At 58.9% G+C, this 57,055-nt stretch carries 50 protein-coding genes and 2 pseudogenes (2 of these 52 running past the window's edge); 29 read left to right on the top strand and 23 right to left on the bottom strand.

Going from position 1 to position 57,055, the window contains the following annotated elements:
* Window positions 1-322, top strand: partial view of a PIN domain-containing protein gene (locus HX869_RS21460; RefSeq protein ID WP_003218874.1) — the 3' portion only. Its footprint begins 74 nt before the window's first position; the window shows 322 of its 396 coding nt (coding positions 75-396); its start codon lies beyond the left edge, outside the window; it ends in the stop codon at window positions 320-322.
* A gap of 74 nt (window positions 323-396) precedes the next feature.
* Window positions 397-771: a hypothetical protein gene (locus HX869_RS21455; protein ID WP_168197525.1), complete on the top strand. Its 375-nt coding sequence runs from the start codon at window positions 397-399 to the stop codon at window positions 769-771.
* A 15-nt stretch (window positions 772-786) separates the two neighbouring features.
* Here HX869_RS21455 and HX869_RS21450 read toward each other — a convergent pair whose 3' ends face one another.
* Together HX869_RS21450 and HX869_RS21445 are read right to left on the bottom strand one after the other, a co-directional pair.
* Window positions 787-1,116: a YXWGXW repeat-containing protein gene (locus tag HX869_RS21450; RefSeq protein WP_023659079.1), complete on the bottom strand. Its 330-nt coding sequence runs from the start codon at window positions 1,114-1,116 to the stop codon at window positions 787-789.
* Window positions 1,117-1,276: 160 nt separating this feature from the next.
* Window positions 1,277-2,176 (bottom strand): DMT family transporter, encoded by a 900-nt coding sequence (locus HX869_RS21445; protein ID WP_178903611.1) that lies wholly within the window; start codon window positions 2,174-2,176, stop codon window positions 1,277-1,279.
* A 97-nt stretch (window positions 2,177-2,273) separates the two neighbouring features.
* On the opposite strand from HX869_RS21445, the gene HX869_RS21440 reads away from it, so the two are divergent.
* The gene (locus HX869_RS21440) at window positions 2,274-3,122 is read left to right on the top strand and encodes a LysR substrate-binding domain-containing protein (protein WP_178903610.1); all 849 of its coding nucleotides are present in this window, start codon (window positions 2,274-2,276) and stop codon (window positions 3,120-3,122) included.
* Here HX869_RS21440 and HX869_RS21435 read toward each other — a convergent pair.
* Window positions 3,119-4,015, bottom strand: coding sequence for a LysR family transcriptional regulator (locus HX869_RS21435; protein WP_173406091.1), 897 nt, complete (start codon window positions 4,013-4,015; stop codon window positions 3,119-3,121). The genes HX869_RS21440 and HX869_RS21435 overlap by 4 nt on opposite strands.
* A gap of 97 nt (window positions 4,016-4,112) precedes the next feature.
* On the opposite strand from HX869_RS21435, the gene HX869_RS21430 reads away from it, so the two are divergent.
* Window positions 4,113-4,766: an NADPH-dependent F420 reductase gene (locus HX869_RS21430; protein WP_008437644.1), complete on the top strand. Its 654-nt coding sequence runs from the start codon at window positions 4,113-4,115 to the stop codon at window positions 4,764-4,766.
* Window positions 4,767-4,851: 85 nt separating this feature from the next.
* Here HX869_RS21430 and mqo read toward each other — a convergent pair whose 3' ends face one another.
* Entirely contained in the window at window positions 4,852-6,498 is a 1,647-nt protein-coding gene (gene mqo, locus HX869_RS21425) for a malate dehydrogenase (quinone) (RefSeq protein WP_178903609.1), read from the bottom strand.
* Window positions 6,499-6,935: 437 nt separating this feature from the next.
* Here mqo and HX869_RS21420 point away from each other — a divergent pair, with 437 nt between their 5' ends.
* From HX869_RS21420 to HX869_RS21395, 6 genes are all read left to right on the top strand, one after another.
* Window positions 6,936-7,514 (top strand): fimbrial protein, encoded by a 579-nt coding sequence (locus tag HX869_RS21420; RefSeq protein ID WP_003218890.1) that lies wholly within the window; start codon window positions 6,936-6,938, stop codon window positions 7,512-7,514.
* A gap of 67 nt (window positions 7,515-7,581) precedes the next feature.
* Entirely contained in the window at window positions 7,582-8,277 is a 696-nt protein-coding gene (locus HX869_RS21415) for a molecular chaperone (protein WP_003218892.1), read from the top strand.
* Between the two features lie 41 nt (window positions 8,278-8,318).
* Complete coding sequence (locus HX869_RS21410) at window positions 8,319-10,895, top strand: fimbria/pilus outer membrane usher protein (protein ID WP_178903608.1); 2,577 nt, start codon at window positions 8,319-8,321, stop codon at window positions 10,893-10,895.
* Between the two features lies 1 nt (window position 10,896).
* Window positions 10,897-11,808: a fimbrial protein gene (locus HX869_RS21405; protein ID WP_256736780.1), complete on the top strand. Its 912-nt coding sequence runs from the start codon at window positions 10,897-10,899 to the stop codon at window positions 11,806-11,808.
* 10 nt (window positions 11,809-11,818) lie between these two features.
* Window positions 11,819-12,286 (top strand): fimbrial protein, encoded by a 468-nt coding sequence (locus HX869_RS21400; RefSeq protein WP_003218898.1) that lies wholly within the window; start codon window positions 11,819-11,821, stop codon window positions 12,284-12,286.
* On the top strand, window positions 12,283-12,777 hold the full coding sequence (locus HX869_RS21395; protein ID WP_003218900.1) for a fimbrial protein: 495 nt from the start codon (window positions 12,283-12,285) through the stop codon (window positions 12,775-12,777). The genes HX869_RS21400 and HX869_RS21395 overlap by 4 nt, the downstream gene beginning before the upstream one ends.
* On the opposite strand, the gene HX869_RS21390 is transcribed toward HX869_RS21395, so the two are convergent.
* From HX869_RS21390 to HX869_RS21375, 4 genes are all read right to left on the bottom strand, one after another.
* On the bottom strand, window positions 12,778-13,425 hold the full coding sequence (locus HX869_RS21390) for a response regulator (RefSeq protein ID WP_017477281.1): 648 nt from the start codon (window positions 13,423-13,425) through the stop codon (window positions 12,778-12,780).
* Window positions 13,426-13,453: 28 nt separating this feature from the next.
* The gene (locus HX869_RS21385; protein WP_178903607.1) at window positions 13,454-16,351 is read right to left on the bottom strand and encodes an ATP-binding protein; all 2,898 of its coding nucleotides are present in this window, start codon (window positions 16,349-16,351) and stop codon (window positions 13,454-13,456) included.
* A gap of 124 nt (window positions 16,352-16,475) precedes the next feature.
* A complete protein-coding gene (locus HX869_RS21380) occupies window positions 16,476-17,675 on the bottom strand; it encodes an EAL domain-containing protein (RefSeq protein ID WP_003218906.1) in 1,200 nt (399 codons plus the stop codon).
* A complete protein-coding gene (locus tag HX869_RS21375; protein WP_134325968.1) occupies window positions 17,672-20,479 on the bottom strand; it encodes an ATP-binding protein in 2,808 nt (935 codons plus the stop codon). The genes HX869_RS21380 and HX869_RS21375 overlap by 4 nt, the downstream gene beginning before the upstream one ends.
* A gap of 170 nt (window positions 20,480-20,649) precedes the next feature.
* On the opposite strand from HX869_RS21375, the gene HX869_RS21370 reads away from it, so the two are divergent.
* A complete protein-coding gene (locus HX869_RS21370) occupies window positions 20,650-21,837 on the top strand; it encodes an MFS transporter (protein WP_178903606.1) in 1,188 nt (395 codons plus the stop codon).
* A gap of 87 nt (window positions 21,838-21,924) precedes the next feature.
* Here the strand turns inward: HX869_RS21370 and HX869_RS21365 are convergent, their stop codons facing one another.
* The gene (locus tag HX869_RS21365; RefSeq protein ID WP_003218911.1) at window positions 21,925-22,158 is read right to left on the bottom strand and encodes a hypothetical protein; all 234 of its coding nucleotides are present in this window, start codon (window positions 22,156-22,158) and stop codon (window positions 21,925-21,927) included.
* A 226-nt stretch (window positions 22,159-22,384) separates the two neighbouring features.
* Here HX869_RS21365 and HX869_RS21360 point away from each other — a divergent pair, with 226 nt between their 5' ends.
* Window positions 22,385-22,522, top strand: coding sequence for a hypothetical protein (locus HX869_RS21360; RefSeq protein WP_167410166.1), 138 nt, complete (start codon window positions 22,385-22,387; stop codon window positions 22,520-22,522).
* 430 nt (window positions 22,523-22,952) lie between these two features.
* On the opposite strand, the gene HX869_RS21355 is transcribed toward HX869_RS21360, so the two are convergent.
* On the bottom strand, window positions 22,953-23,600 hold the full coding sequence (locus tag HX869_RS21355) for a hypothetical protein (protein WP_178903605.1): 648 nt from the start codon (window positions 23,598-23,600) through the stop codon (window positions 22,953-22,955).
* 387 nt (window positions 23,601-23,987) lie between these two features.
* Here HX869_RS21355 and HX869_RS21350 point away from each other — a divergent pair, with 387 nt between their 5' ends.
* Window positions 23,988-24,695: a hypothetical protein gene (locus tag HX869_RS21350; protein WP_178903604.1), complete on the top strand. Its 708-nt coding sequence runs from the start codon at window positions 23,988-23,990 to the stop codon at window positions 24,693-24,695.
* A gap of 90 nt (window positions 24,696-24,785) precedes the next feature.
* Window positions 24,786-26,204, top strand: a complete 1,419-nt coding sequence (locus HX869_RS21345; RefSeq protein ID WP_178903603.1) for a hypothetical protein — start codon at window positions 24,786-24,788, stop codon at window positions 26,202-26,204.
* Window positions 26,205-26,347: 143 nt separating this feature from the next.
* Here HX869_RS21345 and HX869_RS21340 read toward each other — a convergent pair.
* Window positions 26,348-26,899 (bottom strand): annotated as a pseudogene (locus tag HX869_RS21340) (DUF4113 domain-containing protein); the annotation flags it as partial.
* A 1,231-nt stretch (window positions 26,900-28,130) separates the two neighbouring features.
* Here HX869_RS21340 and HX869_RS21335 point away from each other — a divergent pair.
* Entirely contained in the window at window positions 28,131-29,702 is a 1,572-nt protein-coding gene (locus HX869_RS21335; RefSeq protein WP_178903602.1) for a colicin-like pore-forming protein, read from the top strand.
* Window positions 29,703-29,769: 67 nt separating this feature from the next.
* Complete coding sequence (locus HX869_RS21330) at window positions 29,770-30,327, top strand: hypothetical protein (RefSeq protein ID WP_177075693.1); 558 nt, start codon at window positions 29,770-29,772, stop codon at window positions 30,325-30,327.
* Between the two features lie 233 nt (window positions 30,328-30,560).
* Here the strand turns inward: HX869_RS21330 and HX869_RS21325 are convergent, their stop codons facing one another.
* On the bottom strand, window positions 30,561-31,613 hold the full coding sequence (locus tag HX869_RS21325) for a phage portal protein (protein ID WP_178903601.1): 1,053 nt from the start codon (window positions 31,611-31,613) through the stop codon (window positions 30,561-30,563).
* Window positions 31,613-32,008 (bottom strand): annotated as a pseudogene (locus HX869_RS21320) (terminase); the annotation flags it as partial. The gene HX869_RS21325 and the pseudogene HX869_RS21320, both read right to left, overlap by 1 nt.
* 174 nt (window positions 32,009-32,182) lie before the next feature.
* On the opposite strand from HX869_RS21320, the gene dusA reads away from it, so the two are divergent.
* Together dusA and tal are read left to right on the top strand one after the other, a co-directional pair.
* Window positions 32,183-33,169, top strand: coding sequence for a tRNA dihydrouridine(20/20a) synthase DusA (gene dusA / locus HX869_RS21315; RefSeq protein WP_178903600.1), 987 nt, complete (start codon window positions 32,183-32,185; stop codon window positions 33,167-33,169).
* 303 nt (window positions 33,170-33,472) lie between these two features.
* Window positions 33,473-34,399, top strand: coding sequence for a transaldolase (gene tal / locus HX869_RS21310; RefSeq protein WP_008437618.1), 927 nt, complete (start codon window positions 33,473-33,475; stop codon window positions 34,397-34,399).
* A 199-nt stretch (window positions 34,400-34,598) separates the two neighbouring features.
* Here tal and rssC read toward each other — a convergent pair whose 3' ends face one another.
* From rssC to HX869_RS21295, 3 genes are all read right to left on the bottom strand, one after another.
* Window positions 34,599-35,081, bottom strand: a complete 483-nt coding sequence (gene rssC, locus HX869_RS21305; RefSeq protein ID WP_003218919.1) for an anti-sigma factor antagonist RssC — start codon at window positions 35,079-35,081, stop codon at window positions 34,599-34,601.
* Window positions 35,081-36,262, bottom strand: coding sequence for a two-component system response regulator RssB (gene rssB / locus HX869_RS21300; RefSeq protein ID WP_003218921.1), 1,182 nt, complete (start codon window positions 36,260-36,262; stop codon window positions 35,081-35,083). Before rssB ends, rssC begins: the two co-directional genes overlap by 1 nt.
* A gap of 346 nt (window positions 36,263-36,608) precedes the next feature.
* Window positions 36,609-37,298, bottom strand: coding sequence for a VacJ family lipoprotein (locus HX869_RS21295; protein WP_008437615.1), 690 nt, complete (start codon window positions 37,296-37,298; stop codon window positions 36,609-36,611).
* 195 nt (window positions 37,299-37,493) lie between these two features.
* On the opposite strand from HX869_RS21295, the gene HX869_RS21290 reads away from it, so the two are divergent.
* Both HX869_RS21290 and HX869_RS21285 read left to right on the top strand, forming a co-directional pair.
* Complete coding sequence (locus HX869_RS21290) at window positions 37,494-38,105, top strand: hypothetical protein (RefSeq protein WP_008437613.1); 612 nt, start codon at window positions 37,494-37,496, stop codon at window positions 38,103-38,105.
* A 110-nt stretch (window positions 38,106-38,215) separates the two neighbouring features.
* On the top strand, window positions 38,216-38,482 hold the full coding sequence (locus tag HX869_RS21285) for a DUF4404 family protein (RefSeq protein ID WP_008437612.1): 267 nt from the start codon (window positions 38,216-38,218) through the stop codon (window positions 38,480-38,482).
* Between the two features lie 126 nt (window positions 38,483-38,608).
* Here HX869_RS21285 and queF read toward each other — a convergent pair whose 3' ends face one another.
* On the bottom strand, window positions 38,609-39,439 hold the full coding sequence (gene queF, locus HX869_RS21280) for an NADPH-dependent 7-cyano-7-deazaguanine reductase QueF (protein ID WP_008437611.1): 831 nt from the start codon (window positions 39,437-39,439) through the stop codon (window positions 38,609-38,611).
* 57 nt (window positions 39,440-39,496) lie between these two features.
* Window positions 39,497-40,021: a plastocyanin/azurin family copper-binding protein gene (locus HX869_RS21275; protein WP_003218934.1), complete on the bottom strand. Its 525-nt coding sequence runs from the start codon at window positions 40,019-40,021 to the stop codon at window positions 39,497-39,499.
* Between the two features lie 156 nt (window positions 40,022-40,177).
* Between HX869_RS21275 and HX869_RS21270 the strand changes: the two genes are divergently transcribed.
* Window positions 40,178-40,858, top strand: coding sequence for a heavy metal response regulator transcription factor (locus HX869_RS21270; RefSeq protein ID WP_003218936.1), 681 nt, complete (start codon window positions 40,178-40,180; stop codon window positions 40,856-40,858).
* Window positions 40,858-42,210: a heavy metal sensor histidine kinase gene (locus tag HX869_RS21265; protein ID WP_178903599.1), complete on the top strand. Its 1,353-nt coding sequence runs from the start codon at window positions 40,858-40,860 to the stop codon at window positions 42,208-42,210. The genes HX869_RS21270 and HX869_RS21265 overlap by 1 nt, the downstream gene beginning before the upstream one ends.
* A gap of 118 nt (window positions 42,211-42,328) precedes the next feature.
* On the opposite strand, the gene HX869_RS21260 is transcribed toward HX869_RS21265, so the two are convergent.
* The 3 genes from HX869_RS21260 to HX869_RS21250 are packed head-to-tail and all read right to left on the bottom strand — an operon-like array spanning window position 42,329 to window position 45,573.
* Window positions 42,329-43,573 (bottom strand): lipoprotein-releasing ABC transporter permease subunit, encoded by a 1,245-nt coding sequence (locus HX869_RS21260; protein ID WP_003218940.1) that lies wholly within the window; start codon window positions 43,571-43,573, stop codon window positions 42,329-42,331.
* A 58-nt stretch (window positions 43,574-43,631) separates the two neighbouring features.
* Window positions 43,632-44,315, bottom strand: a complete 684-nt coding sequence (gene lolD / locus HX869_RS21255; RefSeq protein WP_003218941.1) for a lipoprotein-releasing ABC transporter ATP-binding protein LolD — start codon at window positions 44,313-44,315, stop codon at window positions 43,632-43,634.
* Window positions 44,316-44,322: 7 nt separating this feature from the next.
* A complete protein-coding gene (locus tag HX869_RS21250; RefSeq protein ID WP_003218943.1) occupies window positions 44,323-45,573 on the bottom strand; it encodes a lipoprotein-releasing ABC transporter permease subunit in 1,251 nt (416 codons plus the stop codon).
* Window positions 45,574-45,667: 94 nt separating this feature from the next.
* On the opposite strand from HX869_RS21250, the gene HX869_RS21245 reads away from it, so the two are divergent.
* Both HX869_RS21245 and HX869_RS21240 read left to right on the top strand, forming a co-directional pair.
* Window positions 45,668-46,252, top strand: coding sequence for a PilZ domain-containing protein (locus HX869_RS21245; protein ID WP_003218944.1), 585 nt, complete (start codon window positions 45,668-45,670; stop codon window positions 46,250-46,252).
* A gap of 66 nt (window positions 46,253-46,318) precedes the next feature.
* Entirely contained in the window at window positions 46,319-47,041 is a 723-nt protein-coding gene (locus HX869_RS21240; protein WP_003218946.1) for a glycerophosphodiester phosphodiesterase family protein, read from the top strand.
* Window positions 47,042-47,083: 42 nt separating this feature from the next.
* On the opposite strand, the gene sthA is transcribed toward HX869_RS21240, so the two are convergent.
* Window positions 47,084-48,478: a Si-specific NAD(P)(+) transhydrogenase gene (gene sthA / locus HX869_RS21235; RefSeq protein ID WP_177040092.1), complete on the bottom strand. Its 1,395-nt coding sequence runs from the start codon at window positions 48,476-48,478 to the stop codon at window positions 47,084-47,086.
* Between the two features lie 236 nt (window positions 48,479-48,714).
* On the opposite strand from sthA, the gene HX869_RS21230 reads away from it, so the two are divergent.
* Both HX869_RS21230 and HX869_RS21225 read left to right on the top strand, forming a co-directional pair.
* Window positions 48,715-49,257, top strand: a complete 543-nt coding sequence (locus HX869_RS21230; RefSeq protein WP_178903598.1) for a chalcone isomerase family protein — start codon at window positions 48,715-48,717, stop codon at window positions 49,255-49,257.
* A gap of 286 nt (window positions 49,258-49,543) precedes the next feature.
* A complete protein-coding gene (locus HX869_RS21225) occupies window positions 49,544-50,842 on the top strand; it encodes an MFS transporter (protein WP_177068683.1) in 1,299 nt (432 codons plus the stop codon).
* A gap of 163 nt (window positions 50,843-51,005) precedes the next feature.
* Here the strand turns inward: HX869_RS21225 and HX869_RS21220 are convergent, their stop codons facing one another.
* Window positions 51,006-52,469 (bottom strand): glyceraldehyde-3-phosphate dehydrogenase, encoded by a 1,464-nt coding sequence (locus tag HX869_RS21220; RefSeq protein WP_023659083.1) that lies wholly within the window; start codon window positions 52,467-52,469, stop codon window positions 51,006-51,008.
* A 339-nt stretch (window positions 52,470-52,808) separates the two neighbouring features.
* On the opposite strand from HX869_RS21220, the gene mfd reads away from it, so the two are divergent.
* The 3 genes in view from mfd to HX869_RS21205 are tightly spaced (at most 11 nt apart) and all read left to right on the top strand, a layout consistent with a single transcriptional unit that may run on beyond the window.
* The gene (mfd, locus tag HX869_RS21215) at window positions 52,809-56,258 is read left to right on the top strand and encodes a transcription-repair coupling factor (protein ID WP_178903597.1); all 3,450 of its coding nucleotides are present in this window, start codon (window positions 52,809-52,811) and stop codon (window positions 56,256-56,258) included.
* Between the two features lie 11 nt (window positions 56,259-56,269).
* On the top strand, window positions 56,270-56,839 hold the full coding sequence (locus HX869_RS21210) for a CsiV family protein (protein WP_003218957.1): 570 nt from the start codon (window positions 56,270-56,272) through the stop codon (window positions 56,837-56,839).
* A 9-nt stretch (window positions 56,840-56,848) separates the two neighbouring features.
* Window positions 56,849-57,055, top strand: the 5' end (the start) of a protein-coding gene (locus tag HX869_RS21205) for a DEAD/DEAH box helicase (protein ID WP_003218960.1). It continues 2,484 nt past the right edge of the window; only the first 207 of its 2,691 coding nucleotides appear in the window; it begins with the start codon at window positions 56,849-56,851; its stop codon lies beyond the right edge, outside the window.

The following is a 57,055-nucleotide window of genomic DNA, read 5'->3' as shown; positions in this document are numbered from 1 at the left end:
CAGACTGATCGAGTCGCTCACCACTGCCTCGCCGGGTTTTGTCAGCCTGGTTTCAGTAGTGGAATTGGTGTGGGTCCTGCAGTCCAGTTACCAGTCAGCCAAGAGTGAAGTGGTTGCGGTCCTGGAGACGCTGCTGCGTACCCGCGAACTGACCGTAGAGCACGCCGACGTGATCTGGCAGGCACTCCGGCGATTTACAAGCACCAGGGCCGATTTCGCCGACTGCCTGATTGAACGCTGCGCCCACGCAGCAGGCTGTGAATATACGGCGACATTTGATGTCAGCGCGGCCAAGGCTACCGGCATGCGGCGGCTGACCTGAGGCGTCGCGTTGCAGAAGCGTCAAGGCTTTGGTAGAAAATGCCCTTACTGACTTTATCCAGAGACAAGACCAACGTGCGCACGCTTTTTCTCGCCGGCCTGGCATTAACGTCCCCATTGACCCTCGCCGAAGCCATCACCTGGCCCGACCTGCCCGACACCTGCTTCGTCAGCGGCCGTTCCGCTACCAGTCAGGATGTGGATACCGGTTGTGCGGCGTTTCTGATCAATGTGAAGGGCAAGGCGGCAGGCACGCCGATCAAGCTGGATATCCCGCAGTACGCCATGCATGTCGACGAAGGCACCGGCAAGGAAACACCGGTGATCCTCATCCAGGCGGAAGAGAATGGCGATGTTAAAGCAGTAGGTTACAAGGAGCTTGGCACCGGCCAGTTGGGCGCGGCGCTGCTCAGGGAAGTTCGGCTTCTGGGTACGAAGAAGCCGATTTAAGCCATCGGAAAACGGTCAGCGAACCCAACCGCCGCCCTGCCAGTGATAGCCGTCGTTACGCTGCTCCCAATGCGGGTGAACATAACGATAACCTGGCCGTACAGGCTCCCAGTGGCCGTGAACCGCCACATAGCGCCCGCCTTCCCAACGCCAGTAGCCACGCGACCACAGGTAACCTGGCCGCCCTTCGGGCTCGACCTCGATGACCTGCACCGGCGGCGGTTGCGGCGCGACGACTTCTACATATTCACGCTGCACCGGTCGTCGATCATGCACGACCCGCTCCTCTACACACCCGGAAGCCGCGACGACCAAAGCCGCCAATGCCGCATAACGTAACAACATACAGAATCCTCGGGCGTAACCGCCCAGCGTTTATACCGGTAAAAAAAATGCCCCCTTGTTCCAGCCGCGCTCCTGCTTGGCCATAAGACTTTTTAACAGGTGCCAACTGTCAGCTTGCTGAACCCACGGGCAGACAGCAGGTAAAGAAAAACTGACCTTTTCAAGAGGCACAGACTGCGACCGGCTGTTTCAGTCGCACCAGAATCAGCCCGGCCACCACCACGGAGATCCCTGCATACGTCGACGCATGAATCTCATCGCCAAACATCAGTGCCGCCCACACCAGTGTCACGGGAGGCTCCAGGTACACCAATGTCGCCACATGGGTAGCCGTCATTACGCGCAACAACATCCACAGGCTCAGGTAAGCCACGAAGGTAGAGAACACCGTCAGCCAAACGATGGAGATCAATACGTCGGGGGTCCGCGGAATGCTCAGCGTATCGGTGTACAGCACCGCTGCAGCAAAGCCGATCAAGGTCAGCAACGACTGGATAAACAACGCCAGGCTCAGGCCGCCGGAGTCAGTGCGGGCCGCCCGCCGTTCGTACAGCGTGGCCACGGTCAGACCGAGTGCCGACACCAGGGGCAATGCATACATGACCCACCCGACTTCGGCCCCGCTGTTGCGGTATTGCCCGAAGATGACGATCGACACGCCGGCAAAACCGATCATCAACCCCAGCCACTGCCAGCCGCCGCTGCGTTCGGCGTGGCTACCCGATGACAGCGCCGCCGTCATCAATGGCTGCAGGGCCGCGATGATCGCCGCAATCCCCGGCGGCAAACCGTTCTGGATCGCCACGTAGACACAGGTCAAATAGAGAAACTGCGAGAGGAAACCCACCACCGCGTGATGGCGGATCTGTGCCCAGGAAACCTTCAGCAGCCGCACGTTCAAAAACAGCGCCAGGCACAACGATACCAGCAAGAAACGCCAGAACAGCACGTTGAACACGCCATCACTCCGGGTCGCCAGTTTCGCGCCGATAAACCCCGAACTCCACGACAGCACGAACACCGCCTGTAACAGCAACCGCCCCACGGTTGATCGCTTCATTGAGCCTCCGGTTCGATTGATTGACCAAAAGGCTAAGTGCCGCGCATGATTCTGTATATTTGAATAATCTGTACCACTAATCCTTAAAAGTGGAATCATGAGCAAACAACTGAATATTGACCTGTTGCGCACTTTCCACGCGGTGGCCCGCTTCCAGCGATTCAACGAAGCGGCCAATCATGTGCATCGCAGTGCCTCGACGGTGACCACGCAGATCCAGAAGCTCGAAGACCAGGTCGGCCAACGCCTGTTCAGCCGCAGCAACCAGGGGGTTGAACTGACGATGTACGGCAAGAAACTCCTGGGCGAAACCACCGAATTCCTCAAGAGCCACGACCGCTTGCTGGCCTCCCTCACGCCGCAACGCATGCAGGGCAAGATTCGCCTGGGTTTGCCTGATTCTTACGCGCCAGACTTCATGCAGGAGTTCCTGCCCCGCCTGGTCGCCGACAACCCATTGCTGGAACTGGAGGTAGAAGCGCGCTCCAGTGGCGAACTGCTCACGCTGTTCGCCAGCAGGCAGCTGGACCTGGCCCTGATTGTCAGCGCCCAGCCGTTGGAACAAGGCGAGCGCCTGGGAGAAATCCAGCCGCTGTGGGTGGCCGCCGAACACTTCAGCTGCCCACCGCAGGCGCCACTGCCGATTGCCGTGCAACTGACAGGTTGCCCTTATCGCACTGCAGCGATTCGAGCGCTGAAGGAGCACGGCACTTACTATCGGGTGCTGCTGGAAAGCGCGAGTTCGCCCGCTGTTGAAGCGTGTATCCGCAGTGGCATGGCGGTGGGGTTGGTGGAAGAAAGCCGCATGGGTAAGGGATTGACGCGCCAGATTGCTGGAGCTGAACTGCCGCCGCTGCCGCTGCATCACCTGTACCTGCTTGGCGACAGCAGCAACCTGTTGGCACTGCATCTGTATGAGCAGGTCAAGGCCGGCTTCAGCGTCTAGGGTGGTCCGAAACGCAACAGCACCGCATCGACAAATCGCCGCAGCTTGGCGGTGCGCTGGCGATTCGCGGTGTAGAGCAAATGCATCTGCCGACTTGGCGCCTCATAGTCCGGCAGCACTCGCACCAACTCACCGCTCTTGAGCGCCGAGCGTAAGAAATCCTCAGGCCCCAGCACAACCCCGAAACCATCCCGCGCGGCCGACATCAAGGCCCGGCTTTCATTCACGTGCAGGCGGCTGGCGACCTGGGCCTTGTGCAGGACGGCGCCTTGGTAGAACGACCATTCGCGATCAGCCGGACGTGACCAGTAGGCGTATCCCAGGCACTCGTGGTGTTCAAGGTCAGCGGGCGTCAGCGGCGTGCCGCGCTCGGCCAGGTATTTGGGTGCCGCACAGACCACCAGGCGGTAGGGCTGCAGCGGCCGGGCGGTGAGGCTGCTGTTCGCCAGCGGGCCGATACGGAACGCCACTTCGTAGCCCTCCTCCACCAGGTCGACAAACCGGTCGGTCAGGTGCAGGTCGATTTCCACCTCGGGGTTGTCGCGTAAAAATTCGGTCACCAGTGGCATCAGGCTGTAGGAGCCAAAAGTCACCGGGGCGCTGATCTTGAGCTTGCCCCGTGGTGTGTCATTCATGATCTGGGCGAGGGAGTCTGCGGCCTCTGCCTCTGTCAGGATATGTTTGCAGCGCTCGTAGTACGCGCTTCCCAACTCCGTCAGGCTTTGCCGGCGTGTGGTGCGGTTGAGCAGGCGTGCGCCCAGCCGCCGCTCCAGCGCCGCCACATGCTTGGCTACCATCTGCGGCGACATTCCCAGGCGTTCGGCAGCACGGGCGTAGGACCCCAGTTCGGCAGCCATCACAAAGGCACTCATGCTTGAAAGGCGGTCCATCATTCACAACTCCGAGTAACAACACCAAGACCAGAACGGCCATTTATCCTCATCCAGTAGCCAATCATCATAACGTCTCTCTCAACTCAGGAGCACCGACATGAAAATTGGCATCATCGGAGCAGGCTTTATCGGACGCGCCGTTGCGCAGTTGGCGTTGGCGGCCGGCCATGAAGTGATGTTGAGCAACTCCCGCGGCCCGCAGTCGATGAGCAGCGTGCTGAGTGGCATTCGTGGGGTTCAAGTGGGTACTGCGCAAGACGCCGCGCAATTTGGCGAACTGGTCCTGCTGGCGATTCCGTTCGAACATTACCGCAGCGTGCCGGCGCAGTGGCTGGAAGGCAAAACCGTGATGGATGCCAACAACTACTACCCGAACCGCGACGGCCATATTCCCGTGCTCGACCGCTTTGAAACCACCACCAGCCGGTTAGTGGCCGAGCACCTGTCGCAATCAAATGTGGTAAAAGTGTTCAACGCTATCCTGGCGCCGGACCTGACCCAGGATGCTCGCAGCCGCGGCGCACCCGACCGACGCGCGCTCCCGGTCGCGGCGGATGACCCGGCAGCCAAGGCGCAAGTCATCGCCCTGCTGGACGAGATCGGCTTCGACGCAGTAGATGCCGGTGGGCTGGATGAGAGCTGGCGGTTTGAACGCGCCAAGCCGGCGTACTGCATACCTCTGGATAAAGAGGGACTGAAGGCAGCGTTGGCAGCTGCAGAGCGGCAGGTCGAAGTACCCGCTCATTGGTGACACCTGCAAAAAAGCCCGCTGACCGTCACCGGTTCAGCGGGCTTTTTACGTTGCGCAGGCCCTGAATCAGGACCTCACCAACGTCTTACAGCGCGAGGTCAGAAGCTGGCTTGCTCGGCTCAGCCGTAGGCTTTGCAGCCTCGGTGGCTTTCGGAGCAGTCAGCTGCGGAATCGCAGGTGGAGGCGTCAGCTGCAGAATGTTGGCGGTGTAGGCCCATTCTTTAGCCACAGCTTCAGGGCTGTCGTTCAGCTTGGTGCCGTAGCTAGGCACGATCTGGTGCAGCTTTTCCTGCCAGGCCGGGGAAGCAACCTGTTCCTTGAACACTTTCTGCAGCACGGTCAGCATGATCGGAGCCGCGGTGGACGCGCCTGGCGATGCACCCAACAGGCCGGCGATGGTGTTGTCGGCGGAGCTGACCACTTCGGTACCGAGTTTCAGGACGCCGCCCTGCTCTTCGTCACGCTTGATGATCTGCACACGCTGACCGGCCTGCCACAGGCGCCAGTCTTCTTTCTTGGCGTTCGGGAAGTACTCTTGCAGCGCCTTGAAGCGGTCGTCATCCGACAGCATCAGTTGGCCGGCGAGGTACTCGACCAGTGGGTATTCGCGGATACCGACTTTGGTCATTGGCCAGATGTTGTGGGTGGTGGTGCTGGTCAGCAGGTCCAGGTACGAGCCTTCTTTCAGGAACTTGGTCGAGAAGGTAGCGAATGGGCCAAACAGAATCACGCGCTTGCCATCCAGCACGCGGGTGTCCAGGTGCGGAACCGACATCGGCGGTGCGCCAACGGAAGCTTTACCGTAGGCCTTGGCCAGGTGCTGCTCGGCAATCGTTGGGTTATCGGTGACCAGGAACGAACCGCCAACAGGGAAGCCCGCGTATTCCTTGGCTTCAGGAATGCCCGACTTCTGCAGCAGGTGCAGTGCACCGCCGCCCGCGCCGATGAACACGAACTTGGCGTCGGTTTCAGTCTTGGTGCCGTCTTTCAGGTTCTTGTAGCTGACACGCCAGGTGCCATCGGCGTTCTTGGTGATGTCCTGCACTTCGCTCGACAGTTTCAGGTCGAACTTCGGCGTAGTTTGCAGGTGAGCGACGAACTGGCGCGTGATCTCGCCGAAGTTCACGTCCGTACCGATCGGGGTCCAGGTGGCCGCGATTTTCTGGTTCGGGTCACGCCCTTCCATCATCAGCGGAACCCATTTGGCGATTTGCGCCGGGTCCTCGGAGTACTGCATGCCGGCGAACAGCGGGCTCGCCTGCAGCGCTTCGTAACGCTTCTTCAGGAACTTGATGTTGTCATCGCCCCACACGAAGCTCATGTGCGGAGTGGAGTTGATGAACGAACGCGGGTTCTTCAGGACGCCCTGCTGAACCTGCCAGGACCAGAACTGACGGGAGATCTGGAACGCTTCGTTGATCTCGACCGCTTTCGGGATCTCAACGTTGCCGTTCTTGTCTTCCGGGGTGTAGTTCAGCTCAGCCAAAGCCGAGTGACCGGTACCGGCGTTGTTCCAGCCGTTGGAGCTTTCTTCGGCCACGCCATCGAGGCGCTCGACCATCTCCATCGACCAATCCGGTTGCAGCTCATTGAGCCACACACCCAGGGTTGCACTCATGATGCCGCCGCCGATCAGCAGCACATCGACTTTCTTTGCCTCTTCCGCGTGAACGGAAGTGATCCCCATCGACAAAGCCAGCCCCAGCAGGGCAGTGTTTACTTTTTTAAACATCAGTAGCACCTATGATAAAACGCCATCCGCCCCACTGCCCCTGATCATGGGCAACCCTCAATCACGCTGCGCCAGGCAACGCACCGCGGGGTGTGCACATTCATTCGGGGACCGCAGGGTGGGCACACAAGGCCGACGTATCGACCTCACTTTTATGTCCCTTCTGCGCTGACTTCTTATCATTATTGGCTTCAGCTACCTGGGCGCCAGCTAACCACCGGGACGTATACGGGTGTACGTACTCGATAGAGGCTAGACCAAGATGGCGCGCAGAATATCACGCTCGGCGCCTTATATGGACTCAGCGGTCGGGCGGCCATCAGTTCGCCAGTTTTTAAGATTCGTCTCATGTGCCTCTAAAACACAGCATTGCACTATGGATTGGCTTACCTGACGGGTAGGCAGACAACCTTCCTTCTCTTAAAAGAGGCACTGCAATGCTGAACAAACTGAGCCAACTCACCCTCGCCTGCGGCGCTTGCTGGTTGCTGGCCGGCACCGCTCAGGCGGCGGACGGGCAGATCGAATTCACCGGTTCCGTCACCGATAACGCCTGCACCATCACCACCGGCGACGTGAACAAGTCGGTGACTCTGGACCCGGTGCGCATCGCTGACTTCGCGCCCACCGTGGGTTCGGTGCTCACCGATAAAGCTAAGCCGTTTTCCATCAGCCTGGACAACTGCAGCACCGCGACCCGTAAAAACGTCGCGATCACCTTCAGCGGCCAGCAAGACGCCAGCGACCCGACATTACTGGGCCTGACCGGTGAAAACCAGGTGCGCGGCATCGCGATCCAGATCACCGACTCCCGTAACGGCAACAAACTGCCACTGAACACGCCGACCGCCGATTACGACCTGCGTGCACAGTCCAATACCTTCGACTTTACCGCTGCCTACGTGCGCACCGTCGCCGACACCACCACCGGTGAAGGCGACGACGCGGTGACCACCTCCGGCATCAGCACCGGTCAGGTGCACGCGCTGGCCAGCTTCGACGTTACCTACAAGTAATTGCTCGTCAACACCGTGGGCCAGGCGTTCGCGCGCCGGCCCGCGGGCTTCCGGAGGTCCCCCTGTCATGCGTTTGAAAGTCTATCTTCTGCTCGCCCTGCTGCCGCTCTGGCACAGCGCCGCCAACGCCGCCGTCACCGTCGGCGCCACGCGACTGATCTACGACGGCGCTTCCAACGAAGCCAACCTGAGCGTCAGCAACCGCGACGACACCTCGCCTTACCTCGTGCAGTCCTGGGTCAGCCACTTCGGCAGTGGCAACGAGGAAAGCGTCGATAACTTTATCGTCACGCCGCCGCTGTTCCGGCTGGATGCCGACAAGGAAAATATCCTGCGCATCATTTTTACCGGTGGCCCAGAAGTGCCCCAGGACCGCGAAAGCCTGTTCCTGATGAACGTCAAGGCAATCCCGGCCATGAGCGACGATCAAAAAGGCAAGAACGTGCTGCAGATCGCGCTCAAGACCACGATCAAACTGTTCTACCGCCCGGCCGGCCTCAAAGGTTCGCTCAAGGACGCGGTGGCGCAAGTGAACTGGAAGGCCCAAGCGGGTGCATTGGCCGTCAATAACGCCTCCAAGCTGCACGTGGTGGTCAGCGAACTGAAGCTCAACGGCCTGCCGATCACCCAGGCGCCGGATGTGCTGCGCCCAGGCGAAGCGCGTGAGCTGCCGATCCAGGCAAAGGCCGGCGATGAAGTGCAACTGAGCTACATCGATGACTACGGCAGCATCGTGACCGCCCCCGTCATCCGCATTCACTGATACCCACGCGACAACCCCGGAACGCCTTTTCAGGAACGACCATGCTCCGTTCATTCCCATTCATGCGCCGTCGGGCCGTGAAGGCTTTCGGCTGCCCGCTCGTGGCCGCCGCCGCCTTGCACCTGGCCCCCGCACACGCCGGCTACGAGTTCGATGCGTCGTTTCTCGAAATCGGCGGCGGGCAGAGTTCGGCCGCTGTGAAACAACAGGTCAGCGCCATGAGCGACGGCCAGTTGCCGGGGATTTACCGGGTGGATATCCAGCTCAACCAGCGCTCGATCGAACAGCGTGATGTGCGTTTCATCCGCGCCACCGGCACCCAGGAACGCTCGAGCACCGGCCTGTTCCCCTGCCTGGATGTCGAGTTCTTCCGCGCCCAGGGCGTGGCCGACACGGCCCTGCAAAACCGCACCGACGCCGACCCCACCTGCATTGCGTTCGATCAGGGCCTGGCCGGCGTGAGCTACGACTACGACTTCAACCGCCAGATCCTGTCGATTGAAATCCCACAGGCCTACCTGGGCAGCATCCCTTTTGAAGTGCGCCGTCGGCAATGGAGTAACGGCGAACAGGTGGCCTTCACCAACTACAGCTTCACCGGCAGCACCGTGGAGTCCGATACCGGCCGCCGCCAGGACCAGTTCGGCAGCCTGAGGAGCGGCGTGAATGCCGGGGCCTGGCGCCTGCGCAATTTTTCGACCTGGCAAAAAGGCAGCACCACGCCCGGGCGCTGGGAGTCGCTGGAAACCTACGCCCAGCGCGACATGGGCAATATGATGGCGATCGCCACCCTGGGCGATTCCACCACCGAAGGCGACCTGTTTGACGCGATCCCCTATCGCGGGCTGGGCATCGCCTCTGATCTGGACATGCTGCCCGACCAGGCCCGCGAATTCGCCCCGGTGATTCGCGGCATTGCCAATGGCCGCTCGCGGGTGATCATCCGCCAGCGCGGCTATGTGATCCATGAGCAATGGGTGCCGTCGGGGCCGTTCGCCTTGACCGACCTGTACCCCACCGCCAGCAATGGCGACATCGAAGTCACCGTGGAAGGCCCGGACGGCCAGCGCCAGGTCTACACCCAGTCGTTCTCGTCGGTGCCCTACATGCTGCGCGAAGGCCAGCAAAGCTATTCGGTATTCGCCGGCCAATACCGCCCGGCGCAATCGTCCTTTGTGCAGCAAACCCCAACATTTATCCAGGCCTCCCTACGACGCGGTTTGAGCGGCAGCACCACGCTGTTTGGCGGCAGCCTGCTGAGTAATCAATACAACGCCGGCCTGCTGGGTTTTGCCCACGACTTTGCCGGCTTTGGCGCGATCTCGGTGGACGTGACCCACGCCCGCAGCGACGCCGTGGGCCGGGAGAAAACCACGTCCAGCGGCCAGTCGTTTCGCTTTCGCTATTCCAAGTCCCTGGCGGCCACCGACACCAACTTCAGCCTGATCGGCTACCGCTACTCCACCGGCGGCTACTACTCGTTCAACGAAGCGCTGAACAGCCGCAGCACCGAGCAAACCCTGGACACGTACCGCAGCGGCCACATGAAAAGCAACTTCACCGCCAACGTGTCGCAACAATTGGGCGGCTACGGCGGGGTCTATGCCAACGTGTCGAAAACCGCCTACTGGGACAAGAGCAAGGCCGACACCTCGATCCAATTGGGATACAGCGCGAGCGTCGGGGACATTTCCTACTCCCTTGGGCTGGGCCTGAACAAAGGCGCCAACAGCGACGACCGCAGCCTGTCCCTGAGCATCAGCATGCCCCTGGGCGGCACGCGCAGCCAGCGCGTTACGGCCAACATGAACCAGAGCGTGCGGGGCTCGGCATCACGCACCGCGACCCTGAGCGGCAACGCGTTCGAGGACGATACGCTGGCCTACAGCGCGGGTGTGTCGCAGCAAGTCAGCGGCGCGCAACGCCAGACCGGCGGCACCTTCGCCGCGCAATACGACGCGCCCAACGCGATTGTGCGCGGTGCCTATAACGAGACCACCGGCAGCCGCCAACTGGACATGGGCGTCGAAGGTTCGGTGGTGGCGTATGGCAGCAACCTGATGTTCAGCCAGCCATTGGGCGAAACCAATGTGATCGTCGCCACACCGGGCGCCGCCGACGTGGGCATCAGCAACAAGCGCGGTGTGCGCACCAACAGCAATGGCTACACCGTGGTGCCGCAGGCCCTGCCCTATCGCAAAAACCGCGTGTCGCTGGACACCCAGTCGATGCCGTCTGACGTCGACATCGCCGAGCCGGTGCAGGAAGTCACGCCAAACCGCGGCGCGTTTGTACTGGCCGACTTCGACACCCGGCGCGGCCAACGCATCCTGTTTCGCATCAGCGACACCCTTGGCGAAGCAGCGCCGTTTGCCGCCCGCGCCGAATTGTTTGCCCCGGATGGCCGCGCCCTCGGCAACACCCTGGTGGCCGACAAAGGCCGCGCGTTCCTGAACGGCGTGCCGCCCGAGGCGCGGTTGTTGGTCAGCGTCGACGGCCAGCCGTGGTGCAGCCGTGAATTGAAGCTGGACGAAACAGCGCCTGCCGACGGCGGCATCACCCAAATGAATATTCAATGTGAGCGCGCGGCCGGTGGGTCGGGTGCCAAGGATTCCTGACATGATCGTTAAAGCAACACATAAGGTGCGTGGACGGCTGATGCTTGCGCTGTTGTGCGCAGTATTGAGCTGCCTTTCACAACAGGCGCAAGCGTTGGTCGAAGGGAATCTCAACTGCACAGTGCCAGGCGTTCCGAGCGGCGGCTACACGTTTACACCGGGCCAGGCGATCAGGATCGTCTTCGAGGGCACGTGCACCGTTCGCCGCGCATTCCCCTATTCAGCCGGTTTAAATACGCGAATCAACTACATGAGCGGCCCGAATCAAGCCCCGTTGAGATGGTCCGACCCGTATAACAACATCTATTTATACGATCTGGATATCGGCCAATACAGCCGCAATTGCCTGGGCGGCTACTGCCGGCCTCTACCCCTTAATACTGTGGTGCCTTACCGCTACATTCTGGTGGGCACAGCACCCCAAACTGCAGGCACACGTTGGATAGGGGTGTTGCTGGGCGTTACCTCGGAAAACTGGCTGGGTTATGGCGAGTGGTTTCTTAACACAGGGTTTTCATACACCGTAGTCCCGCCTGCCTGCAGCCTGAGTTCACCCGGCAGCGTCAACCTGCGCTTCGGCTCTATCAGCAACAGCGACCTCAATAACCAGATGCAGTCGACCACAGTGTCAATTAAATGCTCGGCGCAGATGCGAGCCAACGTCTACCTGCTTCCAAACCAGACGGTAGTCAGCCCTACTACCGGTGTGACGCGCACCTCGCTGGCAGGTTTGAACATGCAGGCGCTGTGGACCGACACCCTGAACCCGGTGAACTTCACTACCCCGCGCTTTATGCAGTTACGCGTGGGCAGCAATGACGTAAACCTGAGCTTCAAGCCACAACTGGCGGCCGGGCAATCACCGACGGGTGCGTTTCAGAGCCAATACACGCTGAACATCGACTATCAATGAGGGCCTTGCCATGAAAACTCCACTGCTCGCCCTGATGCTGCTCAGCAGCACCGCTCACGCTGCCGACGTGGTGAATATCACCGTCAGCGGCACCCTCACCCGCCCACCGTGCGTATTGAGTACCGGCACAACCCTGACCGCCGCATTTGGCGACGTGCGTACTGACCAGGTGGCGACCACCGGCACTGTGGAAGTGCCGGTGCGCTTGAAGTGCTCGTCGGGTTCTTCGCTAAATGTCAGCTTCACGTCCAATAACGGCACCTACACCTCCACCGTGGCCAAGACCACGGCGGATAACCTCGGTGTGTCGTTGCTGTGGGCGGACAACACGGCGGCAAACCTCAATGGCACCGTCAAGAAATACACCAACCTCAGCGGCGACGTGGATATCAGCCTCAAGGCGCAACTGGTCGAACGCGGCACGCTGGCGCCGGGCGCGTTCACCTCGTCGATGGTCATGACCCTCAATTACCTATGAAAGCGCTCGCCTGGATGCTGCTGGCCGTAGCCAGCACCGCCCTTGCGCAAGCGGCGGAGGAAGCGCAGATCGACGTCAGCGGCAAGCTGACCGCACCGCCGTGCACCGCAAGGTTTCCGAGTACGCAACAGGTGGACCTGGGCAAGGTCAACCTCAACCAGTTGGCCGACGGCAGCACCGTTGCCACCGATGTGCCGCTGGTCTTCGACTGTCAGGCGGGCGCTCAGGTCGAGCTGAGTTTGTCGGCGGGCATGGCCCGGGCCCTCACCGTCAGCCCGGTGCTGCTCACCAATCTCCCATCCCTGGGGTTGCAGGTGCAATTGCGTGACAAGACCGACAAGCCGGGGATCGGCCTGGGCCAAACCGGCACCTGGCCGGTAGAAGACGAACCGTTGGCGCTGACCCTGCGCGTCAAGCCCGTGTCCCTGGGCGAGCTGCCCGAGGCGGGTAGCTACAAAGCCACCCTGTTGATGCAGATGACGTACCGCTGATTACTGAAACTGCCGGGCTTCGATGCAATAGGTCAGCAGCGCCTGGTCACTGTCCACCTCCAGCTTGCGCATGGCCGAAATCTTCTGCGCGCTGACGGTCTTGTTGCTGCGGCTCAACTGCCGCGCGATATCGCTCACGCTCATGCCCGTCACGAATAAACGCAGCACTTCCATCTCCCGTGGCGACAGGCTCTGGAAGCGCGCCTGCACCTGGGTCACATTGGCCAAGACCGAAGTCGCGGCGGGCTCCGGTGCGCGGTAACTGCGCTGGGCACTGATCGCGCCGAGGGCCTTTTCGATCTCGCCGTGCAGGTGGTTCTTCTGGATCACCCCGGCCACACCCAATTCCTGCAAGCGGGTGAGAATCAGGCTGTTGGAAATCATGGTCAGCACCAGCACCTGGGTCGCGGGAAAGTGACGCAGGATGTACTCGATCAGCTTCAACCCATCGCCATAGGTGTCGTCACCCGGCATGTTGAAATCGGTGATCAGGACTTGCGGCCGGTGCTTGCGCAACTGCTCGATCAGTTGACTGGAACTGACCGCCTCGCCCACCAGGCTGTAGCGTGAATCACGCTGCACAATTTCGCGCACGCCCACCAGTACGATCGGGTGGTCATCGGCGATCACAACGTTCATTTCTCGCATTCTTTATCTTCCTTGTAATGGGCTTTCATCAAGTTTGCGACTCTGCCAGCAAGCACTGCGCAACCGCTGTAAGCCGTGCGCACACGCCTCGAATCTGCGTGGTGGCGTATGTATCCAGCGGTGCGTCGTACAGGGTGTTCTCCCATGCCTGACAAGCGCTGGACAGTTCCCCGGCACGCACACTGGCCAGCGCGCCGTTGAGGCTGTGCAAACGCTCACGTACGAGGGTGGCATCGCCGGCCGTCAGGCCTTGTTCGATCTGCTGCACATCCACCAGCAACGTGTCGGCCATCAGTTGGCGCATGGCCGGGGAAAGCTCGATCCAGCCTTCGCGGTCCCGGTCCACCTGCACCACCGGCAAGGCCGTGGCTCGCCGGCAGTGCGCCATTAACGCCTGGCGCAGCATGCTCAGGCTCAGCGGTTTGACCACCCACGCGTTCATGCCCACCGCCAGGCAACGCTCGCCCTCCTCGCGCAGGGCATTGGCGGTGACGCCGATGATCGGCACCTGGACGCCTTGTTCACGCAACGCGCGGGCCAGGTCGTAGCCGTTGAGGCGCGGCATATTGATGTCGGTGATCACCAGGTCGAACGGCTGCGAACCCCAGATTTGCAGCGCATGCTCGCCGTCACGCGCTACGGTGGGGTGGGCGCCAAGGGCCTCGAGCTGTTCTTGCAGCACGGCCTGGCTGACCGGGTTGTCTTCGGCGACCAGCACGCGCACGTTCAGGCACGGTGCGTCCAGGCACGGCGGCATCGGCGGTTGTTCCGCAGAGGGCAGGGTTTCCTGAAGCACCGGCAAGGTGATGAACAGCGAAAAACTGCTGCCCAACCCTGGCTCGCTGACCACGCGCATGCTGCCGCCCATCAACTCACTCAAGCGCGAGCAGATAGACAGGCCCAGGCCGGCGCCATTGCCGTCCTGGTCGCCCGCTACCTGATAAAACGGCTTGAACAACTGGTCCAGCGCCTTTTCCGGAATGCCCACGCCGGTGTCAGTGACCTGCCATTGCAGGGTCACTTTATCGTCAAGTAGTTGCTGCACCATCAGGCGCAAACGCACGCGCCCGGAGTCGGTGAACTTGATCGCGTTGCCCAGCAGGTTATGCAGGACCTGCCGGATGCGGCCAGCATCGCCAAGCAGTTGCGGCGGTAGCAGCGGGTCGATCTCGGCATCGATCTGCAAGCCTTTATTGCGCGCGGTCGCGCTGAACGCCAACACCGATTCCGCCACCAACTGGCCCGGGCTGAACGGCGCCGCTTCCACGGCCATTTGCCCGGATTCGATTTTCGATACATCCAGTACGTTGCTGATCAACTGGAACAGCACAGTGGACGAACCCTGGATAATTTCCAGGTAGTGGCGCTGGCGCTCGCTCATGTCGGTCAGGGCCATCAGTTCCAGATTGCCGAGCACGCCGTACAGCGGGGTGCGGATTTCATGGCTCATGGTTGCCAGGAACACGGTTTTGGCCTCGTTGGCTTCGGTGGCTTCCTGGCGCGCCTGGGTCAGCAACTGGGCTTCGTCCACGTGTCGGGTGATGTCGGTGCAGCCGCAGAGGAACACGTCCTCACCTTCGTACCGCGCCGCCACCACCACGACCTGCAAGTACCGCCCCTCCACCGCCAGGCACATCTCGCCGGGGGTGTCCGGGCCATCGTTGGCCTTGAGCACGTCGAGCAGCGGTGCGGTGCCCTGCAATTGCAGCGCGCGCTGGTTTTCCAGGAGTAACTGGTGATCGCTGCGGCGCACTACGCACAATCCCACCGGGGCGTTGTGCAGCATGATGCGGTTGAATGCCTCGCTCTCGAACAGACGCTCCTGCGCGCGTTGCGCCGGGCTGACGATGCGGGTCTTGTACCAATGGTTGATCCACCAGCCCAGCAGCACGGCCGCCAGAAACGTCAGGCCAAGGCCCAGCAGCGGCCATTTGGCGTAGCGCAGGAAATCCTGATAGCTGATGGCGTACAGGCCGGTCCAGTGCTCGCCACCCTCGCTGAGCATCTTGAAGCGCAAACCCTGGCTGTTGAAGCTCAGGCCCAGGGGCGCCATGTGTTCATCGCCGAGGCTGCCGAGCAACACGTCGCCCTGGGGCGAGATCAGGGTGAACTGGTTGTAGACCGACAGTTGCAGTACTCGCTCGATTTCGTCGACCTGCGAGGTGTCCACCACCGCCGCCAGCGTGAGCAGGCCCTGAGGCTGATTGGCCGGCAATACGGCGGCAGGCGCGTCGAGGCCGATCATCGCGACCACGCTGCGGCTGTTCTGGTACAACTGCGGCGGCGCACGCATCCAGCGCACGCGGCTGTCGGTCAGCAGGAGGCTTTGGCTCTGTTGCAGTTGCTGCAAGCGGCTCACCACGTCGCGGTACTGCTCGCGCAACAATGGCTGGTGCTGGCGCAAGCCGCCCACGCCGGGCACGGCCAGGCTGGCGACGGCATTGGGGGTGAACACGAACAGCTGCGGCGAGGCGTAAAACGAGCTGGCCCAGTAGCCGCCGTAGTAGTCAGTCAGTTGCACGCCAAACGCCAGTGCCCGGCGCGTGTCATCCGCCGAGAACGTCTCGGCGTGGGACAAGGTGAAGGGTAGCGACATCGCAAACCCCTTGGCCTGCAACACCACCTGCCCGCCTTCGTGCTGCAACTCCACCACCGAGGTCGACTGCACGGCCGGCAGCGGCGGCGCGTTGCTGCGGCTGTAGCCACTGGCCACGTTGCGCAGGAACGCCTCGTGCTCATGGATGATCTCCACCACGCGGGCGAAGTGGAACTCGACCTTTTCCTGTTCAGCGTCGAGCAACCGCGACACCGCCCAATAGCAACTGCTGGACAGCAACAAGGCGAGCCCCGTGAGCAATAACAGGGCTTTGTTCAAGCGTTGAGAGCTTTGCGCCAGCTTGTCCAGGCGCAGACTTGCATGTTTCATCGTCAGTACCGCAGAAGCCTGAATCAGGATATGGGGCCTATGCTTGATCCCGGCATTGGCCAATAACGCCCGGCTGACCGGGCGACCCTTCCTTCGGGCTTCTTGACTGTGTGACCCTGGCCACTCACATAAGTGCTGGCGCAGGGCCATCCTCGATTAACAGGGCGCTGAATTTTTCCGCCGCCACGGCATGGGAGATCAGGAAACCCTGCACCTGATCGCAGCGGATACGCCGCAACACCGCCAGCTCCGCCTGGGTCTCGGCGCCCTCGGCGATGGTGGTCAGCCCGAGTTTGCGGCCCAGCTCGACAATGCTTTGCAAGGCCGACGCCAGGCTTTCGTTCTCGGCACAGCCATGCACCAGTGACCGGTCGATCTTGACCTCGTTGAACGGCGTCGACACCAGGTTGAAGTAGGAACTGAACCCCTTGCCGAAGTCATCCTGCGCCAACCCAAAGCCCATCATGCGCAAGCGACATGCTCCAGCGTAGTAGTTACTGGGCAGCCGTGTGGTGGAGCTTTCCATCAATTCGAAGGTAATTTGCCGGGGTTCGGCGTCGCGGCTTTGCACCTGGGCAAGCAGGCGGTCGACCAGGTCGCTCTGGTCGAGCAAATGCGTGGGCAGGTTGATCGACACCGGCAGCCGGTAACCGAGTTGCGCCCACTGGGCCTGGGCGATGAGGGTTTGGCCGAGAATGCAGGTGAGCAAGCGGGTTTCCAGGTCAAGGCGCTCGATGTCGTCAAGAAACGCGCCGGGCATCAATAACCCTTCCACCGGGTGCACCCAGCGTGCCAGGGCTTCGGCGCCCACGATGCGCCCGTCATGCAGGGATTTTTTCGGCTGGAACCACGCCTGGATTTCACCATTGGCCAAGGCGCGCTCAAGGTTCTCCCGGGCATGGCTGACACCCCGGTGGCAACACGGCGTGCGCGCCTGCTCGGCGAGTTTGTCGAGGCAATCGCGCAGGGTGCGCACCTCGCGTTCGCGCACCGGCTTGGAGATTAGCCCGGCGACGGTCAGGCCGAGGTTCCCGGCCACCTGCCCGGCGCCCACCAACATGCGCCGCGACGCCACGCTCATCAGCGCCAGCGCAGGCGGCGCGTGCATGCGGGCCAAGTGCTGGATCAGTTGCACACCGTCCATCCCCGGCATCATCAAGTCGCTGAGCAGCAGATCGTAGCGCTGTCGGGCCAGGCGTTGCAGCGCGGTGGCGCCATCCCAGACCACATCGACGTCAAACCCGCCGATGGCCTGGAAGACGTTGATCAAGTACTCATGCTGGAAAGGATGGTCTTCCACGATGAGTACGCGATAGGCGCTCAAAGCACCCTCCTCTGATAGCGATGCAGGCACTGGTAGAGGGCGCGCAGGGTGAACGGCTTGACCAGGCAATGATCCATGCCAGCGTTCAGGCAGCGCTCGGCTTCGTCGAGCATCGCGTTGGCGGTGGCCCCGATGATCGGCAGTGAGCAACCCAGGCGACGCAGTTGTTCGGTGAGTTCATAGCCGTTCATGCGTGGCATGTTGACGTCGGTGAGAATCATGTCGAACGCGGTATCACCCCACAATGACAGCGCTTCAATGCCGTCGCCGGCCAGCACCACGCTGCAGCCGAGCTCTTCCAACTGGTCGCGCAGGATCAACTGGTTGATCAGGTTGTCTTCGGCCACCAGCAGGCGCAGGTTGAGGCTGAACTCGGTGGGCTTCTCGCTGATCCTCGGCGACAACAACTCTTCGCTGCCCTGGGCGCGGCTGACCGCGCGGTTGAGCGCCTGCAGGTTGTTCAGGCCGATCTGCCAGGGATAAGCGCCATGCTCGTCGACCGCGGCCATCACCCGCGGCCCGGACCAATGCAGCAACTGGTCGGGCTCGGTCGGGCCGGGATACAGCTCGACCAATACCGCGCCGGGGTCGGCCTCGGCGGACTCCGGCGCACCGAGTTGCGCGCGCGCGCCCCAGCGACGCAACCAGCCGCCAACACTTTCCGCCAGCTCACGCACCGGCGACACCACATACACCCGCTCGCCGAGCAGCGGCTGCGCCCAGGGAGCCTGGTCGTCGTCGTTGACTTGCTCCAGCGGCAAGGTGAAGGAAAAGCTGCTGCCCAGGCCCGGTTCGCTGACCACCCGCAAGGTGCCGTTCATCAAGTGCATCAGGCGCTTGCAGATCGACAAGCCCAGGCCGCTGCCGGCGACCACATTCGCATTGCCGCTGACCTGGAAGAACGGCTCGAACAGGTACCGCTGGTCCTCCTCGGCGATGCCCTTGCCGGTGTCGACTACCTGCCACTGCAACATCGTGCGCTCGCCTTCACGGCTTTCCAGGCGCAGACGCAAGACAATCCGGCCGCTTTCGGTGAATTTCAGCGCGTTGTTCAGCAGGTTATTCAGGATCTGGCGGATGCGTGTGACATCCCCGCTCACGTGGTCGGGCAACTGCGGGTCGAGGCAGGCGAACAACTGCAGGCCCTTGCTTTGGGCGGCGCCTGCGTAGCCCTGGATCACTTCCTGCACCAACTCGATCGGTGAGAACGTGCTGAACTCTAGGGACAGTTGTCCCGCTTCGATTTTCGACACGTCCAGCACATCGCAGATCATTTGCAGCAAGTTCGCCGACGAGCCCTCGATGGCATTCAGGTAGCCACGCTGCTGGCTGTTAAGGTCGGTGCGCGCAAGCAATTCCAGGGTGCCCAGCACGCCATACAATGGCGTGCGGATTTCATGGCTCATGGTTGCCAGGAACAGGGTCTTGGCCTCATTCGCCGCGTCCGCCAGCGTGCGCGCCTGCTGCAGGGCCAACTCCACCTGCTTGCGTTCGGTGATGTCGCTGAAGGCGCAGATCAGCACCTCCTCACGCTGGTAACGGGTTGGCGCGAAACTCAAGTACAGGTGACGACCGTCGGCCATTTGCAGCTCGTCGGTGCTGCTTTGTTCCGACTCATCGAACGCGCGGCGAATCCAGCCGTGACACAGTTGCTGGCGCTCGTGGCCGTTGCCCAGCCATTGCCGGGACAGGGGGTTTTCCAACACTACCTCGCCGTCGCTGCGGCGCAGCACGCACAAGGCCACTGGCGCGATACGAATCACCGCGCTGCTGAATGCCTCACTCTCCACCAGCGCTTCGATGCGATTGGCTGCCGGGATAATCAAACGCTGATCGATGCGCCGCACCAACCGCACCATCAACAAGCTGGCCGCTGCGCACAACAGCAGGCACAGCAGCAACGGCATGGCCAGGCTGGGCAACAGTGAACTCAGCTCCAGGCTGTAGACGATCTGCCACTGGGAGTAACCCAGGTGCTTGCGAATGGCCAAGCGATCCGGCAGCCAGCGGCTGCCTTCCCAACCAAAGCTGGCCGTGGCGTGATACTGGCGCAGCACCTGCGCAGCCGAGGGTTGATGAGGCGTGCTGCTGAAAATCAGCTGCCCGGCGCCGTCAAGCAACATGAAGTCCCCGGCTTTTTCATGCTGCAGGGCGTTGATCAGGTCCGGGCCGTCCACCTCCAGCCCGAGCCAACCCGACGTGGGGCTACGGTCGTCGAGGCGGGTGAAGATGTATAGCGGTGAATCCAGGCGGCTCTGCTCAGTCAGCCACAACTCATCGCTGACCGAGACCTTGCCGGTGTCCACCGCCATCAACCGCTGCAATACCGGCTGCGGCACATTCTCCGGGGCCGCCCCAACGGTAAACAGGCGCTCCACCACCGGCTCGGCGCGCTGCGCGACGTAGATCAGGTTGACCTGGTTGACCTGCAGGTAATCAAGCAGGCGCCTAGTCAGCCAAAGGCTCCAGATATTGCCCGCCTCGCCCAAGGTGATGTGCAACTCTTCGGCCGGCACATTATTGAGGTTGCCCACGGGTGGCGTGACATGACGAACCGTCGACAGGCCGAGGCTTTTGAGCAGCGTCTGGCGGCTGACAAAAAAACTCTGCGCATCGGAAATCGCCTCATTCATATAACTGCGCCGTAGCGAAATTTCCTCATTCAACGCCGCACGCAAGTAGCTGTAGGCACCCACATACACGCCGAGCACCAATGCCAGGGCAAACAGCCGCAACAACTTGCGCGCGGCCTTGGGCGTCGAAAAAGAAGAGTCGAGTGGTTGCAGGAAATGTTTGAGCTTCATCGCCAAAAGAGTAAGCGTGGCGAGAGGGTAGTTGAATAAGACGGATCTCAAAGCCCCGCACTGCTTGCGCCGATGGAACTCTCGCGCAACACGCTGTTCTAGACACCTTCGTCGCTGCTTGCGTAGCATCGGCGGCTGTCCTTCGTGCACTTCATCAAACAGAGTTACCCATGACTATCCAGCAAACACCCGGGCACGTGCTGCCCGCGCGCAGCGCCGCCAAAATGGAAGCGGCCATGGCCGTGGGCGCCTTTGCGATCGGCACCGGCGAATTCGCCATCATGGGGCTGATGCCCGACATCGCCCACAACCTCAATCTCAGCGAACCGCAAGTGGGCCACGCCATCAGCGCCTACGCGCTGGGCGTGATGGTCGGCGCCCCGCTGCTGGCGATCCTCGGCGCCAAGTTGCTGCGTAAACACATGCTGCTATTGCTGATGGGCCTTTATGCCCTGGGCAACCTCGCCACGGCGTTTACCCCGACCTTCGGTTCGCTGGTGGCTTTCCGCTTTATCAGCGGCCTGCCCCACGGCGCCTACTTCGGCATCGCCGCCGTGGTCGCCTCCAGCATGGTGCCCAACGACAAACGTGCTGGCGCCGTCGCCCGCGTGATGATGGGCCTGACCCTGGCCATGCTGCTCGGCAACCCCATCGCGACCTTCCTCGGTCAACACTTTGGCTGGCGCTCGGCGTTCGCGCTGGTCAGTGCTATCGCCCTGTGCACCATCGCGCTGGTCTGGCAATTCGTGCCGGATCGCCACGACGAACCCCGCAGCGACCCGCGCAAAGAACTGCGCGCTTTCACCAAACCGCAGGTGTGGATGGCGCTGTCCATTGGTGCTATTGGTTTTGCCGGGATGTTTTGCGTGTTCAGCTACCTGGCGCCGACCATGCTCGAAGTGACCAAAGTCTCGCCGCAGTGGATTCCCTTCGGTCTGGCCGCGTTTGGCGTAGGCGGCATCATCGGCAACATCGCCGGCGGCAAGCTGTTCGATCGCCTGCAATTTCGCGCAGTGGGCTGGATTATGGTGTGGTCGATGGCCGTGCTGATTTTCTTCACCTTCGCCGCGAGTTCGCTGTGGGGCGTACTGCTGGGTATTGGCCTGGTCGGCACCATGATCGCCATGGCCGCGCCGCTGCAAATCCGCTTGATGGACATTGCGCATGAGGCACCGAGCCTGGCGGCGGCGTCCAACCACGCGGCGTTCAACCTGGCGAATGCGCTGGGGCCGTGGCTGGGTGGGATGGCGATTACGGCGGGATATGGGTGGACCAGCACGGGTTACATCGGCGCTGCCACGGCACTGGTGGGCTTGGGCATCTACCTGATCGCCCGCCGCATGAAAGGCGGTCACTAACGCCCTCCCACGATCCAATGTGGGAGCGGGCTTGCTCGCGAAAGCGGTGGGTCAGTCACTGAGTAAATGGCTGCCCCACCCGCTCAGTCAGTCATCATGCATCAACCCCGAACCATACTCCCCGTAACTGCTCCCCAGCGCGTTGCCGCCAAAATTCATCTTGGCGGCCTTGCTGGGGCTGTGGTCGCCAAACGCTTGGCATCCCCCTGAATAACAAGGGTCGCTGCTCAGGTCGCTACTCATGCCAGATGAACCCGACGAACAAGCGGCCAAGAGCAACGTGCCTGCGACCATCACGACTTTGACGAGATTGGAGATCATTTTTTCAGTTCCCTTTGGGCTTATGGGCTGAGCGTAGGCCTCAATGCCGGTGAGAATTATGAAACTTTGCCGTAGGACAGGATCGGTTCAGGTTGATGTCGTTTTGGCGACGAATTATCCCGGCACATATTCTGATTGGCGATATCAACGGTTAGCCCCTACATATTAAAGCCGACCAGGCATCAATTCAGATGAGCCTGCGGCCTACGTAGAGGGAAGCTCAATAATGGCTAAAGACGAAAAAACCAGTGAAAGCGTCGCTTCAAAAGCAGCCAAGCTGCTGGCGGATCCCACCACTCCGCCGGATGTGAAATCTGTGGCGGCTTCGGCGCTGACTCAGGCGCCCGACAAAAAGAAGAAATAAGCTGAAAACCGTGCCAGGGTGGCTGGAGCTCTGGCACTGGCCACCACGGCACCACGCCCATTCCTGTTAAACTGTCCGCCCTTCGCCTTATCCATCTCAGACCCTAATGTCCTCACCTATAGCACCAACGCCATCGTTCTCCCGTCGCTTCTCCGTTGCTCCGATGATGGACTGGACCTACAGCTCGCTTCAAAGGCTTAATTCCTTGGCATTTATTGATCCGAGATAACCGAATGTAGCAAATTTTAAGCAAGCGATTTGGAATGGCGATATGAGATGCAACTGACTTAAAAAATAATCCCGGCGAGGAGCACTTCTGCGCCCTTAGGACTAGCCATTTTGAGAGTTAATGGATAAGCCCTATCCATATAGCAGCACCACATTCGGCTAATAATTTTTTGTTGCGTGCAGCATCACATCTAACTCTTATTCAAGAACGCCGGCTTTGGTGATGTGCATAAGCCTCATCAAGTAACCAAGGATGCCTTCCCAAATAACGGACTATCGCAGCACTCATTGTTTTTGCTTCTCTATCTGCGTTTTGCCCCCAAGCCGCGACTTGGCTTTTAGCAAACCCTCCGTTGGTTTCGAGCTGCAGCAATATTGCAGATCGTGTCAAATTGACACTACGTTTGAGCGAGAGGAATGCATTTGCAACGTCTAAATCTTCGAGGCGGGTATATTCAATTTCTTTTAAGTCCTCAAGACATATTTCCAACAAATTTGAGTGATATTTCAGCATCGGCGGGGTGGGCACCCCCTGCAAGATGTACTGACTTGCTCCCGCAATCACTTCGCTCGCATATGCAGCGACTCCGAAAGCCTTCTCCATATAGCCGTAGCCCTCAAATAGCTTGTCCTCTTTTTGTTGCATCACTCCCCGACGCGCAATCGCGACTGCGGCTAAAATCGCGCCGATGCTTCCTATGGCTTGCACCCATGCACTCATGCTTTCAGGCGATCCGACAGCTTCTATAACCACCCAGAGAGTCCAGCCCAAAATGCCCACCGAGATAAAACTCCATACCACCCAAATTGAAGCCAGCTTCATGCTTTCAGGGACTATCAACGCTTTCATTTTCGAATGGTCCATGTAGAAAATCGGAGCTTGACTGGGTTTCAAAATTTGGTCCAGCGCCGCGTGCTACACACCCTGATTGTGTAGGGTATGTGGGACTTTTGGGGCGCAGCCACGCGTATGCTGGTTAGAATGACCCGTCTCCGAAGCCCCCCCGCTAGGAACGTCTCAAACTCTAACAAGCTGCAAAAGATAGACATCTCATGCAAGGGTCCTTAAGGTACTAACTGAGGGATACCATTTAGCCATCACCAGTCCGGTATCCATTAAAATTAATGTAGGGTCGAAGCGGTTAAAGAAACTCATAGCAATCATAGATTTTTGAAAAAACAAACTTTTAACGCATAAGAAAGCACTCCCCCAAATGAAAACTGGCAGCTATAAAAAATGAATATCGCGGAGCAACTACAAAAGCTAAGCAAAGAGCGCAGTCAAAAACCTCAATTCAAGTCCCTCGAAGAATTTGAAGTATGGAGTGATGCAGTTCGCCCACTAATATCATTCAACAAAAAATATCTAACCGAATTTACTCAAGCCGTAACAAACGCAACTGTACTATACCGAACGGGCAATTTAGTAGATGCAACGACAAACATGAACAACGCCGTAGGCATTGCCAATCAAGCAACGACATTAGCAAAACTGGAGTCCGCTGCAAAAAAACCTGAGATCACAGATTTAACCCCACAAAAAACGGAATCAAAATCGTTAAAGGAAAAATTTGAAAATCATGTTGTAATATTTGGCTCCACCCTCGCAATATTGGGTTTCGCTGCCGGTATTTCTAGCATGAAATTCATATTTTCTTCAGCAAACCAAACATCTTCCGCACCTCAAACCATTAGTTTTGATTGCAAAATAGATGGTCTTCCGATATTAGCCGAATCACATGACAAACGAGTTGCTTCATTGCAAAATAAAATAATGGAGTTCGAAGCTCAGGCAAGCGACAGAATGTTAATTAGCCCCTATCAAGAAAAGTATCTTGAAAGCGCTAATCGAGTGCGCAGAGACATTGACATAGAAAATAGCTTATATGACAAATCAATAGAACGTTTGTTATCAAAATGCAAAGAAACCAGCGCAAAAAATTAAATCAACGGCCTAATTCATCCTGCTGATCATAGTTTTTACCCATTTTCAGCGTTAGGAAATTGCTTAAACTGCAGGGACGGCACACGTTTTATGAAACCGATCACGCAATCCATGTTTGACCTCTATGCCCTTTCCTTGCCCTGGGGGCTGAGCTTCGTCAATCACATGCCCTATACCGGGTGGAGGACGGATGATGGACGCTCATGGGGTGTTCTGACACTCGACGAAGATGCTAATACATTTGGTTGCATTGCAATGCGACAGCGGGTGGACCTAGTTTGGACTTTGGTTTTGGACGAATCCGGACTTGATAGTTTTGACGAAGCAGAACGAAAGATTGCTGCCCTCCTTAAAGAGGGGGCTCCCCGTGAGCCGATGCCACCCAATACCGCAAGAAGGCCAAATATTTTTGATAGCGCCGACTTGCCTACATGCACTCTTTTCCAGCATCTTTCCAGAAAATCTCGACACAAAGCTGCGTGGATGATCGGGCACCTGTACTACTCAATGCCTCGTCCTGATGACAACTGGGTCAGAGATTTTCAAACTGAGAATTTGCACACCCGCCTCTGGGAACTTCATCTGCTAGCGTGTTTTCGTGAACAGGGACGTTTAGTCAGCCAGCAATTTCGATCACCTGACTTCCGCATTTCACGGCGTAATGGTGAGTGCGCATGGATAGAGGCTGTTACCACGAACCCGACTGAACGTTACGACCATGCGACCACTTGGTCGGAGCCGCCCCCGTCCGATTTGGTTGAGAGAGTAATAGGGCAAGCTGCAGTACGCTATGCAAACACCATTCGCAACAAGCTTCAGCGACAATACGATCAGCTCTCGCATGTTGTAGGCCAACCCTTTGCCCTCGCTATCGCTGATTTTCATGCCCAAGGATCCATGACTTGGAGCAGGCAAGCACTCATTGCATACCTCTACGGTGAATACGCAACAACTCAAGTAATTGATGGAAAAAAACAAGCTGTAGGCGTAAGTGTCGAACATTTGCTTGGGAAACAAAAGACTCCTGCTGGCCTCTTTCGCTTCCCGGAAAATGCCAGCTTATCGGCAATAATATTCAGCAACGGCTGTAGTTTGGCTAAATTTGGGAGAGTATTGGTTTCGATGACTCAGAGTGATGATTTCTCCAACATTAGATTTGGGGAGTTCTTTGATCGAACACCAGGCGCCCTAGAGGGATTGCCTTTCTGTCTGGATGTGACTAGCCCTGAATATCGTGATCTATGGCCACAAGGTTATGAGCCTTGGTCTGCTGAGCTAGAAGTATTCCACAACCCACTTGCCGCGCATCCGCTATCTAAAGAAATTTTGCCGGAAGCGACCCACTGGTTTGTCCGGAGTCACGGAACAATTTGCGAGGCGTTCTACGAGACTCAGATCCTCCATTCACAAACCTTAATTCAGCCGAAAACACAGCCAAAATTAACGCTTAAGCACTTTTTTTATAAAGGCAGTGAAATAAGTGACACCGGCCTGGGTGACGATATTTAAAGGTCGATTCAGGAGTCGACTTTCCGATTTCCAGCTTCCCGAGCCGATTACGAGGTGTCTATTTTTGGTTTCCCCGGCCACCTCATAATTGAAACAGGCATCATCACAAAAAAATCAGACCACCACTGCCTGCGTCCCAACCGCTATTTACACGCTACTGCCCACAACTGATCCAGTTTAGTGGTGTAGCTCTGGCTCATCATACTGCGGCGCATGGCCCAAGCCGGGTTGCTGGGCACGCTGGCTGACCGCAACGCTCCCCTCCCCCATCGACCATTGATCTCGTCCAGCACGGTCATCACCCGAGTGGATTCGGCAGTCTGCGAATTAGCGAACATATCACCGGTGTACTCGCCGGGCTGGCAGAGATTGAGCAGCATCACTTCAGCCTTACTATATTTAAAGCCTGGCTGGTAAATACGGTCGACCGCATCAACAGCCGCCTGTGTCAGAAGACGCACGTCATCGGTCGGATACGGCATATTCACCACCACTCCGTTGGCATACTTAGCCTCTTCGGGGTTGAACATCCCAGTCCGGATGCACACGCGCAGCTTCTTGCACAGCGAGTTCTGAACGCGGAGCTTCTCCGAGGCACGCATCATGTAGGTGGCCACCGCTTCTTTGATTGGGGGCAGTTCCGTCAGCCGCTTGCCGAACATTCGACTGCAGCAGATCTCCTGCTTTGGCGGATCGCGAAAAAAGGGGACAGATTTTTAAAACTGAGTCTCGTGCCAGACGATCAATACCCGGCCCCTCAAACCCGTTCCTGATAAACTGCTCACCCTTCGCATTCTCCATTCCAGATCCCAATGCCTTCAGTCATAGCTCCACCGCAAGCCCTGTCCCGTCGCTTCAGCGTTGCACCCATGATGGATTGGAACTGCTAACTCTACAGGCTATGTATTACGTGCCCTGTAGCACTCCAAAGAAAACCACGTACCACTTTCGTACCACCCACTCTCCGAAACAGCCCGTCCCATCCCCTCCGTAAGGTTGTGCCACGGCACTTTTCGCCAGTGTCTGTCGCTCCAATCCATGCCCCCTGGATACGCCGACATCTGTAGCTGTGTGAGTGAGTGGGCGGGCGCGTGAAGGTAAAGATTGTGAGTACTGCGCGATCCAGCTCGCAGCATCAAAAGTGCCCCGCCCTAGGCATACTCGGCGTTTTCATGTTGACCCACGGGAACGAGGTAAGGAAGGTTAGTTTTTTGCTGGTCGTTCTGGAAGCCCTGTCTGTCGTGGCTTTCCGAAGGGTTGGCAAGGTTAGCTCTTCGGTTAGGTTTGGTTATTTCCTAATCCTTATTGATGTTAAATATTCAATATATTAATTCCTTTAAAAAACATATACTTATGAACACCTAACTTTTAACCTAACCCAACCTAACCCATCAAAGTTATGTCTCAAGCCCAACAAATACGGGCCTTCCAACTCACAACACCCCCCTCAAAAAAAAACTAACCCTTTTCCCGAGGCACCTACTGAATTCAGCTGTCCGTGCGTGCTTTTAAGCCTTGCGAAAAATATGCACCTTCGCAGGGTTCCGCAGGCTTTTGCCCTCTCCAAAACACCAGCCAAGCACCCAGCCTGGGCCGCCGCGAGGGGGCCGCAGAAGTGCAGAAAAAGAGACCCATTTAGCCCGCAGGCGTGGTGGGGGGACAACGGCGCGCGCCAGGTACGAACGAGCTTATCGGGATGAAATAATTTGATACGAATAGTTATCAGTTAGATATTGCCATAAATACTGTTCATGCATACAGTATTGCGACTGCTTAATTCTAAGCAGTCACACTCACTACCAACAAAATAAAGGGATTTATATGTCTAGCACTGGAACGTACTTAGGCCCACACATCAAAACTGGTCCGAGCTCATATTTACTGGGTCCAATTCCAATCACCGGTCACCTACCCACGATGACGTCTATGTATATGGGTAATGTGGCTTGGGGACTGAATGACGGTCCCCGTCGGGGGGAGGGGACGGGTTCAGGTAAACTCAACCCACTCACCCCATTCATGTGGGATGATTTTGTAGGAGAACACGAGTACCTGAAAGTCGTTATTGATGAGGAATATGCTGGTGTTTTCAACAAACTTTCAGAATCAGTAAAAAAAGAAATCGAGCAAAAACAAATGGTGGCTCGAGGCGGCCTCTTACTTTCCCCAATCAACGAAGCTCAAAAAAATCTCGAAACAACTGTTAAAGTTATTAAATCGAAAAATGATGAGTATCAAGCTAAGGTCCCAGCAGCGCATGCTCTTTACGGATTGAACCCCCTATTCTTGATGGTTGATTTGCCATTTCGGAAAATCTATGAGGGGGTGCATGCCGCAAAGTTTAACGAAGCTCTTGCGGAGATTGATTCAGCCTATAGAGCAGCCCTGGAACTAAAGCGAATTTCGTTAGAAAATAACATTTTGGTGAACCAACTCCCACTTCTGGCCAAAAAAATCGGCCAAGCTAAAATAGCTCCAAACTCTGCGCAAGATCAAACCGCGTCTTGGGTTGGAAATAGCCTATCTGTCATTGATACCGAAAAGGACTTTCAGATTCAGTTACTCCCGTATTTCCTTCAGGAACATATTGTGAAGTCCGTACCATCTTTAGAAGGTACAACACACTCGCAAGCGCTACAAAACTACCTGAAAGTAATAGAGGCCAAAATAAAGCTTGAAACAGCAGCCATCGGACCATACAAGTCGGTAAATCGTGACAGTCCTCACATTAAGTCCCCAATGTCCAAACCAGAACTGGAAGCTCTTCATAAGTTGGTTGACTTGCAAACAAACACTGAGCTAGGGAAGCGTTGGGCCGACTATCATGATTCGCTTCTTCATTCAGAAACAGTGCGACAACTAACCAATACGGCAAACGCCTTTAAAGAATTGTCAGCGCGAGCAAAAGATGCTGAAGAGAGGGAACGCGAAGAGAAACAAAAGCAAAACTACATCGACTCTGTAAATTTTGCTGCGGCAACTGGTGAACGCATTCTCCAAAAGTATGGCGCAAACATGAGCAAAATTGCTCTCGAGATGCAAGAGAACATCTCAGGCAGTAAAATTCGCAGCTACAATGATGCAATGACAGCGTTCGAGAAGGTTAGAGCCAATCCAAATACAAGGCTGAGTGCACGAGATACAAAAGCTGTCGTTGATACGCTCAAGGCTTTAGACAAGGCGACTTTTGCAGACAACGTTACTCGCCTAGGTAAGGCGTTTGGTGTTGTAGGCTACATTTCTCAAGCAAATTCCGTTCGAGAAGCGGCTGTAGTTGGTTTTGAAACTGGCTCTTGGAAACCGCTAATGCTGGAGCTTGAGGCCATGGCGCTAGGCATCGGCGTAGGTGCCTTGCTTGCCGTGATCTTCGCGTTAACGGCTCCTGTGTGGAGTAGCACAGCGGTTGGAGTGGTAGTGGTAGCCGTTCTAATGGCTGCCATAGCGTCACTATTCAATGCTAAATCTGTAGATAACATTAACAACTTGGTTCTTAACTGATACGATGGCGCCTTGCTAGGAAATTTGGCAAGGCGCCATCTATTTACAATCTCGGAATATAAAATCAATGACCAAAAAAACTAAACAATTAATCAAAATGCCATACGCATTTATCGTGCTCACGATAATCCCAATTTTTATTATTGCATTTTTACTACCAACAAACCCCGAAACAAATTTTCATTTGGAGTTGGACACCTTCCTAAATGAAAAACTACTTGGACTTGTGGGATTCTGGACATCCAGCTCTGCATTTAGCTCTAAGCTGATTACAAACTACATCAGTATTTTTGGCCCACTATTTTCCATTATAACCTTTATAAAAATTCGCAAAACCATGATAATTGACCCTGACCAATACGAAAGCATGACTATCGCGAAATACTCCGCAATATTAATTTCAATTACTGCTTTTATTTTTTTTGCCATCTATGCTTTTTACATGCAGGAAACCGATCTAGGAACTCTCACTCAAAAATGGGGATTCTTAGGTAGGCACATTATTCCCTACGCACTATTTTCTTCCGGCATTCTACTTGTTTTTCATTGTTTCCCGATCATTGCTTACTCCGCATTCTATTTCATTCCACAACTATTATTGAAGCGTCAAAAACAAAAGCAATGACTCGAAGATTAAATGGTCGAATGAAGATTCCGACCATTTTAACTTTCAAGAATCGCTCCTTTGGCGCCGTTTAGATAGAGCACCTCTAAAATTTCGTCCTGTCGGCAGTAGTCCCCTTTGCATTATCGCGCGGTTTTGCTAAACAATTCTGACTGTTCACCTTTTGGGCTTATCTTCGTCGGTACTCCGAACGAACAATGCCACCTCAACCCCACGTTAGAACTATGCCATGCTTATTTTCCTCCCGTAGGAAGCTCAAACTCCTTGAAGCTGACAACCTCTTCACCCAGCCACTCGTTGACCTGGGCCAGCCTCGCCTGCAACGGCTCCAGCTCGTTGACCGCCCAAACCTCAGCAGCCTCCCGCAACGACCCAAAACCGCCCGCGTTCTGCGGCACGATGCCCATCAACTGCGGTGGAATGCGCAACGCCGCGAGCAGATCGTCACGGCTGATGTTTTTGATCGAGCTGAATTCGTCCTTGGCCGCGACTTCGCTCACCGGGATGAGCTGAATACCGTCCTTCTTCCCGGCCGGCGCGTACACGAACAGATTTCGAAAGTTGCCTGGCCCTTTCGAGTTCTTCAGCGCGGTGCGCAGTGAGTCGATGTCCTCTTCCTTCTGCGCCGCGTCGGTCATGTACAGGATGAAACCGGCGTGACTGCCGTTGTTGTAGTACTTGCGCCGGAACAGCGTGGCGCTCTCGTTGAGCAACGCACTTTGCAGCGCTGCCAGCCACTCCGGCAGGCCGTAGATCTCCTGGTTGATATCGGCCTCGCGCAAGTGGCAGATCGAACCAGGGGCAAACTCGTGCTCGTCCTTCCAGCCACGCACCTGGTAATAGGTCTCCATGTCCACACCCCGGCGCATGTATTTGGCCAGTGGAGGCAGCAGCCCCATGGTGTTGCGGAGCATGTTGCTGCGCTTTTCCAAGTAGCAGTTGCCACACCAGAGCCAGTCCAGAGCGAACTGCTCAAAGGCCTGGCGGTTCAACAGCCGGTGGGGAACGAACGTGCGGGCGAGCATGTTGCGCTTGAAGTTCAGCCCTGACTGGAGATACACGCTGGCCCGGGTCGTTTTCGCCAGGCCGTCCATGGACATCGGGGTCTCAAACCAACGCCCATTGGCCCAGCACTCCAGGTAGTCGAGGATCTCCCGGCTATCCAGCACGGGAGCGGGATCACCGAAAGTGAACGCTTCAACCGGCCCGGACTCAGGCGGCAGCAAGTCCCCTTCAATGGTTGGCTGAGCGGTGGCCAGCTGGGTACCGCGCTTACGTCTGCTCATCAGTAGGACTCCATAAATCCGGTATTCGCCGTGGTCTGCCCTTCAAGGGGTTCGTTGTGCAGTGCGTGGAACAGCGCCCACGCCAGGTCGGCATGGCCCGTCTCGTCTGTGCGACCGGCCGTGTAAGTGAACATGCGCCCGGAGGCGGTGATTGTTTTGCGGATAGCCATCAATGACTGGGCCATATCCGTCCAGCCTGCATCGAATTCCAGACGGCCGTTTTTGATGACGTCATAAGCCTTCAGCACCAGGCGGGTTTTGACCTCGGGCGAGTAGCTGAACGTGGTGATGTTCGGGAAGAACTGCTTCACCAGCTGCGCCACGCCAGAGCCCATGCCGGTGATATCGATCCCGATGTAGGTCACCCAGTAGCGTCTGGTGACTTGGCGAACGGATATCGGGGTAAGACCACGATATATGACGCAATGGTCGGCTTCTGATCCTCGGCATATTTCACACGCGTTAACGTTACGTGCGACATGGTCAGGAGCGCATCACACACCTCCCCGACACCCGCGATGCTTCCCTGATAAACTGCACACCATTCGCCTCGTTGACTCAGATCTCCAATGCCCCTACAAACCGCTCCACTCTCCCGCCGCTTCTCCGTCGCCCCGATGATGGATTGGACTGACAGGCACTGCAGGTACTTCCTGCGCCTGCTGTCCAAAAATGCCCTCCTCTACACCGAGATGGTCACCACCGGCGCAATCCTCCACGGCGACCACGAACGCGTCCTGCGCCACAACGAGGCCGAGCATCCACTCGCCTTGCAGTTGGGCGGTAGCGTCCCCGCGGACCTGGCCGCTTGCGCCCGCATGGCCCAGGACGCCGGTTACGACGAGGTGAACCTCAACGTCGGCTGCCCCAGCGACCGGGTGCAAAACAACATGATCGGCGCGATCCTGATGGCCCACCCGGCCTTGGTGGCGGATTGCGTTAAGGCAATGCAGGACGCCGTCTCGATCCCGGTAACGGTTAAGCACCGCATCGGCATCAACGGCCGGGACAGTTACGCCGAGCTGTGCGATTTCGTTGGCCAGGTGAAGGACGCGGGCTGCACCAGTTTTACCGTGCATGCGCGAATCGCCATTCTGGAAGGGCTGTCACCGAAGGAAAATCGGGACATCCCGCCCTTGCGCTACGACGTTGCCGCCCAGTTGAAGCAGGATTTCCCTGAACTGGAGATCATCCTCAACGGCGGCATCAAGACCATCGAACAGTGCCAGGAGCATTTGCAGACCTTCGACGGCGTGATGCTGGGCCGCGAGGCTTATCACAATCCGTATTTGCTGGCCGAGGTGGATCAGCAGCTGTTTGGCAGCACTGCACCTGTTATCTCCCGCGCCGAGGCGCTGGCGCAGTTGCGTCCTTATATAGCCGAACACTTGGCGACAGGTGGCTCGATGCATCACATCACGCGCCACGCACTGGGGCTGGGGACGGGTTTCCCGGGGGCGCGGAAGTTTCGGCAGTTGTTGTCGGTGGATATTCATAAGGCCAGTGATCCGTTGGCGTTGCTGGATAAGGCTGGGGAGTTGCTGGAGGGACGGTGATTTGGGTGTCAGTGGGTTTATTGGGTGGCTGACACTACGCCTTCGCGAGCAAGCCCGCTCCCACATTTGGAGGGGGGGATGTCAGGAAGATGGGGCAAGGCTGCTCCCACCGTTTGATCGGGGTGGTCATCGGGCAGTTGGGTTGAACCTGCTGGCTGTTTTGGCCTCCTATTGAGCATTGGCCAGTGATTCAAACGGCTGTTTTCAGGTTGTTGCCCTCGCAAACGATCGAATGCATTTGCGCCCTTGAGCGGCTGTCAGCGCTCGGGTAATGTCATCAGACCCACAGGACAGAGCACGCCCATGACTTCCAAGCTGGAACAACTCAAGCAATTCACCACTGTAGTAGCCGATACCGGCGATTTTTCTACCCTCGCCAAGCTCAAGCCACAAGACGCCACTACCAACCCTTCCCTGCTGCTCAAGGCCGCGTCGATCCCAGGCTATGCCAAGCTGCTGGACGAGGCTGTTGCCGACTGCAACGGCGATGTAGGCCTGGCCAGCGACCGTTTTGCGGTAGCCGTCGGCCAGGAAATCCTGAAAGTGGTGCCCGGCCGCATTTCCACCGAGGTGGATGCCCGCTTGTCGTTCGATACCGACGCGGTACTCAAGCGCGCCCATCGCCTGATCGACCTGTACGACAAGGCCGGCATTGGCCGTGACCGCGTGCTGATCAAGATCGCTTCCACCTGGGAAGGCATCCGCGCCGCCGAGCAGCTGGAAAAGGAAGGCATCCAGACCAACCTGACGCTGCTGTTCTCCTTCGCCCAGGCCGTGGCTTGCGCCGAAGCCGGCGTGTTCCTGATTTCGCCGTTCGTGGGCCGTATCTACGACTGGTACAAGAAGGCCAACGGTAACGATTACACCGGCTCCGAGGATCCGGGCGTGCAGTCGGTGACGCGCATCTACAACTACTACAAGGCCAATGGCTACAAGACCGTGGTAATGGGTGCAAGCTTCCGTAACCTGAGCCAGATCGAAGAGCTGGCTGGTTGCGACCGTCTGACCATCAGCCCGGACCTGCTGGAAAAACTCGCAGCCGACAACGGCAAGCTGGAACGCAAATTGTCGCCAGGCCATGCGGGCGAAGCTCGTGTGCACCTGACCGAAGCGCAGTTCCGTTGGGAATCCAACGAAGATGCAATGGCCACCGAGAAACTGGCCGAGGGCATTCGTCAGTTCGCCCGCGACCAGGAAAAACTCGAAGCGCTGTTGACCGCCAAGCTATAAAAACGGCGGCGACAAAAAGGGCGGCACCTGTGAGGGTGCCGCCCTTTTTTTGCATTAGCCGATTTCGAGCCGAACTCAGTTAAAAATGTGGGAGGGGGCTTGCTCCCGAATACAGGGCGTCAGTCGCTACATTCACTACTGACCCGCCGCTTTCGGGAGCCAGCCCCCTCCCACACTTTGACAGTGTTTCAGCTGGAAATTAGTGCCGCTCCAGCGCATTCACCAGGTCGTGGAACGCCTCGCGGTTGGAGTCGTTCAAGCCCATCAGGATCTTGTGGGCTTCCAGTACCTTGACCCGTACCACTTCCTCGGACTGGTCCTGGGACGGCAGGTCGGTCAGGCATTCCGGGCACGGGATCGGGCGGTCAACGATGTTGAACACTTGATCGAAGCCCATGGACTGCAACAGACGGGTGATGTCTTCGTGGGTGGTGACGACGGTCGGCAGCAGTCCGACCTTCTGCCGAGACAGAATGGACAACTTGGCCAACAGCCCAAGGGTGGTGCTATCGATGCTGCGGGTTTCGGTCAGATCGATCACGATCGCCGAGAAATTCAAGGCTGTGAAGATCCGCTCAATCGTCGCATCCAGCGCCGAACACAAGGTCAGGCGCACTTCACCGACAAACTTCAGGACAAAAGTCCCGTCTTGCTCGGCGAATTGGATTCTTCCGGTACTCATCAAAGATTCCTGCTCAACACCAATAGGGCGATATCATCCGGCATCTCCCCTAGCGTGGCCAATCCAAAAACCTGCCGCAGGCCATCCAGGCTGCCGCCCGCCGACCTGACCCGTTGGGGCAAGGCGGCTTCTTTCTCTTTGAGTGTAGGCTCTGGCAAAAGGTCCAGGATACCGTCGGACATCAGCGTCAGGCTGAACGTCGGCGGCAATTCCAGGATGTGGTCTTCGTAGGTGGCTTCATTGAACAAGCCAACCGGCAAACCACGCCCTTCCAGGTAGCGCACACTGTCTGGAGTGTATAAAACCGGCAATGGCAGGTGACCGCCAATGCTGTAGGTCAAAAGACCTGTTTCTTCATCAATCACGCCGCCGACCATCGTCACGTGCTTGCCCAGCTTGCAGCTGATCAGGCCCCGGTTGATGTGGCCCAGCACTTGCGAAGGGGTGAACTCCGGCAAGGTGCCATTGCGCTTGGACTCGAACAACAGCCGTGTAGTCATGAACTTCAACAACACAGTCACGAATGCAGAGGAGGCGCCGTGGCCGGAAACGTCGGCCAGGTAGAACGCAACACGCCGCTCATCAACGCGGAAGTAGTCGACGAAATCACCCGACAGGTACAGCGACGGGATGATCTGGTGGGCAAACTTGAACTCGTCGATGCTCCACGGGCTCACCGGCAGCATGTTCATCTGCACCTGGCGACCGGCGTTCTGGTCTTCCTGGAGCAGGTTCAGGCTGGCTTCGAGTTCGCGGTTGGCGGTTTCGAGCTTTTCACGGTAACGCTGGTTTTCCAGCAGCAGCCGTGCACGATCCAGGGCACGACGCACCGAGTGCTCCAGCACAGCCAGGTCTTCCAGGGGCTTGATCAGGTAGTCGGCAGCGCCGAGGCGCAAGGCCTCGACGGCATCGTTCATCACGCCGGCACCGGACACGACAATCACCGGCGTCTGCGGAGCGATGTCGGTTACCTGGCGGATCAGCTCAAGGCCGCCCACCTGGGGCATGCGCAGGTCGCAGATCACAAGGTCGGGCTTGTCGCGCTCGAATACCTGGAGACCCTGGAGGCCGTTGCTGGCCTGCAGGACGCTGAAGCCACTGTCTTCCAAATAGGCCGCAAGACTCGCGCGCACTACTTCGTCGTCATCGATTATCAGCAGCGTGGCACTGGTTTTCTGCATGTGGGCAAACGGCGCCAGAATTAGGTTGGCGTAGGCAGCTCGACAATGGCCGGGCTTACTACTGGATTCGCTTTCTAGCCTCTCTGTCCTACAAAACGCCGAGTTATTGCCGACGCACAAAGGTAAAGCAGAGGTGCCCTTCTAAGGCGCAGACGGTACTCCCATCCGCCAGGGGTTTCAAGCTCACGGCGATGGTCGCCGGACGTCTTTACATCGCAAATCACCAGTAGTTATAAGAACGCATAAAACCGCGACTTAAAGTAAGCACGTAACCCACGGATAAACCTCGAATGCGGCCCACAAAAAAGGCGACCCGAGGGCCGCCTTCTTCTTTCAAGCCTGGGGCTTAAAAGTCGTCTACAACCTTGCCATCCTTGACCTTGAACTCGCGGTTCTGCAGGTAAGCATTGCGGATGAAGGTGTATTTGTCGCCGCTGATCAGCTTCTCGGAGGACAGCAGGCTGGCACGTGTGTCGACGATATTCAGGCCGAAGGTGCTGTTGCGCCAGCCGATATCGTTCATGTAGCGATATGGCTGGGTGTAGCTGTCCACGTATTTGGACGGCGCGTCACGCAGGGTGCTTGGGCCCAGCAGTGGCAGCATCACGTAAGGACCGCTGTCGACGCCCCAGTAGCCGAGAGTCTGGCCGAAGTCTTCGTCGTTGCGTTGCAGCCCCATTTTGGTGCCGACATCAACAAAACCCAGCACGCCGAACGTGGTGTTCATCAGCAAGCGAGCAGTGTCGACGCCTGCAGCGTGGGGCTTGAGTTGCAGCACGTCGTTGGCAAAGTTGCCGACGTCGCCGATGTTGCGGAAGAAGTTGTGGATCCCGTCCTGCACGAACTGCGGGGTCACGAACTGATAGCCTTGAGCCAATGGCTTGAGGGCATAGGTATCAACGGTATCGTTGAAGGTGAAGATCGGGCGGTTGACGCTTTCCCATGGATCATCTTCCGAGGCCGCCTGGGCTACGAAAGGAACCAGCAAAATACTCGCACATACGGACAGCTGAGCTAGACATTGGCTCCAGCGCATAGCTTGAACTCCTTGAATGGTCTGTCATGGGCGCTATGCCCTGAATGAGGCCGTCAGTATATGACGGAAGTGTCAGATTAGGCAGCCTTGCAGAAATGTCATTCAGCAAATGCACAAAATTCCTACAATTGCTGCGGGTGTAACTTGCTTGTCACCCAAGTCCGGTAGCGTCACTGCTATTTCAGGGACGTCGAAATGCCACACGCCGAGATTGTTAGTGCCAGCACCCCGTCCTTGACGGCCGTACTGTTCGGGCTTAGTGGCTGCCTGGTGGACTTTGGTTCCCAGGCCCGCGCCGATTCCGCGCCTTCCAGCGATACCCATGCCACTGTCGGCGCTCTGAAGATCCTGCGCAGCCTCGAAGAACAGCGCGTCCCTTGTGCATGGCTGGACGAGTTGCCGGCGTCGGTTTCCACACCGCTGGCCGCCGGGCTACCCCGCTGGATCAAGGCAGCCAAGCCCTCCTCCACCCGCTGGCCGGCGCCTCACGCCTGCTGGCAGGCCCTGATGGAACTGAATATCGAACGCCTGGAAGGCTGCGTCCTGGTCAGCGGCGAGCCACGCCTGCTGCAATCGGGGCTCAATGCCGGGCTGTGGACCATCGGCCTGGCGTCCTGTGGCTCACTGTGCGGGCTTTCGCCGCAGCAATGGCAAGCACTCACCGAGAAGGAACGCGAGCATAAGCGCGCCAAAGCCACTGTCGCGCTCTATGGCCTGGGCGTGCATTCGGTGATTGACCACCTGGGCGAACTGCAGACCTGCCTGGCCGACATCAGTCTGCGCCAGCTTAAGGGCGAGAAGCCCTGATCGAGATCATGCACAGTCGGCGCCAGTGGATTAATCTACAGGTCAGCCCATAGACCTTTCCCGGCGTGCCGCGGTCTATGCCAGTGCCTATCGATAAAAGGAAGAACGCCATGCCTGCCCGCGAACAACTGCAAGAACAGGTCAAAATTTTGCGCGAGCAATTGGATCAGAATCCAGAAATGCCCCTCGAACAGCGCGAAGAGCTGCGAGATTTGATTGCTGAACTGGAAGTTCAGGAGCCACTGGAAGGTGCCATTCAGGATCCAAGCATCGCCGACGGTGTGAACCTGGCCGTAGAACGCTTCGAACTGGAGCACCCGGGTATTGCCGGGACCTTGCGCAATATTGTGGTGACCCTGGGTAACATCGGGATTTAACAGCCCGACACCTATCAAATGTGGGAGCGGGCTTGCTCGCGAATGCGGTCCGTCAGCTGATACATAAGCTGGCTGATACACCGCTTTCGCGAGCAAGCCCGCTCCCACATTTGTTTTGTGTGAAGGCTACTGACGAGCCAGGCGCAGGTTCTGGAACTGCTGCTCTTCAGTACTGCGGTACGGGTTGATATCGAGCCCGCCACGCCGCACATAGCGCGCATACACCGTCAGTTTCTCCGGCTTGAGCAAGCGCTGCAGGTCGAGAAAGATCCGCTCCACGCACTGTTCATGGAAGTCCGAGTGCTGGCGGAAGCTCACCAGGTATTCCAGCAGGCTGGCATGATCCAGCGCCGCGCCGCGGTACTCCACCGCCACACTGCCCCAGTCAGGCTGGCTGGTCACCGGGCAGTTGGACTTGAGCAGATGACTGTGGACGCTCTCCTCCACCACGCGCGAATCGTCGCAACGCAGCAGTTCCGGGCGCGGGTGCTCGTAGTTGCTGACGGTAATGTCCAGGTCATCAATGCACACACCCGGCAACGCGACCACGCCTTCGGCTTCAACCTCGCCCAGGCTGCGGATGCGCACGCCAACGGGCTTGCCGGCCGCTGCACTCAGGTCGGCGCGCAACGTCGCTTCAAGGCTTTGCACATCGGCAAACGCGGTTTGGTTCAGCGAGTTGAGGTACAACTTGAACGACTTCGACTCGATGATGTTCGGCGAGTCGGCCGGGATACTGAATTCACCGATGGCCACCACGGGTTTGCCGGATGGCAGCAGCCAGGACAGTTCGAAGCAGTTCCAGAAATCCACGCCTTTATACGGCAGGGTCTCGGCACTCAGGCCCAGCTCGGCCCACTTGGCGGCGCGAGGAATCGGGAACAGCAACGACGGGGTGTAGGTGGAGATGTATTCACTGGACTTGCCCAGCGGCGAATGTTCGGCTGCGGGATGCATGGCGGAAACCTGGCTAAATAAACGCCGCCATTCTACCCGCCTTTGCCCGTCAATGGCTTACTGGCTGACGGTCAGCTTGCCGACCATGCCCGCCTGGTAATGCCCCGGAATGTTGCAGGCAAACTCCAAGCCGGTGGCCTTGGTGAAGGTCCAGGTCAGCTCGGCGGTCTTGCCGGGCTCTACCAACACGCTGTTGGGGTCGTCGTGTTTCATGCCTGCCATATCACCATGCCCCATCGCACTGTGGTCCATTTTGCCCATGCCGGTCGCCGTCAGCATGCCGCTGGCCTGCATCTGCAGCATCTCTTTCTGATGCGCTGCGTGCATGGCGGCATCGCCAAGGTTGAATTCATGAAGCAACTGGCCTTTGTTGACCAGCACAAAGCGCACAGTCTCACCGGCTTTTACATCAATAGCCTTGGGCGAAAAGGAAATATCCTGCAGTACCACTTCCACGGTGCGCGTGGCCTTGGCGGCGGGCGCGGCCTCACCGAAGGCGAAGGTTTCAGCCGGGGATGCCAGCACCGGAAGACTCATCGCCATCAGGCAGCCCGCCAACAACCAGGATTTACGTAAAAACATGCTCACACTCCAAAGGTTCGGAATCAGTCTGTGGGACACTTTACGAACGCGCCGCTGCCAGCCAGCTGACTGCCAGATTACAACTTTGTCAGCTTGAGCCGGCTGCCGGATGTGCGCGGTATAACGTCTGTGTTCCCGTAAAACCATGAGCCGCCCATGAAACTGCTGATCGTCGAAGACCAACCGAAAACCGGCCACTACCTGCGCCAGGGGCTGGCCGAGGCCGGGTTCAACACCGAGCTGGTGGCCGACGGCACCAGCGGCCAGCACCTGGCGCTGACCGGTGACTACGACCTGTTGATCCTCGATGTGATGCTGCCAGGTCGCGATGGCTGGCAGATCCTCCAGGCCGTACGCAACGCCGGGCTCGACATGCCGGTACTGTTCCTTACCGCACGGGACGCCGTGGAAGACCGGGTGCATGGCCTGGAACTGGGCGCCGACGATTACCTCGTCAAGCCCTTCGCCTTCTCCGAACTGCTGGCCCGGGTGCGCAGCCTGTTGCGCCGTGGCAGCAGCCCCCCCCAGGAAACCAGCCTGCAACTGGCCGACCTGCGCATGGACCTGATCCGCCGCCGGGTAGAGCGCGACGGCCAGCGCATCGACCTGACGGCCAAGGAGTTTTCCCTGCTGGAACTGCTGCTGCGCCGCCAGGGCGAAGTACTGCCCAAGTCGCTGATCGCCTCCCAGGTGTGGGACATGAACTTCGACAGCGATACCAACATCATCGAAGTCGCGATCCGCCGCCTGCGCCTGAAGGTCGACGACAACTTTCCCAACAAGCTGATCCATACGGTACGCGGCATGGGCTACGTGCTTGAGGAGCGGTTCAGTTGATGAAACGGATTTCCCTGGCCAGCCGCCTGGCACTGCTGTTTGCTGGCTGTACCGCCGTGGTTTCATTGCTGGCCGGCGTGCTGTTCAACCATGCCAGCGAGGCGCACTTTATCGAGCTGGACCAGCAGTTGCTCGACGGCAAGCTGATAGCGCTGCGCAGTACCTTGCAGGATGCGGACACGCCCGAGCTATTCGCCTTGCGGGAAGTGAAGCTGCGCGACGAACTCAATCGCCAGCCTGACCTGGCCTTGCGCATCACCGCAGGCGACCGGCTCTGGTTCGACGGCGCCCCGGGCATCGCCCTGCCGCAGGAGCCTGGCCTGCACAGTTTGCAGAATGCCGGGACCGATTACCGCGTGTATAACGTGCCCCTGGTACCTGGCAATCGCGAATCGCCACAACTGACGCTGATGCTCGACATCACCCATCACCAACACTTCCTGCAACGCATGCAGCATCTGATCTGGCTGACCGTCGGCCTTTCCGCCCTGGCCACCGCCCTGCTCGGCGCCTGGGCCGCCCGCAGCGGGTTGCGGCCACTGCGGCGCATGAGCGAAGTCGCCAGCGGCGTGTCTGCCCACTCCCTGACCCAGCGCCTGCCCCAGGAACAAATGCCCGCCGAACTGGCGGAACTCGCCCAGTCCTTCAACGCGATGCTTGGTCGCCTGGACGATGCCTTCCAGCGGCTCTCGGCATTTTCTGCCGACATCGCCCATGAACTGCGCACGCCACTGTCGAATTTGCTGACACAGACCCAAGTCATCCTCACGCATCCACGGGCGCTGGAGGACTACCGCGAAGCCCTGCACAGCAACCTGGAAGAACTGCAATGGATGGCGCAGTTGGTCAACGACATGCTGTACCTGGCCAAGGCGGACCATGGGCTGCTGGTGCCCAAGCGCGAAACCCTGGTGCTGGCGGACGAGGTGGAGGCATTGCTGGAGTTTTTCGCGCCGCTGGCGGAGGACGTCCAGGTACGGCTGGTTCGGGAAGGCAGCGCCAGCACTTCAGGTGACCGCAGCATGTTGCGCCGGGCGATTTCCAACCTGCTGGATAACGCGTTGCGGTTCACCCCGCCGGGTGGCGAAGTCAGCGTGCGGATTGTCGAGGGGATGCAAGGCGTGACGCTGAGTGTGGAAAACACCGGGGAAGGCATTCCCGAGGCATTGTTGCCACGGTTGTTTGACCGGTTTTACCGGGCAGATCCGGCGCGTCATGAAGGGAGCAGCGAGCATGCGGGGCTGGGTTTGGCGATTACCCAGTCGATTGTGCGGGCCCATGGGGGGCGGATTTTCTGTGAGTCGGGGGCGGGATGGGCGAGGTTTGTGATGGCGTTGCCGCAGGGGTATTGATGCAAGCTGTAGCGGCCCTTTCGCGAGCAAGCCCGCTCCCACATTTTGACCGAGTGCATTCAGGAAGAACGCGGTCAAAATGTGGGAGCGGGCTTGCTCGCGAAGGCGGTCTTAAGAATTACGAATACCTGAGGGCATGCGCCGGCTCAATCTTCGCCGCCCGATACGCCGGATAGATGGTCGCCAAAAAGCTCAACACAAACCCCGCCGAGCAAATCAGCAACACATCCCCACCCTGCAACTGCGAAGGCAGGTTGCTGACGAAATACACGTCCGAACTGAAGATATGCTGCCCGGTGACCCGCTCCAGCCACCCAACCAGTTCACTGACATTCAGCGCCGCAATCACGCCGAGGATGCCACCGATCAAGGTACCGACGATCCCGATCACCGTACCCTGCACCATGAAGATCGCCATGATCTGCCGTGGCGTGGCGCCGATGGTGCGCAGGATCGCAATGTCGGCGCCCTTGTCGTTCACCACCATGATCAAGGTCGCGATAATGTTGAACGCCGCCACCGCGACGATCATCAGCAACAGCAGGCCGATCATGGTTTTTTCCATCTTCATCGCGCTGAACAGGCTGCCCTGGGTGTGGGTCCAGTCGTCGGCCTTGTAGTCGGCACCGAGGCTGGCGGCGATATCCGCCGAGACCTTGGGTGCGGCATACAAGTCTTTCACCGCCAGGCGCACGCTTTGCACCTGGTTCGGCTCCCAATGCTGTATCTCGGCGGCGTCGGCCATGTGGATCAGGGCCATGGAGCCATCCAGCTCCGCGCCCACCTTGAACACACCCACCACGTTCAAACGCTGCATACGCGGGGTGATGCCACCGGGCGCACTGCTGATTTCCGGCACGATCAGGGTCAGCTTGTCACCGACATTCAGGCGAAAACGCCGGGCGGTGATTTCGCCGATCACCACACCGAACTCGCCCGGTTTCAGGTCTTCCAGATGGCCCTGGACGATGTGCTGGGCCACGATCGACACCTTGCCTTCCTGGGCCGGATCAACGCCACTGATCTCGATCGGCTGCATCGCGCCCTTGTAGGAGAGCATGCCGTCCATCTGTGTGAACGGTACAGCAGCAGTGACTTCCGGATTCTTCATCGCGGCATCTGCCACCGGCTGCCAGTCGCTGATGGGCTTCACGCCAACGATGGTCGCGTGGGGCACCATGCCGAGGATGCGTGAGCTCATCTCCCGCTGGAAACCGTTCATTACCGACAACACCACGATCATCGCCAGCACGCCGAGGGCGAGGCCGATCATCGAGGTCATCGAGATAAACGAAACAAAACGGTTGCGGCGCTTGGCGCGGGTATAGCGCGTGCCGATGAAAATCGATAACGGTCTGAACATTCGCGGGCACCGTTGAAAAAATAGAAAACCCGGCGCCGGGCGCCGGGCTTGAAACAGGTCAGATGGCGACCAGATGACCTTCCTGCAGGTGCAACACACGGTCCATCTGGCGGGCCATGCTCATGTCATGGGTCACCACCAGGAACGCAGTGCGCATCTGGGTGCTCAACTCCAGCATCAAGTCCTTGATGCCCTGGGCGGTGTGGGAGTCGAGGTTGCCGGTCGGCTCGTCGAGCATCACCAGGCCCGGGTTGTTGACCAGGGCACGGGCAATTGCCACACGCTGGCGCTCGCCGCCGGACAACTCAGCCGGCTTGTGCTCCAGGCGATGGCCCAGGCCGACGCGCTCCAGCAACGCCTGGGCACGCTGGCGTGCTTCCGGGATCGCGGTCTTGCCGATCAACAGCGGCATGCAGACGTTTTCCAGGGCGGTGAACTCGGGCAGCAAGTGGTGGAACTGGTACACAAAACCCAGCGAACGGTTGCGCAACTGGCCACGGGCCTTCTCGCCCAGGGCCGACAACTCTTCGCCGGCCAGCCAGACGCTGCCCTGGGACGGCGTATCAAGGCCGCCCAACAGGTTGAGCAAGGTACTTTTACCGGAACCGGAACTGCCGACGATCGCCACGCGTTCGCCCGGGTGCAGTTCCAGCTGCAGGTTGGACAGCACCACCACGGACTCCGGGCCTTCCTCGTAGGATTTGCCCAGGTTGCGGCAGCTCAGGATTGCTTTTTCACTCATGCCCGATTCACTCATAACGTAAAGCCTGCGCCGGCTGGGTACGTGCCGCGCGCCAGGCTGGATACAGGGTGGCAAGGAAACTCAGGACCAACGCGGCGCCGCCGACCATCAATACGTCCTGGCTCTGCACCTGGGACGGCAAGTAGTCGATGAAGTAGACGTCGGAGTTCAAGAATTTGTGGCCGATCAACACTTCCAGCCCGGCGATAGCAGCGCTGACGTTCAGCGCGGCGAGAATCCCCACCACGGTGCCGATCAAGGTGCCGACGACGCCGATCACCGTGCCCTGGACCATGAAGATCGCCATGATCTGCCCAGGCGTGGCGCCAAGGGTGCGCAGGATCGCGATGTCGCCCTTCTTGTCGTTCACCACCATCACCAGCGTGGAGATGATGTTGAAGGCGGCGACGGCGACGATCAGCAGCAACAGCAAGCCGATCATGGCTTTTTCCATGCGGATGGCCTGGTACAGGTTGCCGTGGGTACGGGTCCAGTCGCGGGCGTAGTACTGGTTTTCACCCAGGTGCTGGGCGATTTCCCACGAGGTGCGCGGCGCGTCGAACAGGTCGTTGAATTTCAGGCGCAAGCCCTGGACCTGGTCCGGCTTCCAGCGATGCAGGCGGGCCAGGTCGGTCAGGTTGGTCAGGCCCAGGTAGCCGTCGATCTCACCGGCGCCGACATGGAAGATGCCGACCACGGTAAAGCGCTTCATGCGCGGGAACATGCCCGCCGGAGTCACGGTGACTTCCGGCGCGACGAAGGTCAGCTTGTCGCCGATGCCCACGCCGAGCTTGGCCGCCGCCTTGTCGCCGATAGCGATGCCAAAGCTGCCGGGCGACAAGTCGTCCAGTTTGCCCTGCTGCATGAAGTTATCGATGATCGAGACATTGCGTTCCTGCGCCGGGTCGATGGCATTGAGCAGGACTTTCTGCACCTTGCCGTCATTGGTCAAAAGGCCCTGCATCTGGGTGAAGGGCGCAACCGCCAGCACTTTGGGGTTCTGCTTGACCTTCGCGGCCAGGCTTTGCCAGTCGCTGATGGGCTCACCCGACTCGATGGTCGCGTGGGGCACCATGCCCAGCACGCGGGTACGCATCTCATGATCGAAGCCGTTCATCACCGACAGCACCACAATCATCACGACAACGCCAAGGGCGAGCCCGATCATCGAGGTCAGGGAAATGAACGACACAAAATGATTGCGACGTTTTGCACGGGTATAACGCGTGCCAATAAATACGAAGAGAGGTCTGAACATGTCGGGGCTTGTTCGGAGGAAAAGAAGACGTCCTTGTGGCGGGGTCAGGTAAGCAGCTTTACACTCAGACCATCACCGCTGCCTTGGGTTCGCCATGTCGACATTAGATGAAGAAGATCGCCGCGAATACTACCGTATCGAGGACATGATCGCACTGGAAATTACCCCACTGTCGGGCCCGGAAGCGCTGAGCAAGGAAGTGTTGCTGGATGATTCGCCGCTGTTCAATCTGCTCAGCGAGTTGCACCTGAGTGAATTTGAATCCCAGCACTTGCTGCGCCAGATCGGCGAGCGGGACCGCACCCTGGCCGCCTTCCTCAAAGTGCAGAACAAACGCATGGATTTGCTCAGCCAGATCATGGCGCAAAGCCTGCTGGGCGAGATCGGTACGCCGCAGCCCGTGGTCATCTCCGAAGGCGGCATCGAGTTCCTGAACCCCACGGCGATCCAACCCGACAGCCACCTGGCGGTCAAGCTGGTGCTGATGCCGCAAGCCCTCGGGCTGTTGCTGCGAGCCAAGGTGACCCATTGCGATGCCAAGACCGGTGGCTTTGAAATCGGCACGGAATTCGAAGCCATGACCGATGCCCAACGCCAGTTGCTGGCACGCTATATCCTGCAGAAACAGGCCCAGGAACGGCGCCTGGCGCGGGAAAAAAGCGACGAATCCGACACCTGAATACGATCATTGAATGGCGCGTCGCGTCATCCATCCAGCCAGGAACCCTGGCGTAAAGGAGCAACTGTGACCCTGATTTATGGCCACCGCGGTGCCAAAGGCGAAGCACCGGAAAACACCCTGACCAGCTTCCAGGAATGCCTCAAGCACGGCGTGCGCCGCTGCGAACTGGATTTGCACCTGTCCATGGACGGCGAGCTGATGGTCATCCACGACCCGACGCTCAAGCGCACCACCGACCGGCGCGGCAAGGTCGTCGAGTACTCAGCCGCCGACCTGGTCAAGATGGACGCGCGCAAAGGCGGCCCGGGCTGGGTCAACCCTTGCCCGATCCCGCGCCTGGAAGAGCTGTTCGAACAGTGCGACTTCGACCACTGGCAACTGGAAGTCAAAAGCGCATCGCGCACCCGCGCGGCAACCACCGTGCTGGCGATCCGTGAAATGGCTCAGCGTTTCGGGCTGATGGACAAGGTCACCGTGACCTCAAGCTCGCGGGAAGTGTTGAAAGCGGCGCTGGACCTCACCCCGGACCTGTCCCGCGGGCTGGTAGCCGAATACGCCTGGCTCGACCCGTTGAAGGTCGCGGCCAACTATGGCTGTGAGATTCTGGCGTTGAACTGGACGTTGTGCACCCCTGAGCGTCTGGAAAAAGCCCAGCGCCAGGGTTTGCACGTGTCCGTATGGACCGTCAACGAACCCGCGCTGATGCGCAGGCTCGCCGACTTCGGCGTAGATAGCCTGATTACAGACTTTCCCGGTTTGGCCACTGCCACCCTCGGGAATTACTGAAATCGGTCTCCCCGGCCGGCTCAGGCCACCGGCCGGAGCCGCTCAAAAAAGCCGGTTGAGGCCGTCGTAGGCCGCTACCCGATAGGCTTCAGCCATGGTCGGGTAGTTGAACGTGGTGTTGACGAAATACTTGAGGGTATTCAGCTCACCCGGCTGGCTCATGATCGCCTGGCCGATGTGCACGATCTCCGACGCCTGATAGCCGAAGCAATGCACGCCGAGCACTTCCAGAGTCTCGCGGTGGAACAGGATCTTCAGCATGCCCTGGGGCTCACCGGCGATCTGCGCACGCGCCATGCTCTTGAAGAACGCCTTGCCGACTTCATAAGGCACCTTGGCCTTGGTCAGTTCGTGCTCGTTCTTGCCGATCGAGCTGATCTCGGGAATCGTGTAGATCCCGGTCGGCACGTCGTTGACGTAGCGCCAGCTGCCGTTGTCGACAATGCTGCCAGCGGCCGAGCGGCCCTGGTCATGGGCGGCACTGGCCAGGCTTGGCCAGCCAATCACGTCACCGGCACCGTAGATGTTCGGTACGCAGGTGCGGTAGTTCTCGTCGACTTCGATCTGGCCACGGCTGTTGACCTTGACCCCGATGTTTTCCATGCCCAGCTTGTCGGTGTTGCCGGTACGGCCGTTGCACCACAGCAAGGCGTCGGCCTTGATCTTCTTGCCGGATTTCAGGTGCAGGATCACACCGTTGTCCAGGCCTTCGACCCGCTCGTACTCTTCGTTGTGGCGCACGGTGATGTTGTTATTGCTGAAGTGGTAACTCAACGCCTGGGAAATTTCCGAGTCGAGGAAGCTCAGCAACTGGTCGCGGTTATCCACCAGCTCGACCAATACACCCAGGCCGCTGAAGATCGAGGCGTATTCACAGCCGATCACGCCGGCGCCATAGATGATCAGTTTGCGCGGGGTGTGGCCCAGGCTGAGAATGGTGTCGCTATCGTAGATACGCGGGTGGTGGAAATCGATATCCGCCGGGCGATACGGACGCGAGCCGGTGGCGATGATGATGTGCTTGGCTACCAGCTTCTCGACCACGCCGTTGGCGCAGACCACTTCGACGGTTTGCTCGTCGGCGAAGCTGCCGGTGCCGAAGAACAGGTCGACGCGGTTACGGGCATAGAAGCCGGTACGCGAGGCAACCTGTTTGGAAATGACTTTTTCAGCGCTCTTGAGCACGTCCGGGAACGAGAACCAGCGCGGCTCACCAATGGCCCGGAACATCGGGTTGGTGTTGAACTGCATGATCTGGCGCACCGAGTGACGCAAGGCCTTGGACGGGATGGTACCCAGGTGGGTGCAGTTACCGCCGACCTGGCGACGGCTATCGACCATCGCCACCTTGCGCCCTGCTTTGGCGGCGTTCATCGCCGCACCTTCTCCAGCTGGGCCGGAACCCAGTACCACCACGTCGTAGTTGTAGACAGCCATGCGTACTCCTCAGAACAGGCCAGGGCGCACGGTTGGACGCCTGGCTAAATCATGCCGCGGCCAGCGGTCATGAAGGATCAATGTGGCTCAAGTGTGTGAGCCGGGGCACAGTCTATAGAACGCTCAACGTCGCGCACATTAACCCTTGGTCGCGTCGTAGGCCAGTTTTGCCTTTACTACACGGCGCTCGTTATTGAATTAACCTGTAGGCAAGCACCTTTTCAGGACTGGCCATTATGAAGCATGTCGTCATTTGTTTATTGCTGATGTTTTCGGTCCCGGTTCTGGCGAATGAGGCTGATCGCCTCAAACAAGCCGATTTTCCGCCGCAATCTCATCAACTGGTGCTGAAAAACCAGGCCGTCCTGACCTACCTCTGGGCAGACGTCTATGCGGCGGCATTGTTCGCCCAGGCTGACCTGAGCGCCAAACAAGCCCTGGATCAGCAAAAAGACCTGCGCCTGGAGCTGTATTACTTTCGCAATATCGATCGCAACGATGTGATCAAGGCCGCCACTGCCACCCTCGAACGTCTGCAAACACCCGCCACCCTCGCCCGCCTGAAGCCTGAACTGGATCAATTGCACAAAAGCTTCCGCAACATCCGCAGCGGCGACCGTTATGCGCTGGACTTCCAGCCTCAGCGCGGCCTGAACCTGGAAATCAACGGCACGGTGGTGTTCAGCAGTCGCAATGACGAACTGGCCAAGGCTTATCTCGGCATCTGGCTGGCACCAAAAGGCTTGTCCGACAGCCTGCGTAGCACCCTCCTCAACTGATCGCAAAAACCCTGTGGGAGCGGGCTTGCTCGCGAATGCGGTGTGTCAGTGGCTCATAAGCTGACTGACACACCGTTTTCGCGAACAAGCCCGCTCCCGCATTGTATTTTCATCACCGGGAGGCCTGCGGCAATTTGCCAGCTTGCTATCGGTTTTTTGTTGCCTGTGGTGGCTTATACACATATCGTTACAAAACTGTTCAGCGCCAGCCTCGTGCCAGAGCTTCAACAGCAAGGACGGTTGCGACCAGGGATTACTAATAAGATAGCCAAAATGAGTGCATGACATGTCCACTACAACGGGCAAGGGCAAGGCGATCTTTCGCGTTGTCAGCGGTAACTTCCTTGAGATGTTCGACTTCATGGTCTATGGCTTCTACGCCACGGCCATTGCCAAGACATTTTTCCCCACCGACAGCGCGTTCGCGTCCCTGATGCTGTCCCTGGCGACCTTTGGTGCCGGGTTCCTGATGCGTCCTCTGGGCGCGATTTTCCTCGGTGCCTACATCGACCGTCACGGCCGTAAAAAAGGCCTGGTGATCACCCTGGCGATGATGGCCGCCGGTACCATCCTGATTGCCTGCGTTCCCGGGTATGCCACCCTGGGCGTCGCGGCGCCGTTGCTGGTGCTGTTCGGCCGCCTGCTGCAAGGCTTCTCCGCCGGTGTCGAACTGGGCGGCGTGTCGGTGTACCTGGCGGAAATCGCCACTGCAGGCCGTAAAGGCTTCTTCGTCAGCTGGCAGTCCGCCAGCCAGCAAGCCGCCGTGGTATTCGCCGGCCTGCTGGGCGTAGGCCTCAACCACTGGCTCAGCCCGGAAGAAATGGGTGACTGGGGCTGGCGCGTGCCGTTCCTGATCGGCTGCCTGATCGTGCCGGTGATCTTCGTGATTCGTCGCTCCCTGGAAGAAACCCCGGAATTCCAGGCGCGCAAACACCGCCCTACCCTGCAGGAAATCGTCCGCTCGATCGGCCAGAACTTCGGCATCGTCATCGCCGGCATGGCGCTGGTGGTGATGACCACCGTGTCGTTCTACCTGATCACCGCCTACACCCCGACCTTCGGCAAGGCCGAACTGCACCTTTCGGACTTCGACGCGCTGCTGGTCACCGTGTGCGTCGGCATCTCGAACTTCATCTGGCTGCCGGTGATGGGCGCGGTGTCCGACAAGATCGGGCGTAAACCCCTGCTGCTGGGGGCGACTATTCTGGCGATCCTCACCGCTTATCCAGCGCTGTCCTGGCTGGTGGCCAATCCGAGCTTCAGCCATCTGCTGATCGTGCTGCTCTGGCTGTCGTTCCTGTATGGCTCGTACAACGGCGCGATGGTTGTAGCGCTGACCGAAATCATGCCGGTAGAAGTGCGCACCACCGGTTTCTCCCTGGCCTACAGCCTGGCGACGGCAACCTTTGGTGGCTTTACTCCGGCGGCCTGTACCTACCTGATCCACGTGCTGGACAACAAGGCCGCACCGGGCATCTGGCTCAGCGGCGCGGCGGTGCTGGGCTTGATCGCCACGCTGATTCTGTTCAAGGGCAACCGGCATGAACTGCGTACCGCGCAGGCCTCTGTAGTCGGCGGCGCTTGATAGGTCGCTTTCGCGAGCAAGCCCGCTCCCACATTTGAAATGTATTCACAAATCAACATGTGGGAGCTGGCTTGCCTGCGATGAGGCCGGTACAAGCAACACAAAAACAACAGACATAAAAAAGCCCCGAACCAGTCGGGGCTTTTTCATTTACCGCTGATGCTTAGCGCGGGAATGCTGGCGGGTTAACCCCGGCCATGTCTTCCATCACACGAACCACCTGGCAGCTGTAACCGAATTCGTTGTCGTACCAGACGTACAGAACAACGCGGTTGTCTTGAGTGATGGTCGCTTCAGCGTCCACCACACCGGCGTGGCGCGAGCCCACGAAGTCGGTGGAAACCACTTCCTGCGAATTGACGAAGTCGATTTGCTTGTGCAGATCGGAGTGCAGCGCCATGTAGCGCAGGTACTCGTTCATCTCTTCACGGGTGGCGGCTTTCTCAAGGTTCAGGTTGAGAATGGCCATCGACACGTTCGGCGTCGGAACACGGATCGCGTTACCGGTCAGCTTGCCGGCCAGCTCAGGCAGGGCCTTGGCAGCAGCGGTGGCAGCACCGGTCTCGGTGATCACCATGTTCAGCGCGGCGCTACGGCCACGGCGATCGCCCTTGTGGAAGTTGTCGATCAGGTTCTGGTCGTTGGTGTACGAGTGAACCGTTTCAACGTGACCGTTAACGATGCCGAACTTGTCATTCACAGCCTTCAGCACCGGCACGATGGCATTGGTGGTGCAGGAAGCGGCGGACACGATCTTGTCGTCAGCGGTGATTTCACCGTGGTTGATGCCGTGCACGATGTTCTTCAGCTTGCCCTTGCCAGGCGCAGTCAGGACAACGCGGTCGATACCCGGGCACGCCAGGTGCTGGCCCAGGCCCTCGGCGTCACGCCACACACCGGTGTTGTCCACCAGCAGTGCGTCCTTGATGCCGTACTGGGTGTAATCCACCTCAGACGGGTTCTTCGCGTAGATCACCTGGATCAGGTTACCGTTGGCGGTGATGGTGTTGTTTTCTTCGTCGATGACGATGGTGCCGTTGAACGGACCGTGGACCGAGTCACGACGCAGCAGGCTCGCGCGCTTGGTCAGGTCGTTTTCAGCACCTTTACGCACCACGATGGCACGCAGGCGCAGGCCGTCGCCGCCACCGGTTTTTTCGATCAGGATGCGCGCCAGCAGGCGGCCGATACGACCGAAACCGTACAGCACAACGTCGGTGCCTTTGCGGGCTGCGGCGTTTTGCTGGCCAACCACGTCGGCCATTTCTTCACGTACGAACTGCTCGGCGGTGCGGCCAGCGCCTTCCTTGCGGAATTTATAGGCCAGCTTGCCCAGGTCTACCGAAGCCGCGCCGAGCTTGAGCTCGCTCATGGCTTTAAGCAGAGGGAATGTTTCGTGGACGGAGAGTTCGCTATCGTCGGCAGAACGATGGCGAGCAAAGCGATGAGCCTTGAGAATCGCGATGACTGATTGGTTGATCAGGCTGCGGCCATAGATCGAGCTCACCACGTTGTTATTGCGGTATAGCTGACCGATAAGCGGAATCATCGCTTCAGCGAGTGCTTCACGGTCGATCCATTCACCAAGACACTGGTCGGGCTTCTGAGTCACGGGAACCTTCCACATGTAGGGGCAGAAAAAAGGGGCTACATTATGCCGCCCGACCGCCCTCGGAGCAATGCGCGGCCCGCAACAAAACCCCTTGCAAAAAAATATCGCCCCTCTGCAGCCCAGTAAATACGCGGCTTCCAGCGCACCCCCTGTTGGACCAATGTGACAAAGTGTCCGTAACCCTCCGAAACATACACCGATTTCGGCACTACATAATGAGTCAAAAGGCACCTTTGTTTGTCTTAGCCACTACATTTCCTACAAACCGTAATAGGCTCAGTCAGCAACTGACAGGCGGCACTCCGGGCCGTTACAATTACCGACTTTGTCGCAACGCTTGGAGCTCAACCTTCCGTGCCCGTTCTGCGTCTACCGCTTCTCCCTGCCGCGGCAGGTAAACAGCACTGGGGCAATCTGCCCGGTGCCGCCCTGAGCCTGGCCATCGCCGAGGCTGCCAGCGCTGCCAAGCGCTTTACCCTGCTGCTCACCGCCGACAGCCAAAGTGCCGAGCGGCTGGAACAGGAGCTGAGTTTCTTCGCCCCCGATTTGCCGGTACTGCATTTCCCGGACTGGGAAACCCTGCCCTACGATCTGTTCTCGCCGCACCAGGACATCATTTCTCAGCGCATCGCCAGCCTGTACCGCTTGCCGGAACTGGCCCACGGCGTGCTGGTGGTGCCGATCACCACGGCCCTGCACCGCTTGGCACCGACCAAGTTCCTGCTGGGCAGCAGCCTGGTGCTGGATATCGGCCAGAAGCTCGATGTGGAGCAGATGCGCACCCGGCTTGAGGCCAGCGGCTATCGCTGCGTCGACACGGTGTACGAGCACGGTGAGTTCGCCGTGCGTGGCGCGTTGATCGACCTGTTCCCGATGGGCAGCAAACTGCCCTACCGGATCGACCTGTTCGACGACGAAATCGAAACCCTGCGCACCTTCGATCCGGAAAACCAGCGCTCCATCGACAAGGTGCAGTCGATCAAGCTGCTGCCGGCCCGGGAGTTCCCGCTGCAAAAAGACGCGGTCACGCGCTTCAAGGCACGTTTCCGCGAGCGCTTCGACGTGGACTTCCGTCGCTGCCCGATCTTCCAGGACTTGAGCAGCGGGATTACCCCCGCCGGTATCGAGTACTACCTGCCGCTGTTCTTCGACGAAACTTCCACGCTCTTCGATTACCTGCCCCAGGACACCCAGGTGTTCTCGCTGCCAGGCATCGAACAGGCGGCGGAGAATTTCTGGAATGACGTGCGCAACCGTTATGAAGAACGCCGCGTCGACCCGTCCCGTCCTTTATTGCCACCGGCCGAGCTGTTCCTGCCGGTGGAAGACTGTTTCGCTCGCCTGAAAAACTGGCCGCGAGTAGTCGCCAGCCAGCAGGACGTGGATGCAGGCGCCGGCCGCGAGCGCTTTCCGGCGCAAGCGCTGCCGAACCTGGCGATTGAAGCCAAGGCCAACCAGCCGCTGGAAGCATTGTCGAATTTCCTCGGTGACTTCCCCGGCCGCGTGCTGTTTACCGCCGAGTCCGCCGGGCGCCGCGAGGTGCTGCTGGAGTTGCTGGAACGCCTGAAGCTGCGGCCGAAAACCGTCGACAGCTGGCCGGACTTTGTCGCGAGCAAGGACCGCCTGGCGATCACCATCGCACCGCTGGACGAAGGCCTGCTGCTGGACGACCCGGCCTTGGCACTGATTGCCGAAAGCCCGCTGTTCGGTCAACGGGTGATGCAGCGCCGCCGCCGGGAAAAGCGCGCCGATGCCAACAACGATGCGGTGATCAAGAACCTCACCGAACTGCGCGAAGGCGCGCCGGTGGTGCATATCGACCACGGCGTGGGCCGTTACCTGGGCCTGCAGACCCTGGAGATCGACAACCAGGTGGCCGAATTCCTCACCATGGAATACGCCGAGGGCGCCAAGCTTTATGTGCCCGTGGCCAACCTGCACCTGATCGCCCGCTACACCGGCAGCGACGACGCCCTCGCGCCGTTGCACCGCCTGGGCTCCGAGACCTGGCAGAAAGCCAAGCGCAAGGCCGCCGAACAGGTACGCGATGTGGCCGCCGAGTTACTCGACATCTATGCCCGCCGCGCCGCCCGCGAAGGTTATGCGTTTGCCGACCCAAAAGCCGACTACGCCACCTTCAGCGCCGGCTTCGCCTTCGAAGAAACCCCGGACCAGCAAACCACCATCGATGCCGTGCGCGCCGACATGCTGGCGCCCAAGCCGATGGACCGCCTGGTGTGCGGCGACGTGGGCTTCGGCAAGACCGAAGTGGCAATGCGCGCAGCGTTTATTGCGGTGCACGGTGGCCGCCAAGTGGCGATCCTCGTCCCCACCACCCTGCTCGCCCAGCAGCACTACAACAGCTTCCGCGACCGCTTTGCCGACTGGCCGGTGACCGTGGAAGTGATGAGCCGCTTCAAATCGGCCAAGGAAGTGAATGCGGCCATCGCCGACTTGGCGGAAGGCAAGACCGACATTGTCATCGGCACTCACAAGCTGCTGTCGGATGACGTGAAGATCAAGAACCTCGGGCTGGTGATCATCGACGAAGAGCACCGCTTCGGGGTTCGCCAGAAAGAACAGCTCAAGGCCCTGCGCAGTGAAGTCGACATCCTGACGCTCACCGCCACGCCGATTCCGCGCACGCTGAACATGGCGGTGTCGGGCATGCGCGACCTCTCGATCATCGCCACGCCGCCGGCGCGCCGGTTGTCGGTGCGCACCTTCGTCATGGAGCAGAACAAAAGCACGGTCAAGGAAGCCCTGCTGCGCGAGTTGCTGCGCGGCGGCCAGGTGTACTACCTGCACAACGATGTAAAAACCATCGAGAAATGCGCCGCCGACCTCGCCGAACTGGTGCCGGAAGCACGGATCGCCATCGGCCACGGGCAGATGCGCGAGCGCGAACTCGAACAGGTGATGAGCGACTTCTATCACAAGCGCTTCAACGTGCTGATCGCCTCGACCATCATCGAGACCGGCATCGACGTGCCGAGCGCCAACACCATCATCATCGAGCGCGCCGACAAGTTCGGCCTGGCCCAACTGCATCAATTGCGCGGCCGGGTCGGGCGCAGTCACCACCAGGCGTACGCCTATTTGCTGACACCGCCGCGCCAGCAGATCACTTCCGACGCCGAGAAGCGCCTGGAAGCGATCGCCAACACCCAGGACCTCGGCGCCGGCTTTGTGCTGGCCACCAACGACCTGGAAATCCGCGGCGCCGGCGAACTGCTGGGCGACGGCCAGAGCGGGCAGATCCAGGCCGTCGGCTTCACCCTGTATATGGAAATGCTCGAGCGCGCGGTGAAGTCCATCCGCAAGGGCGAACAACCGAACCTCGACCAACCGCTGGGTGGCGGCCCGGAGATCAACCTGCGCCTGCCGGCGCTGATCCCCGAAGACTACCTGCCGGATGTGCACGCGCGACTGATCCTGTACAAGCGCATCGCCTCGGCCACCGACGAAGAAGGTCTCAAGGACCTTCAAGTGGAGATGATCGATCGCTTCGGCCTGTTGCCGGAGCCGACCAAGAACCTGGTGCGCCTGACCCTGCTCAAACTGCAGGCCGAGCAACTGGGCATCAAGAAGGTCGACGCCGGGCCGCAAGGTGGGCGTATCGAATTCGAAGCGCAGACGCCGGTGGACCCACTGGTGCTGATCAAGCTGATTCAGGGCCAGCCCAATCGCTACAAGTTCGAAGGGGCTACGCTGTTCAAATTCATGGTGCCGATGGAACGCGCCGAAGAACGCTTTAATACACTGGAGGCGCTGTTTGAGCGCCTCATCCCGAAATCTGCTTGAAGGACGCCCCAATGCGCCTGTTCCGCATTTTGAGCTTGTTGTTGGTGGTCGTTGCGCCTTCGGCGTTCGCCGACAGCCCGTACCTGGTGGAGATGATCCTGGTGCGCCAGAACGCCGAGCCGGTGATCAACAGCCGTGCGGCGCCGGAAAACTGGGACGCCGGTGCACCACGCCTGGGGACTGACAAAATGAGCCCGCCACGACTGGGCAATATTGTCGAGAAGCTGCAAGCCAGCAGCGACTACACCGTATTGCTGCACAAGTCCTGGGAACAGAATCTCGGGGAGCAACCGGTGAAGCTGGCCATCAGCGATGGCCAGGAACAGTTCGGCCAGTTCCCCATCGAAGGTACCCTGAACCTGCAGCTTGGGCGCTTTACCGATATCGACGCAGACTTCTGGGTCAACCAGTTCGACGCCAACGGCAGCGTCATCGCCAGCGAACACCTCAGCCAGCAAGACGTGCGCACCAAGAACAACCAGCTCAACTACCTGGACGGCGGCCACCTCGCCCTGCTGATCAAGATCACTTCGCTGACCGCCAAGCCGCCCAGCGCTCCACCGCCCGATGTCCAGGACTGATCCAGCACCATGCCGCTGACGTCGTCGTTGACCAAACCCCTGGCCCCTTCGTGGGCCAATCGCTTTAAAGAGCAAAGCCTCGAGCGTGGCCGACGCTACGCCCTGGAAAACCGCGTGCGTATCGTCGAGTCCGGCGACAGCACCATCATTGCCAGCTGCGAAGGCTCGGGTGGCAATGTCTACCGCCAGACCATCTCCCTGCGCGAATCCGCCAAG

Origin of the sequence: Pseudomonas sp. P7779 (assembly GCF_013386315.1) — a bacterium.
Lineage (GTDB): Bacteria > Pseudomonadota > Gammaproteobacteria > Pseudomonadales > Pseudomonadaceae > Aquipseudomonas.
Note: the sequence above shows the minus strand (reverse complement) of the source record. Positions and strands in the feature narration are given on the sequence as shown.

Excerpts from the sequence above, each read along its gene's own strand:
- sthA (WP_177040092.1), bottom strand. The coding sequence starts at position 48,478 with ATGGCTGTCTACAACTACGACGTGGTGGTACTGGGTTCCGGCCCAGCT.
- HX869_RS21260 (WP_003218940.1), bottom strand. The coding sequence starts at position 43,573 with ATGTTCAGACCGTTATCGATTTTCATCGGCACGCGCTATACCCGCGCC.
- HX869_RS21350 (WP_178903604.1), top strand. The coding sequence starts at position 23,988 with ATGAATATCGCGGAGCAACTACAAAAGCTAAGCAAAGAGCGCAGTCAA.
- HX869_RS21265 (WP_178903599.1), top strand. The coding sequence starts at position 40,858 with ATGAAACGGATTTCCCTGGCCAGCCGCCTGGCACTGCTGTTTGCTGGC.
- HX869_RS21440 (WP_178903610.1), top strand. The coding sequence starts at position 2,274 with ATGAGCAAACAACTGAATATTGACCTGTTGCGCACTTTCCACGCGGTG.
- rssB (WP_003218921.1), bottom strand. The coding sequence starts at position 36,262 with ATGCAGAAAACCAGTGCCACGCTGCTGATAATCGATGACGACGAAGTA.
- HX869_RS21335 (WP_178903602.1), top strand. The coding sequence starts at position 28,131 with ATGTATATGGGTAATGTGGCTTGGGGACTGAATGACGGTCCCCGTCGG.
- HX869_RS21365 (WP_003218911.1), bottom strand. The coding sequence starts at position 22,158 with ATGATCTCCAATCTCGTCAAAGTCGTGATGGTCGCAGGCACGTTGCTC.
- HX869_RS21410 (WP_178903608.1), top strand. The coding sequence starts at position 8,319 with ATGCTCCGTTCATTCCCATTCATGCGCCGTCGGGCCGTGAAGGCTTTC.
- dusA (WP_178903600.1), top strand. The coding sequence starts at position 32,183 with ATGCCCCTACAAACCGCTCCACTCTCCCGCCGCTTCTCCGTCGCCCCG.
- HX869_RS21400 (WP_003218898.1), top strand. The coding sequence starts at position 11,819 with ATGAAAACTCCACTGCTCGCCCTGATGCTGCTCAGCAGCACCGCTCAC.
- HX869_RS21330 (WP_177075693.1), top strand. The coding sequence starts at position 29,770 with ATGACCAAAAAAACTAAACAATTAATCAAAATGCCATACGCATTTATC.
- HX869_RS21285 (WP_008437612.1), top strand. The coding sequence starts at position 38,216 with ATGCCTGCCCGCGAACAACTGCAAGAACAGGTCAAAATTTTGCGCGAG.
- HX869_RS21435 (WP_173406091.1), bottom strand. The coding sequence starts at position 4,015 with ATGATGGACCGCCTTTCAAGCATGAGTGCCTTTGTGATGGCTGCCGAA.
- HX869_RS21415 (WP_003218892.1), top strand. The coding sequence starts at position 7,582 with ATGCGTTTGAAAGTCTATCTTCTGCTCGCCCTGCTGCCGCTCTGGCAC.
- HX869_RS21210 (WP_003218957.1), top strand. The coding sequence starts at position 56,270 with ATGCGCCTGTTCCGCATTTTGAGCTTGTTGTTGGTGGTCGTTGCGCCT.
- HX869_RS21275 (WP_003218934.1), bottom strand. The coding sequence starts at position 40,021 with ATGTTTTTACGTAAATCCTGGTTGTTGGCGGGCTGCCTGATGGCGATG.
- queF (WP_008437611.1), bottom strand. The coding sequence starts at position 39,439 with ATGCATCCCGCAGCCGAACATTCGCCGCTGGGCAAGTCCAGTGAATAC.
- HX869_RS21370 (WP_178903606.1), top strand. The coding sequence starts at position 20,650 with ATGACTATCCAGCAAACACCCGGGCACGTGCTGCCCGCGCGCAGCGCC.
- HX869_RS21430 (WP_008437644.1), top strand. The coding sequence starts at position 4,113 with ATGAAAATTGGCATCATCGGAGCAGGCTTTATCGGACGCGCCGTTGCG.
- HX869_RS21395 (WP_003218900.1), top strand. The coding sequence starts at position 12,283 with ATGAAAGCGCTCGCCTGGATGCTGCTGGCCGTAGCCAGCACCGCCCTT.
- HX869_RS21450 (WP_023659079.1), bottom strand. The coding sequence starts at position 1,116 with ATGTTGTTACGTTATGCGGCATTGGCGGCTTTGGTCGTCGCGGCTTCC.
- HX869_RS21220 (WP_023659083.1), bottom strand. The coding sequence starts at position 52,469 with ATGTGGAAGGTTCCCGTGACTCAGAAGCCCGACCAGTGTCTTGGTGAA.
- HX869_RS21405 (WP_256736780.1), top strand. The coding sequence starts at position 10,897 with ATGATCGTTAAAGCAACACATAAGGTGCGTGGACGGCTGATGCTTGCG.
- HX869_RS21325 (WP_178903601.1), bottom strand. The coding sequence starts at position 31,613 with ATGAGCAGACGTAAGCGCGGTACCCAGCTGGCCACCGCTCAGCCAACC.
- HX869_RS21290 (WP_008437613.1), top strand. The coding sequence starts at position 37,494 with ATGCCACACGCCGAGATTGTTAGTGCCAGCACCCCGTCCTTGACGGCC.
- lolD (WP_003218941.1), bottom strand. The coding sequence starts at position 44,315 with ATGAGTGAAAAAGCAATCCTGAGCTGCCGCAACCTGGGCAAATCCTAC.
- rssC (WP_003218919.1), bottom strand. The coding sequence starts at position 35,081 with ATGAGTACCGGAAGAATCCAATTCGCCGAGCAAGACGGGACTTTTGTC.
- HX869_RS21390 (WP_017477281.1), bottom strand. The coding sequence starts at position 13,425 with ATGCGAGAAATGAACGTTGTGATCGCCGATGACCACCCGATCGTACTG.
- HX869_RS21360 (WP_167410166.1), top strand. The coding sequence starts at position 22,385 with ATGGCTAAAGACGAAAAAACCAGTGAAAGCGTCGCTTCAAAAGCAGCC.
- HX869_RS21270 (WP_003218936.1), top strand. The coding sequence starts at position 40,178 with ATGAAACTGCTGATCGTCGAAGACCAACCGAAAACCGGCCACTACCTG.
- HX869_RS21225 (WP_177068683.1), top strand. The coding sequence starts at position 49,544 with ATGTCCACTACAACGGGCAAGGGCAAGGCGATCTTTCGCGTTGTCAGC.
- HX869_RS21375 (WP_134325968.1), bottom strand. The coding sequence starts at position 20,479 with ATGAAGCTCAAACATTTCCTGCAACCACTCGACTCTTCTTTTTCGACG.
- mqo (WP_178903609.1), bottom strand. The coding sequence starts at position 6,498 with ATGTTTAAAAAAGTAAACACTGCCCTGCTGGGGCTGGCTTTGTCGATG.
- HX869_RS21355 (WP_178903605.1), bottom strand. The coding sequence starts at position 23,600 with ATGAAAGCGTTGATAGTCCCTGAAAGCATGAAGCTGGCTTCAATTTGG.
- HX869_RS21420 (WP_003218890.1), top strand. The coding sequence starts at position 6,936 with ATGCTGAACAAACTGAGCCAACTCACCCTCGCCTGCGGCGCTTGCTGG.
- HX869_RS21385 (WP_178903607.1), bottom strand. The coding sequence starts at position 16,351 with ATGAAACATGCAAGTCTGCGCCTGGACAAGCTGGCGCAAAGCTCTCAA.
- tal (WP_008437618.1), top strand. The coding sequence starts at position 33,473 with ATGACTTCCAAGCTGGAACAACTCAAGCAATTCACCACTGTAGTAGCC.
- HX869_RS21445 (WP_178903611.1), bottom strand. The coding sequence starts at position 2,176 with ATGAAGCGATCAACCGTGGGGCGGTTGCTGTTACAGGCGGTGTTCGTG.
- HX869_RS21345 (WP_178903603.1), top strand. The coding sequence starts at position 24,786 with ATGAAACCGATCACGCAATCCATGTTTGACCTCTATGCCCTTTCCTTG.
- HX869_RS21245 (WP_003218944.1), top strand. The coding sequence starts at position 45,668 with ATGTCGACATTAGATGAAGAAGATCGCCGCGAATACTACCGTATCGAG.
- HX869_RS21230 (WP_178903598.1), top strand. The coding sequence starts at position 48,715 with ATGAAGCATGTCGTCATTTGTTTATTGCTGATGTTTTCGGTCCCGGTT.
- HX869_RS21295 (WP_008437615.1), bottom strand. The coding sequence starts at position 37,298 with ATGCGCTGGAGCCAATGTCTAGCTCAGCTGTCCGTATGTGCGAGTATT.
- HX869_RS21250 (WP_003218943.1), bottom strand. The coding sequence starts at position 45,573 with ATGTTCAGACCTCTCTTCGTATTTATTGGCACGCGTTATACCCGTGCA.